This is a genomic window from Micromonospora sp. WMMD812, assembly GCF_027497215.1.
Taxonomy (GTDB): Bacteria; Actinomycetota; Actinomycetes; order Mycobacteriales; family Micromonosporaceae; genus Micromonospora.
The window spans coordinates 4,639,418-4,696,795 of the sequence record NZ_CP114904.1 but is presented as its reverse complement, the minus strand read 5'-3'; the positions used below and the strand labels follow the sequence as shown (position 1 = coordinate 4,696,795).

Below are 57,378 nucleotides of genomic sequence, written 5' to 3'. Positions count from 1 at the left end.
TGACCCACCGGATGCGCGGCTCGGGAATTCCCGGTCAATACGATGACGTTCTGGAAGTAGCTTGCCGGCACCCCCCAGGCGTCGGCACCTGGATCGGCCTCGGTGCGCCGACGCCGAACACACACAACTCGGGAGACGGCAGTGGACGAGGTCCGCAACCTGATCATCATCGGCTCCGGGCCGGCCGGCTACACCGCGGCGGTCTACGCCGCGCGTGCCAACCTCAAGCCGCTCGTGATCGAGGGCGTTCAGTCCGGCGGCGCGCTGATGACGACGACCGAGGTGGAAAACTTCCCCGGCTTCGCCGACGGCATCCTCGGGCCGGAGCTGATGGACAACATGCGCAAGCAGGCCGAGCGGTTCGGTGCCGAGTTCCTGACCGACGACGTGACCCGGGTCGAGCTGGTCGACACCGGCGACGCCGGCTCCGGCGCGGCCAGCACGGTGTGGGTGGGCGAGACCGCCTACCGGGCCCGGGCCGTCATCCTGGCCACCGGTTCCGCCTGGCGGCCGCTGGGCGTGCCCGGCGAGCAGGAGTACCTGGGCCACGGCGTGTCGTCCTGCGCCACCTGTGACGGCTTCTTCTTCCGTAACCAGCACATTGTCGTCGTCGGCGGCGGTGACTCGGCGATGGAGGAGGCCAGCTTCCTGACCCGCTTCGCGGACTCGGTGACCATCATCCACCGGCGCGACTCGTTCCGGGCCAGCAAGATCATGGCGGACCGGGCGCTGAGCAACGACAAGATCAAGGTCGAGTGGAACAGCGTGGTCGAGGAGGTCCTCGGCGAGGACGGCAAGGTCTCCGGCGCCCGCATCCGCAACGTGCACACCGGCGAGACCAAGGTGCTCGACGTGACCGGCGTCTTCGTCGCGATCGGCCACGACCCGCGCAGCGAACTCTTCCGGGGCCAGGTGGAGCTCAACGACGAGGGGTACGTGGAGGTCGAGGCGCCCAGCACCCGCACCAGCGTGCCCGGTGTCTTCGCCGCCGGCGACCTAGTCGACCACGTCTACCGGCAGGCCATCACCGCCGCCGGCACGGGCTGCGCCGCCGCCCTCGACGCCGAGCGCTTCATCGCGACGCTGCAGGGCTGAACATCCGAAACACACCCGGAGGAGGGTCATAGTGGGAACGACCAAGGCGGTCACCGACGCGAGCTTCGCGACCGACGTACTCAAGTCCGACAAGCCGGTGCTCGTCGACTTCTGGGCCGAGTGGTGCGGGCCGTGCCGCAAGGTCTCGCCGCTGCTCGAGGAGATCGCGGGCGAGATGGGTGACCAGGTCACCATCGTCAAGCTCAACATCGACGAGAACCCGGAGACCGCCCGCACCTACCGGGTGATGTCCGTGCCGACCCTCACCGTGTTCAAGAACGGCGAGCCGGTGCAGTCCATCGCCGGGGCCAAGCCCAAGGGCGAGCTGGTGAAGCTCATCGAATCTGCGCTCTGACCTGCGCTGAAACACCGAGCCCCGGACCCGTCGCAAGCGGGTGCGGGGCTCGGTCTTTTCGGCTCCCTGCCACCTCGCCGGGCCGGAACGCATAACCTCAAGCCGGGGCCGCCCGGCCAGCCAGCGTCGTGCAGAGGGGGTCGTGCGTGCGTCCGATCCGTCCTGGTGACCGCGGGCCCGCGGTCACGGAGATCCGTTTGGTCCTGGCCGGCCTCGACCTGCTCGCCCCCGCGGCCGGTCCGGACGCCGACGAGTTCGATGTCGAGACCGAGCGGGCGGTACGGGCGTTCCAGCAGTCGCGTGGGCTGAGTGTGGACGGCCGCGTCGGTCCGGAGACCTGGGGCGCCCTGGACGCCGCCCGCTGGCGGCTCGGCGCCCGCACCCTCTACCACGCCGTGCCCGAGCCGCTCACCGGCGAGGACGTCCGGTCGCTCCAGGAGCGCCTGCTGGAGATGGGGTACGACGCGGGACGCGCGGACGCGATCTACGGCGTACGGACGTCGCGGGCGGTGGCGCAGTTCCAGCGGGAGGTGGGGCTGACCCCGGACGGCGCCTGCGGCCCGCACACCATGAACGCGCTGCGGCGGCTCGGCCGGAAGGTGGTCGGCGGCCGCCCACAGTGGCTGCGCGAGTCCGACGCGATCCGGCAGTCCGGCCCGACGCTGGTGGGCCGGACGGTGGTCATCGACCCCGGGCACGGCGGCACCGATCCGGGCGTGGTGGTGCCCGACGGGCCGCTGCGCTGGACCGAGGCGGACCTGGTGCACGACCTGGCCAGCCGGTTGGAGGGGCGGCTCGCCGCGTCCGGCGTACGGGTGCAGCTCACCCGTGGGCCGGCCCCCGGCGAGTGCCTGCCGGACATCGACCGGGCCCAGCTGGCCAACGCGCTCGGCGCCGACGTGTTCATCTCGCTGCACACCGACGGGCACGCCAATCCGGCCGCCGAAGGGGTCGCCACCTACCACTACGGCACCGACAACGGCGTCACCTCGGCGACCGGCGAGCGGCTGGCCGGCCTGGTGCAGCGGGAGATCGTCGCGCGTACCGGGCTGCGGGACTGCCGTACCCACGCCAAGGCGTGGGACCTCCTGCGACTGACCCGGATGCCGGCGGTCCGGGTGGAGGTCGGCTACCTCACCTCGCCGACCGACCGCGCCCGGCTGATCGACCCCCGCTTCCGGGACCGGGTGGTGGAGGCGATCGTGGCCGCCGTGCAGCGGATGTACCTGCCGATCGAGCGGGACGTGCCGACCGGCTCGATCGACGTGAGCGAGCTGCGCGCGGTGGTGGCCGCCAGCACGGTGGTGGACTGAGCCAGGGCGGCGGGCACGGCCCGGTTCGTGGTGGGGCGTCCGGCTCAGTTCGTGGTGGAGCGGGTCGCCGGCGCGGGCCGGACCGGGCGGAGCAGGGTCTCGGGGCTCATCGAGCCGAGGAGCTTCTCCAGCGCGTACTCGACGTCGGACTTCCAGCTCAGCGCGGTGCGCAGCTCCAGCCGCAGCCGCGGGAAGCGCGGATGCGGACGTACCGTCTTGAAACCGACGGAGAGGAAGAAATCAGCCGGGGCGACGCAGGCGCGGGTCGGGTCGTCCCCGTCGCCGAACTTGGCGTCGCCGAACGCCTCGATCGCCTTGATCCCCCGCTTGGTCAGATCCCGCGCGACGCCCTGCACGAGCATCCGGCCCAGCCCACCGCCGGCGAAGGTGGGCACCACGTTGGCGGTCATCAGCAGCGCCGCGTCGGCGGAGACCGGCGAGGTGGGGAAGGCCATCGAGCGGGGCACGTAGGCCGGCGGGGCGTACATCACGAAGCCGGCCGGCATGCCGTCCACGTACGCGAGCTTGCCGCAGGAACCCCACTCCAGCAGCGTCTGGGAGACCCACGCCTCCTTCTCCAGACCGGGGTCGCCGGCGGCGCAGGCCCGATCCGCGGAAACCGGATCAAGCTCCCAGTAGACGCACTGCCGGCACGGACGGGGCAGGTCCTCCAGGGTGTCCAGGGTCAGACTGACCAGGCGTCGCGACATTGGCGCATCCCCACAATAGGCTCGGTGGTGAAACCGGCACGGAACGACAGCGCCGCCTTCCTGCCCCCGACGAGCGATCGTACGCCGCCTATCGACGGTACGGGAGAGGACTCGCGAACGCCCACCGCGGTGGGTGACGGGCGTCCGGGATGTGGGCGTACCGCATGCCGGGCCTGCCTGTCCTGGTCGCGGGCGACTACGATCGACAATCGGCGTCCCCTGCCGCCATGGTCGCCGGTGTCCTGGGTACGCCGGAGCGGGAGCCGCCCCCACCAGCGATCGAGGTGATGTCATGACCGGCACGACGCTCGACGACTACACCGACCGGTACGCCCGCCGCGTGCGCGGTATGACGGCCTCGGAGATCCGGGCCCTCTTCGCGGTGGCCAGCCGGCCGGAGGTCGTCTCGCTCGCCGGTGGCGCACCCTACATCGCCGCGCTCCCGCTCGACGCGGTCGGCGAGATGCTCGGCCGGCTCGGCTCCGAGCAGGGCGTGACCACCCTCCAGTACGGCATCGGCCAGGGCACCCTGGAACTGCGCGAGCGGATCTGCGAGGTGATGTCGCTCTCCGGGATCGACGCCGGCTGCGGCGCCTCCCCGGAGGACGTGGTGGTGACGGTCGGCGGGCAGCAGGCGCTCGACCTGGTGGCCCGGCTCTTCCTCGACCCGGGCGACGTGGTGTTGGCCGAAGGCCCGACCTACGTGGGCGCGCTCGGGGTGTTCCAGGCCGCCCAGGCCCAGGTGGTGCACGTGCCGATGGACGACGACGGGCTGATCCCGGAGGCGCTCGAGGCGGCCATCGCCGACCTGGCCCGGGCGGGCCGGCGAGTGAAGTTCCTCTACACCATCCCCACCTACCAGAACCCGACCGGCGTGACGCTGACCGAGGAGCGACGGGAGCGGGTCCTCGACATCTGCGAACGCGCCGGGCTGCTGGTGGTCGAGGACGACCCGTACGGCCAGTTGGGCTTCGAGGGCGACGCGCCGGCGCCGCTGCGCGCCCGCCGGCGGGACGGCGTCTTCTACCTGAGCACCTTCTCCAAGACCTTCGCCCCGGGCCTGCGGGTCGGCTGGATCCTCGCGCCGCACGCCGTCCGCGACAAGCTGGTCATCGCGAGCGAGGCGCAGATCCTCTGCCCCAGCGGCTACGCCCAGGCTGCCGTCGCCACCTACCTCGGCACCATGCCCTGGCGTCAACAGCTCAAGGTCTACCGGGAGGTCTACCGGGAGCGCCGGGACGCGATGCTCGACGCGCTCGCCGACCTGATGCCGGAGGGCACCACCTGGACCACGCCCGGCGGTGGTCTCTTCGTCTGGGCCACCCTGCCCGACGGGCTCGACTCCAAGGCGATGATGCCGCGGGCCGTGGCCGCCCGGGTCGCGTACGTGCCGGGGACTGGCTTCTACGCCGACGGCACCGGCACCGGCAACATGCGGCTCAACTTCAGCTTCCCGCCCCCGGAGCGGATCCGCGAGGGCGTCCGCCGGCTGGCCGGCGTGATGGAGCAGGAGCTCGCCACGCGGCGGGTGTTCGGCGCGGTCCGGGGGGAGGGCCCGCGTCGCGGTCGGGCCGGCTCGGACGTGCCGGGACCCGACTTGGCATGATTCCGGCATGGCTACGACCGCCGCCGAACAATCCGGGGTGACCGGGACCGCCGTCACCGAGGACCTGCACGTGCTGGTGCTCGCCGGCGGGCTCTCCTACGAACGCGACGTCTCCCTGCGCTCCGGCCGCCGGGTGCTCGACGCGCTGCGCGCCGTCGGCATGGACGCCGAACTCCGGGACGCCGACATCGCGCTGCTGCCGGCACTGGCCGCCGACCCGCCGGATGCCGTGGTGATCGCCCTGCACGGCGCGACCGGCGAGGACGGCTCCTTGCGCGGCGTGCTCGACCTCTGCGACGTCCCGTACGTCGGCTGCGACGCGCGCGCGTCCCGTCTCGCCTGGGACAAGCCGTCGGCGAAAGCCGTGCTCCGCGAGGCTGGCATCCCCACCCCGGACTGGGTGGCGCTCCCGCACGACCGCTTCTCCGAACTGGGTGCGGTGGCGGTGCTGGACCGGATCGTCGACCGGCTCAGCCTGCCGCTGATGGTCAAGCCGGCGCAGGGCGGCTCCGGCCTGGGCGCCGCCGTGGTCCGCGACGCGGCGGCTCTCCCGGCCGCCATGGTGGGCTGTTTCGCGTACGACCCGACGGCGCTCGTCGAGCGGTACGTGCCCGGCATGGACGTGGCCGTCTCCGTGATCGACCTCGGCGACGGTCCGCAGGCGCTGCCGGCGGTGGAGATCGTGCCCCGCAACGGGGTGTACGACTACGCCGCCCGCTACACCGCCGGCCGCACCACGTGGCACGCCCCCGCCCGGCTCGACCCGGAGGTCGCCGAGAACGTGGCCGACGTGGCGTTGGCCGCGCACGCCGCCCTCGGCCTGCGCGACCTGTCCCGGGTCGACCTGATCGTCGACGGCGACGGGCAGCCGCACGTCCTGGAGGTCAACGTCTCGCCGGGGATGACCGAGACGTCACTGCTGCCGCTCGCGGTGTCGGCCGCCGGCCTGGATTTCGGGCGGGTGCTCAGCTCGCTGGTCACCCGGGCCGCGGCCCGCCGCCCCTGACCGCCAGACTCGCCGTACGCGACCGGCGAGCCGCTCACGACCCCGGCGCCGCCGTGGCCTTACCCGCGCCAGCGTCTCCGCGGCCCGGCGATGGGGTGCGAGAGGCGCGCGGGGGCGGCAGTCTCCTGTGCCGCCCCCGCGGCGTTCGGTGGGCTCCTGGCGCTGACGGCTCCTGATGCTCACCGCTCCTGATGCTCGCCGCTCTGACGCTGACCGCTGCTGGTGTTCTGGGGCAGCGGACGTGGCGCTGGGAGCGGTTGCGGCGGAAGTTACTCGGCGGCCCTGCTGCCGTCGCCGGCGGCCACCTCGGCGTCGGGCCCGGCGTTGCCGGATCCCACGTTGCCGAATTTCGCGCTACCGGGCCCCGCGTCACCGACTCCCGCGCTATCGGCTCCGGCGTTCCCGGGTCCGGCGTGGCCCGGTCCGGCGTGGCCCGGTCCGGCGTGGCCCGGTCCGGCGTCGCCTGTGGCGGCGTGGTGGGGCTGGGTGCTGGGTTCGGCGCTGGTCTGGGTGCTGGTTTCGCCGCTGGTTTGAGTGCTGGCTTCTGCGCTGGCTCCGGTGCGAACCGAGTCGTCGGAGTCGGTCCTGGAGTTGAGGTCGTCGGAGTGGTCGGCTTCGTCGGAGTGGTCGACGTTGTCGGCGTCGGCCGCGACCGGCTCCGGGTTCTCCTCGGCGGCCTCAATCACCGATACCGTCTCGTCCTCGGGCGCCTGGTCGCTCGTGGCGGCGATCGGCGCGCTGAGGCTGGACGGCGCCTGCCACTGGATCCGGGGCGGCTCGGCCAGCGGACGCCCGCCGAACTCCGCGAGCCAGGCCGCGACGAGCGCGAGATTCTCTCGCCACTGTGGCTCGGGGATCGGCGGCAGGATCGAGTCCCAGAGGGAGAGGAACGTGCCGCGCAGTTGGAGCTGACCGTACGGCCGGGCGAGGAACCACATGTGCAGATGAGCGGAGCCGTCGCCCCAGCGGTTCACGTGCACCCGGCCGACGCCGTCCAGCGACCGAATCGCTCGTTCCAACCGCACCGTCATCACGCCGAGTTCGGCGGCGAGCAGGTTCGGCAGGTCGCCGAGATCGAGATGGGACCGAGACTCCAGGATGAGGACCATCGGCAGGCCGGTCGGGCGGTCCATGGCGCGTACCCGCCACCGTTCGCCGACCCAGATGTACGCCTCGTCCGGTGCGCTGCACGCGGTGCACTCCCGGCTGCCCTCGCCCTTGCGAGGCGGTTCGACCGGGACCGGATCGTCGAGCTGCTTGACGCGAATGTCGCCCTCGAAGGGGAAGGAGGGCCAGTGGGTGAAGTCCGGAACTGCGGGAGGGGTGTCGGGCACGAGGGTGACCCTAACCGAGTCGAGGACCCCTGTCCCTACCCGAATCTTCGGTTCGCCGCCGCCGTCCGACGCGTCCCTTCCGAGAGGCCTACTCGATATCCACAGGCCCTCCGGGCCGCGAACACGGGGCGTCATCCACAGGCCCACACCCCGTTCCACGCGCTGTTTCACGTGAAACGACGTGTGCCTGTGGAAAACCGGTGTGGATAACTTCGGCGGACTCCGCAGCCCTTCAACGACCAACTACGTGCCGTCCTCGCGGCGGAGGTTTCACGTGAAACGAAGGTGCCGAACGGAGCGGGTCACGGCGGGACTGCTCCCTCGACCGTCCCACGGTTCGACCCCGTCAGTTCGCCTCTCGGTTCGACCCGACCTGCCTGTAACTCGTCGTCCTGTGCCGTCGATGCGATCGCGGTCCGGCGGTCCGGCGGTCCGGCGGCCCGGCGGCCTGGTGGCGTGGCGGCCCGGCGGCACCTGCGTTCGGTCCGACAGTCCGGCAGGGCAGCGAGTGCGGCTGGCTGCGAGAGAGACAGCAGCGCCGCGAGGACGTCCGACCGGGCGGGGTGCCCGTTCCGGCCACCGGACCGCCTGGGCCACCGGACCGACTGAGCTACCCGGCCGCTGGACCGGTGGTCCTCCGTTTCACGTGAAACCACCGACAGAGGCAGCGCGGCGGTGGGACATGACACGGCACGGGAGGCGTCGGAATCCAAAAGCGGAGGGCGGAGCCGGGCCGCGCCCTCGGAGCCGGGGGGCAGGGCCGGGCCGCGCCACAGGCGCGGGTGCTCAATTCCGGTGGTCGGCTCGAGGGTGAGGATTCGGGGGCGACGCCCTCCGGGCACGGCTCGGCCCGGACCACCCGCACCGGGTGCTCATCGCCCGCCGATCCGCCGGCATTCGTTGTCACCGCCCGACGCAGCCACGAGGACTCGCCCGCGCTTGACCGACGCATCCGGACCACCAGACCGATGTCCTGGCCGGCTGTCGCGCCAGCTGTCGCGCCGCCTGCGGACGCATCGGTATCTGGTCAACACCGCTCTCGCCATGGGGACGGCAATCCGTCTGTGACGATCCTGGGGCGCGGTGCAGAAGCGATAAGCCGGGATGCGACGCGGCCACGGATGCTCGGGTAGGCCGCCGGAGCGGATCGGGCCGGTGGAGCCTGCGGGAGCCGGCTCGGTCGCATAGGCATGTTGCCGTCCGCCAAGGCGTCGTAAGGGGGCCGGGTCCGCGACCGCAACGACCGCCCCACCCTTCCGACGTGCCGCCGGCCCGGCGTCTCGGGAGACGTCCGTCGGCGACCTTCCGGCACAGCAGAACTATGGCCGCCCTACGGACGGGTCATCGTTTCACGTGAAACCACGCCGCTCGGTGCGGCGGTGGATCGCGCGGGCCGGACCTTGAACCCGCCGCCCTGAGGCGACCGCCTCTGTCGGCATCCGTCACGCGTAACCGGCCACCGTGGGGCGCGGCCGGTCGGTGAGGAGCGGTCTCCACCCGGTTCCAGGAGGACCCTCAGATCCCGCGTACCGCACCGACCCCCTACAACTGCAGGGCACGCCGGCGCGCTTGCCGTCGTCGGGAACCGCTGTCCTCGCGGGCCGGAGTCAGAGCCAACATCAGGACCGACGACGGTGGCCGACAGCCCGACCGACAAGCGCGGGGCCACTGGCGAACGCCACCGAGTAGGCCGGCGGCGGAACCCGCCAGCGCGGGCCGACGACGAGCGGGGGCGGGAGGCCGTTAGCGGGGCCGACAGCAGAGGTCGACGGCAGAAGGTTTCAATAGCGTCGGGCTGACGGGTGCAGCGGGAGGGCGGAAGCGCCGACGGCAGGGGTCGACGGCAGAGGGTCAACAGCGTCGGGCCAACGGGCTTCAGCGGGAGGGCCGACAGCGGAGGGCTGACAGGAGCGCCGGCGGCACGGTGCGACGGCGTCGGGCCGCCGGCGGGGCTCGGCGACGCCCTCGTGCCGACGCTCGGAAATGGCGACGGCCGCGCCCCGGTCGGGAGCGCGGCCGTCGAGGCGATCGGGTCAGCTCTCGGACTCCTCCTGGCCGACCCCGATGATGCCGACGATCCGCTCGAGATCGTCGACGGTGGCGAACTCAATCGTGATCTTGCCTTTGTTCCGCAGCAGGTCCACCTTCACCCGGGTGTCGAACCGGTCGGAGAGCCGATCGGCCAGATCGGTCAGTCCTGGCGCGTGCGGCTTGGGGCGCCGTTTGCTGGCCGGCGTCTTGGCCGTGCCGTCGCTCAGGGCCAGCGCGACGATTTCTTCCGTTGCCCGTACCGACAGCCCTTCGGCGACGATGCGGAGGGCCAGCTTCTCCTGCGACTCGGCGTCGTCGAGGCTCAGCAGGGCGCGCGCGTGCCCGGCGGAGAGCACACCCGCGGCCACCCGCAGCTGCACCTGGGCGGGGAGGTTCATCAGCCGGATGGTGTTCGAGATCTGCGGGCGGCTCCGCCCGATCCGGCGGGCCAGCTCCTCGTGGGTGGCCCCGAACTCCTCCAGCAGCTGCTGGTATGCGGCCGCCTCTTCCAACGGGTTGAGGTTCGCCCGGTGGATGTTCTCCAGCAGCGCGTCCCGGAGCATCGCGTCGTCCCGCGTGTCCCGGACGATCGCCGGGATAACGTCCTTGCCGACCGCCTGCGCGGCTCGCCAACGGCGCTCGCCCATGACAAGTTCGTACTTCTCGTCATCGAGCTGCCGGACGACGATGGGCTGGAGGAAGCCGACCTCCTGGATGGAGGTCTTCAGCTCTTCGAGTGCCTCCTCGTCGAAGACCTGCCGCGGCTGCTTCGGGTTCGGAACGATCGCGTCGACCGGGATCTCGGCGAACCGCGCGCCCGGCACCGGGCTCAGCGTCGACTCGGACTGGGCCGGCCCGGCGGTCGCGCCCACCGACGGTACGACGGCGGCGACGGCGCCACTGGGCACCGCTGCGGTCTCGGGCGCATCCATGACCGCACCGGCGCCCGGCGCCGGCCCGGTCGGGATGAGCGCCCCCAGGCCCTTACCCAGACCTCCCCGGGGACGGTTCTTCATGCCACTCCTCCCGACCAATCTTCCGCACTACGCATTCCGGCTCACCGGCTCCATGGCGCCCCGCTCGGCGATCTCCTGGGCAGCCTCGAAGTAGCTCGTGGCGCCCCGAGATCCGGGATCGTAGGTCATCACCGACTGCCCGTAGCTGGGCGCCTCGGAGACACGCACGTTGCGCGGGATGACCGACCGCAGGACCTTGTCACCGAAGTGGTTTCGGACGTCCTGCTCGACCGCGTCGGCCAGCCGGGTACGCCGGTCGTACATGGTCAGCAGGATCGTGGAGACCTCGAGCTTCGGGTTCAGGTGCTGCCGAACCAGGTTGATGTTGTTGATCAGCTGGTTCAGCCCCTCCAGCGCGTAGTACTCGCACTGGATCGGGATCAGCACTTCCTGCGCGGCCACGAGGGCGTTCACCGTCAGCAGACCGAGCGACGGGGGGCAGTCGATGAAGACGTAGTCGAAGTGGCCGGGGTAGGCGGTGATCGCGCGGTCCAGCCGGGACTCTCGGGCGACCACGGAGACCAGTTCGATCTCCGCGCCGGCGAGGTCGATGGTGGCCGGCACACACCACAGGTTGGGGATGCCCTCCACCGCCTGGGCGACGTCCGACAGCGGCACGCTGTTGATCAGACAGTCGTAGACGTCCGGCACGCCGGTGTGGTGCGGGACGTTGAGCCCGGTCGAGGCGTTCCCCTGCGGGTCGAGGTCGATCACCAGCACGCGGTTGCCGTGGAGAGCGAGAGCCACCGCCAGGTTGACCGTTGTGGTGGTCTTCCCGACGCCGCCCTTCTGATTCGCGACGCACATGACCCGGGTCCGCTCCGGCCGAGGCATCGTCACCTCGCCACTGGGATTCAGGATCTGCACGGCGCGCATCGCCTCCATAGCCAACGGTGGGTCATCGTCTTCGCCCGTTTCACGTGAAACGAGCGACGGGTCGGCCGGCGGAGCCGTGTACGGCTCGACCGGGACTGCGGAGGCGTCCGGACCCACGGCCGTCGGGGCGGCGTCGCGTACGACGTCGGGGGTGGGCTGGTGCGGCACCGCCGACTCGAAGCGGGCCGCCGCCGCGGTGTTCCGGTGTGGCTGAGCGGACCTGGCGTCGGCAGGGCTGTTCCCCGGTCGAGACGCGCCGTCCGCCGGCCGGTGCCCCCCTGGGGACTCTGCCGGAGCCGGCCCGGACGGCGCAGCCCCGTCAGGTGACCAACCCGGATAGTTGGTTTCACGTGAAACACGGTCGTTGGCCGACCCGGTCACGCGTGGATCGTCATACCTGCCGTCGTCATGCACCTGTCATCCCTGCCCGCTTCGGATGGTCGGTCCGCAACCCGTCAACTGGCCGCGCCCGCGCTGCCCCGCAGCGCCCGCGACCCGGTGGGAATGGTCGGGACCCGAGGGGTCCGTGCCGCCCGCTCCACACTATCGACGCGCGGTCAGCCTACGGCGGACGGGCGTGGCCGGTCCACGTCGGGTTCTCATCCCTTCGGTCCACCCGCATCGGATTCAACGACACAACCGGCGGGTGGGAAAGCCGATCGAGGAGAAGAACCGCTGGTCAGATGTCACCCCTGCGTTCGGCCACCCGACGGTCGGCTCGCCGAACGGGTTCGGCGAGCCGGAGGGGCCAACAACTGCCCGATCGTGAGCAGGTCCCGCCGGCCGCACAAGAATGCAGCGCGGGCCGTCACCGACGCGGGGCGGCGAGGCGACAAGCGCCGCCGCCCCGCGCCCTCACCTGACGTCCGCCCAAGGGTGGAACGGCGAGGCGCACGGGTCGGAAGGCCGCAGAATGCCCAGAGCGGCCAGTTGGGCACTGAGGGGATCAAATCCCAAGAATGTCGCCAAGGTGCCCGGGCAACGCGACGTACGCAGTTCGCGCCCACGGAAGCACCCGACAGACGGGGCACCCAGGGCGACGCCGGAACAGTGGCGACGCTACTGCCAGGGCCGGGTCAGCGCCGGCGCTGCCGGCCGCCCCGGGACTTCCGGGCGGACGACGGGCGCGGCCCGACCAACCGCTCCCGCACGATCTCCACGACGGTGGTCGGTGGATCGATCACACCGACGCCGCAGCGGTACACGCTGGCCTCCCCGCCGCCGAGCTTCGCCACCACAGCCGCGTGGTCCGCGATCTCCTCCCCGGCCGAGGCGCCCTTGAGCGCGACCAGCCGCCCGCCCTGGACCGCGAGCGGAAGGCACCAGGCGGCGAGCCGGTCGAGCGGGGCGACGGCGCGAGCGGTGACCACGTCGCCGCTGAGCGGGGCGGCGCCGGTCGCACCGGTGGCCGCCTCCTCGGCGCGCCCCCGGAACACCCGGACCATCTTCGTCAGGCCGAGCTGCTCGACGGTCTCGATCAGGAACGAGGTACGCCGGGCAAGCGGCTCGATGAGGGTGACCGTCAGGTCGGGACGGGCGATCGCCAGCACCAGACCGGGTAGACCGGCGCCGGAGCCGACGTCCAGCACCGCAGCCCCCTCCGGGATCCGCTCGGCCACCGCGGCGCAGTTCAGCAGGTGCCGGTCCCAGATCCGGGGTGCCTCCCGGGGGCCGATCAGGCCGCGGACCACGCCGTCGGTCGCCAGCAGTTCGGCGTACGCGGCGGCCAGGTCGAGCCGGTCGCCGAAGAGGGTACGGGCCGCGCCGGCGAGGTCGGGCGGCAGCACGGCGACGGTCGCATCGGGCCGGACAGCCGACGGCCCGGGTGACGTGCCACCCGGGCCGGCCACGACGTGCGCCGTGGTGTCGTCGTCGGTCACCCGGTCAGTCCACCGGCCGGACGACGATGCGCCGGTTCGGCTCGACGCCCTCGGACTCGCTCTCCACACCGGCCATCGCGTTGACCACGTCGTGCACGCACTTGCGCTCGAAGGCGGACATCGGCTCCAGCCGGACCGGCTCGCCGTACTCCTTGACCTTCTCCACCGCGTTCTTCGCGACCGCGGCGAGCTCCTTGCGCCGGTTGGCCCGGTAACCCCCCACGTCGAGCAGCAGCCGGCTCGGCGTACCGGTCTGCCGGAAGACGGCGAGGCGGGCCAGCTCCTGGAGCGCCTCCAGGGTGGCGCCGCGCTGGCCGACCAGGTTCTGGAGCCGGGCGCCGACGACCTCGACGACCGGGCGCCCGCCCGAGACCAGCTCGTCGATGTCACCGTCGTAGTCGAGGATGTCGAGCAGGCCCTCGACGTAGTCGGCCGCGATCTCGCTCTGCCGGAACAGGTCGCTGTCGCCCGCGGCCTTCTTTTCCGAACCCGCCTCGACCTCGGTCTCGTCGGGCTCGTTGTCGATGTCGCCGTTCGCCGCGATCGGGGCGGTCCCCTCCTCGTCCAGGGACTGGTCGGTGCGGGGGATGCTGGTGTCGGTCACGGTGTCATCTCCGTACTCGCTCGGCCGGACCGTCGGGTCCGCTGGTCTCCCGGGGCCGGCGGGAGATCGCCGGTGCCCACGGGCACGTCTGTACGGGCAGTGTCGCCCGTGTCCGCGCCGCGCGCGGTGCGTTCCGCCCGGCGCCGGCCGTACGGCGGCTGCACGGTGCGAAACGGGCCGCCGTCGGTTGCCCGGCGGCGGCCCGGAGTCAGCTCATCCCTGCCGCTTGGCGGGGCGTCCCTTCTTGGGGTTCGTCGGCTTGGCGCCCGGCTTCGGCCCGGCGACCTTCGGGGCGGTCGCCTTGGCCGGCGGCTGCGGAGCCGTCTTGCCCCGACCGAACAGCCCGCCCGTCCTGACCGGCTGCACCGGGTTCCGCGCGGCGGTCGTGGTGGACTTGCTCGTGGCGGTGGGCGGCGGCGGGTACTTGCGCAGCACCCACTGCTGCTGGCCGAGGGTGAAGAGGTTGTTGGTGACCCAGTAGATGATCACACCGATCGGGAAGATCGCGCCCGAGACGAGCAGCGACAGCGGGATGCCGTAGAGCATCAGGCGCTGGATCATCCGCTGCTGCGGGTCCTCGGCCCAGCCGGTCTTCAGGATCATCTGGCGGCTGGTGAGGTAGGTGGTGCCCATCATCACCAGGACCAGGATGCCGGCGATGATCTTTACCGTGGTGCCGTTGGCGCCGAGCCGGGCCAGCTCGTCGGCCGTGGAGCCGAACTTCCCGGCGATCGGGGCGGTGAAGAGCTTGGCGTTGGACGCGCTGTCGAACTGCTCCACCGACCAGCCGTAGAGCGTCTTGGCCTGCTTGGCCGGGTCGAGTCGGCGCAGCACGTGGAAGAGACCGAGGAAGACCGGGATCTGGAGGAACATCGGAAGGCAGCCCATGAGGGGGTTGGCCTTTTCCTTCCGGTAGAGCTCCATCATCTCCTTCTGGAGCGTCTCCCGGTCACCCTTGTGCTTCTCCTGCAGCGCCTTGACCTGGGGCTGCAGGGCCTGCATCGCACGCTGCGACTTGATCTGCTTGACGAAGACCGGGAACAGGATCACCCGGACGGTGACCACCAGGAAGACGATGGCCAGGATCCAGGCGAAGTTCGTGCCGATCACCGCGTCGACCGGGACCCCGATCGCGTCCCAGGCGGAGTGCCAGGTCAGCAGGATCCACGAGATCGCGTAGTAGATCCAGTCGAGACTGAACAATTCTCAGACTCCAGTCGCATCGGCACGGCGGCGAACGCCCGGCTCCGGCACCGGGTCATGTCCACCTGGGTGGAAGGGGTGGCATCGCAACAACCGCCGGACCGCCAGCACGGCTCCACGCACCGCGCCGTGCCGTTCCACCGCCTCGAGGGCGTACGCACTGCACGACGGGTAGAACCGACAGCGGGCCGGCAGTGCCGGACTTATCCACCGACGGTACGCGATGATGGGCCCGATCAGCACACGGGCGGCGGCGCTGCTCGCTCGGGGGGCGGCCGGGTCGGCGGTCACCGGCGTCGCCCCCGGGGTGCCCGGGCCGCGGCGATCGCGCCATCCAGGTCGGTTGCGAGTCGCGAAAAGGACGCGTCGGCAGCCGCCGGCAGGGCCCGGACGACCAGCGTGCTGCCCTCGGGCAGGTCGGCGAGGCGCTCGCGGACCAGGTGCCGGAGCCGACGGCGGACCCGGTTGCGGACCACCGCGTTTCCCACGGCCTTGGACACGACGAAGCCGGCGCGGGCCGGGGTGGCGGAATGCTCCGCCCCGGTGGCCCGCGCCGGCTCCGGCGAGGTCGGTGTCGATGGTTCGGGGGACACCGGCAGGGTCAGGTGGACCACGACGGCGCCTCGGCCGGCTCGTCGGCCACCCCGGACCGCTGCGGCGAAGTCAGTGCTGCGCCGCAGTCGCTGCGCGGCCGCCAGCACGACTGCCCACGTCCCCCGGACCTACCCGGTCGGCCTCAGGCCGACAGGGTAGTGCGACCCTTGGCGCGACGGCTCGAGAGGATGGCACGGCCAGCGCGGGTGCGCATGCGCAGCCGGAAGCCGTGGGTCTTCGCGCGCCGGCGGTTGTTCGGCTGGTAGGTGCGCTTGCTCACGTCAGGCTCTCCGTTTTCGTACGCGCCCCGTGCGACGCGGTCGCCGGGGTCGTGGGGTGGTCCAGGCCACCTCGACGGTGGCCCCCGATCGGTGCTGTCCGGCGGGGCGGAGCCTCGGCGAGGCGGGGACGCCCGGGGACAGCAAGCATCCATCACCCTAGCAGAGGGCGAGAGAGCAGCCGCTCCAGCCTACGCAGGGGGGCAATGACCGTCAAACGACCCAGCCCGGTTCCACCCGGACGCGCCGACGACCGAAGCGGCGCTTTTCACTGATGCCGACAACGGCCGGGCCGCGTCGGCGGTTGATGGCGCAGGGACAACGCTGTTACCGTGCCCGATTGCGGTCGGCGTCGGGGGGTCAGGTCATCGCTGACCGGCAAGACCGGACAAGGTAGTGAATCGTTCGGCACGGTGTACCCGCTTCAGCGCCCGTTCAGGCGGGGGCAGGTCCCACCCTCGTCCGACGAACGGCCACAATCGGTCGGTACACAGGCTGTGGATAACTTGTGGATGACTGGTCGGCCGTTCGGGTGGTGAGGCACCACCCGCGCGAACGCGGCGGGTCCGGGACGACCGGCTGGCAGACAGCGGCGGCCGGGAGCAGAGGCGAGGGGGTGGCACGACGGTGGCCGGTACGACCGACCTTGCCGCGGTGTGGACGGCGACAACCGACGAGCTCGCCGACGAGATCATCTCCGCCCAGCAGCGGGCGTACCTCCGGCTGACCCGGCTCCGCGCCATCGTCGAGGACACCGCGCTGATCTCCGTCCCGGACGCCTTCACCCGGGACGTCATCGAGTCCCGGCTGCGCCCGGCGATCACCGAGGCGCTCACCCGCCGGCTGGGCCGACCGATCCAGGTCGCCGTCACCGTCCGGGCCGCCGAGGACGCCACCGGCCGCCCCGCGGGCACCGTCTACCGCAGCGCGCCCGAGCCCGGGCCGGACGCTCCCGAAGACGGACCCGCGACCCTGCTCGACGACCTCGCCCCGGAGGGCCACCGGCCGGAGATCTCGATCCCGGAACAGCCACAGCCCGACCGCGCGCCGGATCCGTCGCCGCACGTCGACGGCCACCGTCCGGGTCTGATCCCGCAGGGCCGGGACGGGCAGGAGACGCTGTTCAGCGCCGCCTTCGCCGAGCCGGGGCCCGCGCCGGCGCCCCGGCCGGCTCCCGATCGGCGTGGCTTCGACGAGCAGGCCGCCCGACTGGACCCGCCCGGCCCGGACGCCCGACCCTTCGACCCCCGGTATCGGGACGAGCCCGCATCGCCGCGGGACCAGCACGTGATCCGGCCGCTGCCGCGCGACGGCGGGACCGACAGCGGGCCCGGCCGCGGCGGTGCGGATCACCGGCCCGGTCTGCAGAGCGAGCGCCGGCTGCCGGGCACGGACACCGGCGGCAACCGGCTGAACCCGAAGTACATGTTCGAGACGTTCGTCATCGGCTCGTCCAACCGGTTCGCGCACGCCGCGTCGGTCGCGGTGGCCGAGTCGCCGGCGAAGGCGTACAACCCGCTCTTCATCTACGGCAGCTCCGGTCTGGGCAAGACCCACCTGCTGCACGCGATCGGGCACTACGCGACCACCCTCGGCAACGCGCGTTCGGTGCGGTACGTCTCGACCGAGGAGTTCACCAACGACTTCATCAACTCGCTGCGGGACGACAAGACGAGCGCGTTCCAGCGGCGCTACCGGGACGTGGACATCCTCCTGATCGACGACATCCAGTTCCTGGAGAACCGGGAGCGGACGCAGGAGGAGTTCTTCCACACCTTCAACACGCTGCACAACGCCAACAAGCAGATCGTGATCACCTCCGACCGGTCGCCGAAGCAGCTGGCGACGCTCGAGGACCGGCTGCGTACCCGGTTCGAGTGGGGGCTGCTGGCCGACATCCAGCCGCCGGACCTGGAGACCCGGATCGCGATCCTTCAGAAGAAGGCGGCCCAGGAGCGGCTGTTCGCCCCGCCGGACGTGCTGGAGTTCATCGCGTCACGCGTGTCGAACTCGATCCGGGAACTGGAGGGCGCGCTGATCCGGGTGACGGCGTTCGCCAGTCTCACCCGCTCGACGGTCGAGCTGTCGCTGGCCGAGGAGGTGCTGCGGGACTTCATCCCGGACGGCGCCGGCCCGGAGATCACCGCCGACCAGATCATGGTCTCCACCGCGGACTACTTCGGGGTGAGCCTGGAGGACCTGCGCGGCCACTCCCGGTCCCGGGTCCTGGTGAACGCCCGCCAGGTGGCGATGTATCTGTGCCGGGAGCTGACCGATCTCTCCCTGCCCCGGATCGGGCAGGCGTTCGGCGGCCGGGATCACACCACGGTGATGCACGCCGACCGCAAGATCCGTCAGCAGATGGCCGAGCGCCGGTCGCTCTACAACCAGATCGCCGAGCTGACCAACCGGATCAAGCAGAACACCTGACGCGTACGCCGGCCGTCGGCGACCGACCGCCGGCGACGGAAGGAATGCCCGGCCGGGCCTACGGCCGGGCATTCGTGTTTCCACACCCGGTGCGCTTGACCCTCGAGCCGGTCGAGCCCGCAGCATCGAGGCCGTGTCCGTCCACCGCCGCCGCTCGTTGTCCACATCCCGTTGTCCACCGTCGGTGGATAACTACCGTCGGTCCACGCCCGGTTACCCACAGCCTGTGGAGAAACCCTGGGGACGGTGCTGTGGACGCCTGGGGACAACGCTGCCGTCATCCACCGATGACGGTCGACCTGTGGGCGAGCTGTTGAAGGTTCTGGGGATGACGACGAACATGAGGATCCACGCGGTCCACAGGGTTGGGGAGAAAGTCCGTGGATTACCGGTGGACAACCGGTGGACAGCCGTGGACAACCCGACGGCGAACGACGCCTGTGGACCACGACACGGGTTCAGACCCCGGTTCTCCACAGCGAGAACACCGGTGGATAACCTGTCTCACCTGCGCAAACGCCGGTTCTCCACAGTTTGCACAGGTGCGATGAAGACGATGAGTTATCTCTTCTAAAAGAACAAAAACCAATCATCACCGTTGGACTTTCTGTGGATCGGGCCGGACGCTGCCGAGCCAGCGGTGAGCAGCCACCTCGGCTACGGGGTCGGGCGCACAGGGGATGCGCTCGCGCCCTAAGGTGCGAGGGGTACCCGCACGGTCGGGCGGGTCGGCAGGCAGCGGTCGGCATGAGAGAGTTGTCGTCGACGTCGACGCGGAGGCATTGATGAAGTTCCGAGTGGAGCGCGACGCGCTCGCCGAGGCCGTGGCGTGGACCGCGAAGAGCCTGCCCAACCGGCCGTCCGTCCCGGTGCTGGCCGGTGTGATGCTCCGGGTCACCGACGGCAACCTGCAGGTCTCCGGGTTCGACTACGAGGTCTCGAGCCAGGTCACTGTCGAGGTGCAGGGTGACGCCGATGGTGCGGCGCTGGTCTCCGGCCGGCTGCTCGCCGAGATCACCAAGGCGCTGCCCGCCAAGCCGGTGGACATCGCCGCGGTCGGCGCCCACCTCGAGCTGGTCTGCGGCAGTGCGCGGTTCACCCTGCCCACCATGCCGGTCGAGGACTACCCCTCCCTGCCGGAGATGCCGGAGAGCGCCGGCACGGTCGACGCGGGCGCCTTCGCCGCCGCCGTCGCCCAGGTCGCCATCGCGGCCGGCCGGGACGAGACCCTGCCGATGATGACCGGCGTCCGGATCGAGCTCACCGGCAGCACGCTGGCGATGCTCGCCACCGACCGCTACCGGTTGGCGCTGCGGGAGATCCAGTGGCGTCCGGACGACCCCGAGGTGAGCATCAACGCCCTCGTGCCGGCGCGCACCCTGCACGACACCGCGAAGGCTCTCGGCCCGCTCGGCGGCGAGGTCACCATGGCACTGGCCGCGGGCGGCGCCGGCGAGGGCATGATCGGCTTCGCCGGCGGGACCCGCCGCACCACCAGCCGGCTGCTCGACGGCGCCAACTACCCGCCGGTCCGCGCGCTCTTCCCGGCCAGCCACAACGCCGAGGCCCGGGTGTCGGTCAGCACCCTCATCGAGGTCGTCAAGCGAGTCGCGCTGGTCGCCGAGCGGACCACCCCGGTGCTGCTCAGCTTCAGCGCCGACGGTCTGGTGGTCGAGGCCGGCGGCTCCGAGGAGGCGCGAGCGAGCGAGGCGATGGAGGCCACCTTCACCGGCGACGCGTTGACCATCGGGTTCAACCCGCAGTACCTGATCGACGGCCTGGCCAATCTGGGCGCCCAGACCGCGGTGCTCTCGTTCGTCGACGCCTTCAAGCCCGCGGTGATTTCGCCCGCCGGTGAGGATGGCGAGGTCATCCCTGGGTACCGGTACCTCATCATGCCGATCCGCGTATCCCGCTGATCGCGCTCGCACATCCAGCAACACCGGAAGGTAGGAACAGATGCAGCTCGGCCTGGTAGGACTCGGCCGGATGGGCGGCAACATGCGCGAGCGGTTGCGCGCCGCCGGCCACGAGGTGGTCGGTTTCGACCACAACGCGGCGCTGAGCGACGTCGCGTCCCTCGCGGAGCTGGCGGAGAAGCTTGAGGCGCCGCGAGCGGTCTGGGTCATGGTGCCCGCCGGCGTCACCGACGCGACCATCGACGAGCTCGCCGACGTGCTCGGCGCCGGTGACATCATCATCGACGGCGGCAACTCGCGGTTCAGCGACGACGCCCCGCGCGCCGAGCGGCTGAACGAGCGCGGCATCGGCTACATCGACGTCGGCGTCTCCGGTGGGGTCTGGGGCCGGCAGAACGGGTACGCGCTGATGGTCGGCGGCGCCCAGGAGCACGTCGAGCGGCTGATGCCGATCTTCGAGTCGCTCAAGCCGGAAGGTGAGTTCGGCTTCGTGCACGCCGGGCCGGTCGGCGCCGGGCACTACGCGAAGATGGTGCACAACGGCATCGAGTACGGCCTGATGCACGCGTACGCCGAGGGCTACGAGCTGCTCGCCGCCTCCGAGCTGGTCACCAACGTGCCGGGCGTGTTCAAGTCCTGGCGCGAGGGCACGGTGGTCCGCTCCTGGCTGCTGGACCTGCTCGACCGGGCCCTCGACGAGGACCCGGACCTGTCCGAGCTGAGCGGCTACACCGAGGACACCGGCGAGGGCCGCTGGACGGTGGACGAGGCGGTCCGGCTCGCGGTGCCGCTGAACGTCATCACCGCCTCGCTCTTCGCCCGGTTCGCCTCCCGGCAGGACGACTCGCCCGCGATGAAGGCCGTCGCCGCGCTGCGCCAGCAGTTCGGCGGGCACGCCGTCCGCAAGCGCTGACCGGTATCCACACCCTGTGTACGTCCGCCGGCTGGAACTGGTCGACTTCCGCTCGTACGAGCGGGTCGGCGTGGACCTCGAGCCGGGGCCGAACGTCCTGATCGGCGCCAACGGCGTCGGCAAGACCAACCTGGTCGAGGCGCTCGGCTACGTGGCGACCCTGGACAGTCACCGGGTCGCCACGGACGCGCCGCTGGTGCGGATGGGTGCCGGCGCGGCGGTGATCCGCTGCGCGGTGGTGCACGACGGCCGGGAGCTACTGGTCGAGTTGGAGATCGTCCCGGGCAAGGCCAACAGGGCCCGGCTCGGCCGCTCCCCGGCCCGCCGGGCTCGGGACGTGCTCGGCGCGCTGCGGTTGGTGCTCTTCGCGCCCGAGGATCTGGAACTGGTCCGAGGTGATCCGGCCGAGCGTCGCCGCTACCTGGACGACCTGCTGGTCAGCCGGCAGCCGCGGTTCGCCGGGGTGCGCGCCGACTACGAGCGGGTGGTGAAGCAGCGCAACGCCCTGCTCCGCACCGCGTACCTGGCGCGGAAGACCGGCGGGTCACGCGGTGGGGACCTCTCGACGCTGGCCGTCTGGGACGCCCACCTGGCCCAACACGGGGCGGAGTTGCTCGCCGGCCGGCTCGAGCTGGTCGGCGCGCTGGCGCCGCACGTGACCAAGGCGTACGACGCCGTCGCCGCGGGCCAGGGGGCCGCGGGCATCGCCTACCGGCCGTCGGTGGAGCTGGCCGAACCGACGACGGACCGTACGGTGCTGGCCGAGGTGTTGACCGCCGCGCTCGCCGAGTCCCGGTCCGCCGAGATCGAGCGGGGCACCACGCTGGTCGGGCCGCACCGCGACGAACTGGCCCTCGCCCTCGGGCCGCTGCCCGCCAAGGGGTACGCCAGCCACGGTGAGTCGTGGTCGTTCGCGCTCGCCCTGCGGCTGGCCGGCTACGACCTGTTGCGCTCCGACGGGATCGAGCCGGTGCTGGTGCTCGACGACGTCTTCGCCGAACTGGATGCCGGGCGCCGGGAGCGACTGGCCGAACTTGTCGGCGGGGCGAGCCAGCTCCTGGTGACCTGCGCGGTGGACGATGACGTGCCGGCCGCACTCCGCGGGACCCGGTACGAGGTCGGCGAGGGGACCGTGCGACGTGTCGAGTGAGCGCACTCCGGAGGGCAGTGGCCGGGCCGAGAGATCGAGCCGCACCGCCTCGACCGACGGCCGCGATGCGCGTACCGCGGCCGGCGGAACGGACGGCGGCGGCCGAACCGCCCGCACGGGCGGGACCGGCGCGGCCGGCGGCACCGACCGCGGCGACCGGCTTGCGCCACGAACCGGAACCGGCGCGGACGCCACGGCCGCCGGCGCGGACGGGCCGGACGGGGCCTCGGGACCCGAGTTGGCGCGGGCGGTGCTCGACGCGGCAAAGGCCCGGCGGGAGTCGGCCGCGAAGACCCGCCGGCGCGGCACGGCCGGGGCCGGCGGGGCGGGCGGCGGTGAGCGGCGGCTGCGGGGTTACTCCGGGCCGGGGCCGGACCCACGGGACCCGCAGCCCCTGGGCGCGGTGCTGAACCGGCTGGTGAAGGCGCGCGGCTGGCAGCAGCCGGCGGCCGAGGCGACCGTCTTCGGAGCCTGGGAGCGGGTGGTCGGGCCGGAGGTGGCCCAGCACAGCCGCCCGGTGAAGCTGGAGGACGGCGAGCTGACCGTCGAGGCCCGCTCGACCGCCTGGGCTACTCAGCTGCGGCTGCTCGCCGGCTCGCTGCTGAAGCAGATCGCCCAGGAGGTCGGCCACAACGTCGTGCGCAAGCTGCACATCCACGGGCCGGCCGCGCCGTCGTGGTCGCGCGGCCCGCGGCGGGTGCGGGGACGAGGCCCCCGCGACACCTACGGCTGATCGGCCGCCCCAGCACGCCCCCTGAGCCAACTCGGGCTCCCTCCGGCGGCCCGGCTCCCCCCGGCGGCCCGTCTGGCGGGCCGGTTCGTGCGGCGGGCGGAGTCCGCACCGGGACCCCCGCGGCCGAGGACGAGGCCGGCCAGGCCGGGGGTGAAGACCGGCTCCCCGTAGGTCGGATGAGCGTTATGCCGCAGAGTCATATTTATGCCGCTGAGGCATAACGACATCTACCGTGGTGCCACGTCGGCGGCCGTCGGCGCGGGCGCAGCGGGCGGGACCGGGGATCAGTCGCGGCGCCGGGCCTCGCGGGCGGCCTGCCTCTGTTCCCGCTGTTCGCGGCTGTAGCGCTTGCGGTTCTCCAGGTCACGCTTCCACCCCTCGCGGGCCTCGGCGGAGCCTCCGTAAACCGCGTTCGGCACCCCCTCGGCGGGGCCGGCCAGGTACTTGTAGGCGAACCGCCAGAACCGGCCACCCTCGCCCGGGGCCCTAGTCTCCTTCGGGTCCTCGCTCATGTGCCTTCCGACCTCCGCTCCGGGAAACCGCATCCGTGTCACACCGATGATTGGTGCACCAATCATTGGACCACAAAACATCGGTACGATAACACTCGATGAGGAGGTCGACTGATGCGTGACGGGCTCGACGACGGGGACCCGCTGGCTCTCGAGCAGCAGGTGTGCTTCGCGCTCTCGGTTGCCGCGCGCGGCGTCGTCGCGGTCTACCGCCCGCTGTTGGAGCCCATGGGGCTGACCCACCCGCAGTACCTGGTCATGCTGGCTCTCTGGCAGCACGCGCCGCTCTCCGTACGCGAGCTGAGCCGGCTCCTCCAACTCGACCCCGGAACGCTGTCGCCCCTGCTCAAGCGCCTGGAAGCCAACGGCTACGTCCGTCGCGAGCGCCACCCCGCCGACGAGCGGAGCCTCGCCGTCACGCTGACCGCCAGCGGCCAGGCGCTGCGCGGCCGGGCCGAGGAGATCCCGCCGGCGATCGTGGCGCGGCTCGGCCTGCCGGTCGAGGAGTTGCACCAGCTGCACGCCGCGCTCACCCAGGTCATCGCCGCCGCGAACCGCGCGGGGACCGCAACCGCCGGGTGACAACCCGGCGGAGGGCCGGGCGGCGCGACGACTACTGCTGGGTGGCCCGGCGGGGGGCCTCCGACTCGGCGTAGACGGCGAAGCCGCGGTCCGCGCAGCGCCGGTAGAAGGCGGCGAGCACGCCAAGCTCGGCGCAGGTGAACTCCCACTGCGGTGGGTCGCCGCTCTCGTCGCGCAGCGCGTCCAGCCGCGCGTCGAGCCAGCGCAGCTGCTGCTCGGCCAGCCGTCCGTCGCCGAGCAGCGAGCGGAGCACGGCGCTGACCGAGTCGAACGTCACCGCCTCGCCGTGCGGGCGGTGCCCGGCGACGAACCGCTCGATGCCGTCGGCGATCCAGGCGCAGCCGTCCGGGTCGATCACCGGGTCCTCGTCCTCGGCCGCGGCGTCAGTGGCGTAAAGCACACCTTCGAGACCGAGCAGAAGGTCCACCAGTTCGGTGTACGCGGTCGCCCGGACCGTGCCGGTCTTGGCGATCAACTCGGCCAGAGCGGCTGTGGGCGCGGAGATCTGCGGCAGGTCGACGATCTCGCCGAAGTCGACGAACTCGGCCGGTGCGACCGGGTCGTAGAAGCGGCCGGTCCGCGGCCAGTGCACCGCGACGTTGTCCAGCCCCATCTGGGTCACCTCTTAAGAGCAGTGTGGGGGTTGATCGGGTCGATCGTCCGGTTCCAGCCGACAAAGATCAAGCCGGCTTCGCGACCGCCGCAAACGTACGGCACCGTCGGCGCGTCCGAAACCCCCGACCCGCCCGACAGCGGGTACACCCGTCGGGCGGCGCCGCCCTCGATCGGGGCTTGGCGTGTAGGGGGAGTCGCGGGCGACGCGGTTCGGCCGCGTACGGAGTTCTCAGCCGCTTTGCGAGGGTGCCGAGTGGCGGTTCTACCGCCAGCGCACAGTAAGATTGACGCAGAGACGAAGACCCGGTGCGGAGCGACGGACACGGGCCCCCAAAGGGCTCGCGATCATTGTCCACGTCGGGTCGAGCCGATCGCGATCCGCGGGCGACCGCGGCGACCGGCGCGTACCGACCCGTGACCGGATTCGTCCGGCAGCGGTCCGCGCGCCGACGTCGCGTCCTGTCCGCCGAACCCCGCGTCCGAAGCGCCCCACCGGCGCTGACGGCGCGAGAAAGTGGCCGAGGGTGTCAGCGCAGGACAATCAGCAGTACGGCGCAGAGTCGATCACCGTTCTCGAGGGGCTGGAGGCCGTTCGGAAGCGGCCCGGTATGTACATCGGGTCGACCGGCGAGCGGGGCCTGCACCACCTCGTGTGGGAGGTCGTCGACAACGCCGTGGACGAGGCGCTGGCCGGCTACTGCGACACCATCGACGTGGTGCTGCTCGCCGACGGCGGTGTCCGGGTCACCGACAACGGCCGGGGCTTCCCGGTCGACCTGCACCCGAAGCTCAAGAAGCCGGGCGTCGAGGTGGCGCTGACCGTGCTGCACGCCGGCGGCAAGTTCGACGGCAAGGCGTACGCGGTCTCCGGCGGTCTGCACGGCGTCGGCGTCTCGGTGGTGAACGCGCTCTCCACGAAGATGGCCGTGGAGATCCAGAAGGACGGCTTCTTCTGGCGGCAGCAGTACGCCAACTCGAAGCCGGGCCCGCTGGAGAAGGGCGAGGTCACCGACCGCACCGGCTCGGCGGTCTCGTTCTGGCCGGACGCGACGGTCTTCGAGACGGTCGACTTCGACTTCCAGACCATCTACCGGCGCCTCCAGGAGATGGCCTTCCTCAACCGCGGCCTCACCATCCACCTGCTCGACGAGCGGGTCGCGGAGGGTGAGGAGGGCAAGCCGCGCGAGGTGACCTTCCTCTACAAGGGCGGTATCGCCGACTTCGTCCGGCACCTCAACGCGTCCAAGAACCCGATCCACCGCACGGTGGTCGAGTTCGGCGCCGAGGAGGAGGGCATGTCGGTCGAGATCGCCATGCAGTGGAACGAGTCGTACGGCGAGTCGGTCTACACCTTCGCCAACACGATCAACACCCACGAGGGCGGCACCCACGAGGAGGGCTTCCGGGCCGCGTTGACCAGCGTGGTCAACCGGTACGGCACCGAGCGGAAGCTGCTCAAGGGCGACGAGAAGCTCTCTGGCGAGGACATTCGCGAGGGCCTGGCGGCGATCATCTCGGTGAAGCTGGCCAACCCGCAGTTCGAGGGCCAGACCAAGACCAAGCTCGGCAACACCCCGGTGAAGAGCTTCGTGCAGCGGGTCTGCAACGAGTGGCTGGTCGACTGGTTCGACCGCAACCCGGCCGAGGCCAAGACGATCATCCAGAAGGCGTCCCAGGCGGCCCGCGCCCGGATCGCCGCGCAGCAGGCGCGCAAGCTGGCCCGGCGCAAGTCGCTGCTGGAGTCCGGCTCGATGCCGGGCAAGCTGGCCGACTGCCAGTCGACCGACCCGCGGGAGTCCGAGGTCTTCATCGTCGAGGGTGACTCGGCCGGCGGCTCGGCGAAGCAGGGCCGCGACCCGCGTACGCAGGCGATCCTGCCGATCCGCGGCAAGATCCTCAACGTGGAGAAGGCCCGGATCGACCGGGTGCTGAAGAACAACGAGGTCCAGGCGCTCATCACGGCGCTGGGCACGGGCATCCACGACGACTTCGACATCGAGAAGCTGCGCTACCACAAGATCGTGCTGATGGCCGACGCGGACGTCGACGGCCAGCACATCCAGACGCTGCTGCTCACCCTGCTCTTCCGCTTCATGCGTCCGCTGGTCGAACTGGGGCACGTCTACCTGGCCGCCCCGCCGCTCTACAAGATCAAGTGGAACCGGAAGGGCGACGACGCGCAGTACGCGTACTCCGACCGGGAGCGCGACGGGCTGATCGCGCTGCGCCAGCAGAAGAAGCCCAACGCCAAGCCGGACGACATCCAGCGGTTCAAGGGTCTCGGTGAGATGAACTATCCCGAGCTGTGGGAGACCACGATGAACCCGGCGACCCGCACCCTCCGTCAGGTCACGCTCGACGACGCGGCAACCGCCGACGAGTTGTTCAGTGTCTTGATGGGTGAGGACGTGGAGGCGCGCCGGTCGTTCATCCAGCGCAACGCCAAGGACGTCCGGTTCCTCGACATCTGACGGTCCTCGGCGGGCCGGCCGGGCCAGCCCCGGCCGGCCCGCCGATCCACAGAGTTATCCACAGCTTGACCGCTATCCACAGCGGTTATCCACAGCACGAAAACGACTCTGAGTCTGATAAGGGTATACAGTGACCGATTCTCCCGAGTCCACACCGAACGAGCCCGAGGTCCCCGAGACCCTCGGCGCCGTCGTCGCGCACGACCGGATCGAACCGGTCGGGCTCGAGGTGGAGATGCAGCGCTCCTACCTCGACTACGCGATGAGCGTCATCGTCGGTCGGGCGCTGCCGGACGTCCGGGACGGGCTCAAGCCGGTCCACCGCAAGATCCTCTACGCCATGTTCGACTCCGGCTACCGGCCGGACCGGGGCTACGTCAAGTGCTCCCGGGTCGTCGGCGACGTGATGGGTCAGTTCCACCCGCACGGCGACTCCGCGATCTACGACGCGCTGGTCCGCATGGCGCAGCCCTGGTCGCTGCGCTACCCGCTGGTCGACGGCAACGGCAACTTCGGCTCGCCGGGCAACGACCCGGCCGCGGCCATGCGGTACACCGAGTGCAAGCTCGACCCGCTGGCCATGGAGATGCTGCGGGACATCGACGAGGACACCGTCGATCTCCAGGACAACTACGACGGCCGGGCCAAGGAGCCCACGATCCTGCCGTCGCGGATCCCGAACCTGTTGGTCAACGGCTCCGAGGGCATCGCGGTCGGCATGGCCACCAAGATCCCGCCGCACAACCTGCGCGAGATCGGCGCGGCGGTGCAGTGGTGCCTGGAGAACCCGGAGGCCGACGAGGCGACCACCCTCGAGGCCCTGCTCGGGATCGTCAAGGGCCCGGACTTCCCGACCCACGGCCTGATCGTCGGCACCCAGGCGATCCAGGACGCGTACCGGACCGGCCGCGGCTCGATCCGGATGCGGGCCGTGGTCGAGGTCGAGGAGGACAAGCGCGGCCGGCCCGCGCTGGTCGTCAGCGAGCTGCCCTACCAGGTCAACCCGGACAACCTGGCCGAGCGCATCGCCGAGCTGATCAAGGAGGGCAAGCTCGGCGGGATCGCCGACATCCGCGACGAGTCCTCCGGTCGTACCGGCATGCGGATCGTGCTCGTGCTCAAGCGCGACGCGGTCGCCAAGGTGGTGCTGAACAACCTCTACAAGCACACCCAGCTGCAGGAGACCTTCGGCGCCAACATGCTGGCGCTCGTCGACGGGGTGCCCCGCACGCTCAACCTGGCCCAGTTCATCCGCTACTACGTCGAGCACCAGGTCGAGGTCATCCGCCGGCGGACCGCGTTCCGGCTGCGTAAGGCCGAGGAGCGGGCGCACATCCTGCGCGGTCTGGCCAAGGCGCTCGACGCCCTCGACGAGGTGATCGCCCTGATCCGGCGCTCGCCCACGGTCGAGGACGCCCGGCAGGGCCTGATCCGGTTGCTGGAGATCGACGAGATCCAGGCGACCGCGATCCTGGACATGCAGCTGCGCCGGCTCGCCGCCCTCGAGCGGCAGCGGATCCTCGACGACCTGGCCAAGCTCGAGCTGGAGATCGCCGACCTCAAGGACATCCTCGCCAAGCCGGAGCGGCAGCGGAAGATCGTCTCCGAGGAGCTGGGCGAGATCGTCGCCAAGTGGGGCGACGACCGGCGTACGCAGATCGTGCCGTTCGACGGCGAGGTCTCGATGGAGGACCTCATCGCCCGCGAGGACGTGGTCGTCACGATCACCCGGACCGGGTACGCCAAGCGGACCAAGGTCGACCTGTACCGTTCGCAGCGCCGTGGCGGCAAGGGAGTCAGCGGCGCGACGCTGCGCCAGGACGACATTGTCAGCCACTTCTTCGTATGCTCCACGCACGACTGGATCCTGTTCTTCACGAACAAGGGCCGGGTGTACCGGGCCAAGGCGTACGAGCTTCCGGAAGCCAGTAGGGTGGCCAAGGGCCAGCACGTGGCCAATCTGCTCGCCTTCCAACCGGACGAGCAGATCGCACAGATCATCGAGATTCCGAACTACCAGGTGGCTCCCTACCTGGTACTGGCCACGAAGAACGGCCTGGTGAAGAAGACGCGCCTCGAGGAGTTCGACTCCAACCGTTCCGGCGGCATCATCGCGATCAACCTGCGCGATGAGGACGAGCTGGTCGGTGCCGCCCTCGTGGGGCCGGAGGACGATCTGCTGCTGGTCTCCAAGAACGCGCAGGCGATCCGGTTCAACGCCAGCGACGAGGCGCTCCGGCCGATGGGCCGGGCCACCTCGGGCGTGATCGGCATGCGCTTCACGGAGGACGACGTCCTGCTGGCCATGGAGGTGGTCCGGTCGGGGATGGACGTCCTGGTGGCCACGAACGGGGGATACGCGAAACGTACCCCTATCGAGGAATACCCGGTCCAGGGCCGGGGAGGTAAAGGCGTGCTGACTGCGAAGATCACCGAGCGACGCGGTGGTCTGGTCGGTGCGGTGGTGATCGACCCGGACGACGAGCTGTTCGCGATCACGAGCAACGGCGGCGTCATCCGGACTCCGGTGAAGCCTGTACGCCGTACGCGTGACCGGAACACAATGGGGGTCAAGTTGATGGACCTTCCGGACGGCGTGACTATCGTGGCGATTGCTCGCAATGCCGACGAGCCTGACGAACAGGACTAGTTGAATGACGGAGACACAGGCGAAGTCGGGGAACACGGGGACCTCGGCTAACCCGGTCGACGAGGAGGCCGCGTCGAGCGGCACGGCGGCGAGCGGCCGCGCCGCCGTGGGCCGGGCGACCGTCCCCGCCGACGCGCCTGCCCCGAAATTCACCCGGGCTCCCGGGATGACGCCACCGCCGGACAAGCCGACCGACGACGCGGGCGCCGGTGACAAGACCGAGGCCGCGCCGGCGGCCGACGCCGCCGCGGGCAGCGCCCCGAAGGCGGCGCCGGCCACCGCCCGGCCGAACGCCACGCAGCAGATCCCGGTCCGGGCCGGCGTGGCGACCGGAGCGACCGGCACGCAGCCCCGGGTCGGCGCCGCCGGCGCACCGCAGCCGGACACCCGGCCGGGGCCTGGCCGGGCACCCAACGGCGGGGGACTGCCGCCGGGGATCGGCAACGCGGCGGCCGTCGGGGCCGCCCGCGTGGGTGACGCGGTACGCGCCGCGCGTACGTCCGTCAGCTCGGCCGCGTCCCGCGGACCGCGCCGGGCCCGGCTGAACCTGAAGCGGATCGACCCCTGGTCCGTGATGAAGTTCGCGTTCGCCGTGTCGGTGGTGCTCTTCATCGTCGTGGTGGTCGCCACCTCGGTGCTGTACCTGGCGCTGGACGCGATGGGGGTGTTCCAGAGCGTCAACGACAGCCTGACCGACCTGGTCAGCGCTGGCGGCGGCCAGAGCACCGACGGCTTCCAGATCACCGCCAAGGGCGTGATTCTCAGCTCCGCGCTGATCGGCCTGGTCAACGTCGTGCTGTTCACCGCGCTGGCCACGCTCGGGGCGTTCGTCTACAACGTGTGCGCCGACCTGGTCGGCGGCATCGAGCTGACCCTCGCCGAGCGGGACTGAACCACCGGGCGCCGGGGCACCGCGGAAAGCGGTCGCCCCGGCGTTCCGTACTCCGGTAGGTTCGGGGAGCGACGGTGGCGCGCCGGCCGCCCCCCGATTTGGGGCGGCACCCGAGCATGGGTTAATCTTGCTCGTCGCAACGCGGGGCTATAGCTCAGTCGGTTAGAGCGCAGAGCTGATAACTCTGAGGTCGCTGGTTCGATTCCAGCTAGCCCCACCGCACGTCGTCCGACGGCAGCCGAGCGCAAGGGGTCGCCCCATGTTCAAGAAGCTTCTGATTCTCGCCGGCGTCATCGGCGTGGCCGCCGTCCTGGCCAAGAAGGTCAAGGCTTCCAACGACGAGCGCGCCCTGTGGCACGAGGCGACCACCGCACCGGACCTGCGCTGAGGCCACACCTCACCTGTCGACCAGGCGGCATCGGCCGCCCTCGGGGCCCTAGCTCAACTGGCAGAGCACTGCCTTTGCAAGGCAGGGGTTAGGGGTTCAAGTCCCCTGGGCTCCACTCTTACCACCTTTGACCAGGCGTTTCGCCGGAACAAGATCAAGCGGCCCAGATTCGGCACAAGCCAGCATTGATCTTGCAGCCTCTCAGACTCGCTGTGTCTTCGCAGCGGCCTGCAGGATCGAGCCCACCAGGCCGCGTTGACGCTCCCGCTTCGGCCACCAATGCACGTACGCCTCCAGCGTGATCCGAAGCGTCTTGTGTCGAAGTAGCCGCTGCACTTCCTGAGGCTCCGCATGGTTCGTGATCAGCGTCGTGGCGAAGAAGTGCCGGAGCGCGTGAAAGGTCCCATGCTCCTTCGGCCAACCGGCTGCATCGCGCCAGTCGGCCCACTCCCGCGACCAGGTCCGGTCGGTGAATGGGTTACCGCGCGTGGTGGTGAACAGCAGCGGCACCGACCGGCGGACGGGGTCGCCCGAGGTGATGTCGACCAGCTCGACCGAGACGGGCGGAAAGTCCCGGACATGCTCGGCGAGCATCCGGCCGACGACAGGGTCCAGGTCGATGGTCCCGGACGATCCCGCCTTCGGCTCGCTGAGGTAGAACCCGCCGTACTGCTGCGGCGCGTACCGGAGCTGCTGGACCACATGAAGCTCTGCCCCGTTGGTGTCGACGCAGCGGGCATCGTCCTCCATGCCAAGGGTTTCGCCGAGACGGCATCCCTGCCCGGCACCCAGCCAGATTGCCGCCCGGTAGCGGGGTGGCACTACGTCGAGCAGCGCCAGGACCTCACCTTCGGTGGGCACCCACTTCGGGGCCCGAGACAAGCCGCGCAACACCTGGGCGAGCTTGACGCCGTCACAGGGATTGTCCGCGATCACCTTGTCCGTAACGGCGGCATTTAGGACTGTGTCGAGCAGCTCGAAGTACAGCTTCAAAGAGCTGCGGGCTGTCCCTTCGTCCAAACGTCGGGTTAGCCACTCCAGCACCGACGTCAAGTTGATGGCGCGAAGCGGCCGGTCGCCGAACACCGGATACAGGTGAATCCGGAGATTCGACTCCACCCGCTTGCGGGTTTCCAGCGCCCAGCCCACCTCGCGGGAAAGCCGCCAGCGCTCGCCATACTCGCGCAGCGTCAGGTGTCGTTCGGACTGCTGAACCCTGATCTCATCGACGATGCCAGACCGTGCGCGAAGGTCGAAGGCGTCGGCGTCAGCCCTGCGCTCAAACAGCCGTTCCCGAGTCTCGCCGTCGGAGTCCTCGTACCGGCACCGCCACCGTTTCCCACGGCCGTGCCGTTTCGAAGGCAGCCGCTTGCCGTCCGGCCCGCGTTTGCTGAGGTACCACAGGTCGTCGACGGGCATGTCAGGCCGCCTGCTGATTGAGCCAGGCCCGAACGTCAGTTGGGTCGTAACGCAGGTGACGCCCAACCCTGGAAGCCCGTGGTCCAGTCCGGCGATAGCGCCACTGGTAGAGCGTTGCCACGGGAACGCCGAGGAAGGCGGACACGTCTTCGACGGTCCACAGAGGTTCAATCGCACGTGGTGCCATGAGTCCCCTTCTGATCGTTATCGCTGGGCTGGCTATGCGGCGACCGGGTGGCCGCCTGCCGAGCTGAGTTCGTGCGCGAGTTCTTCACGGCCGGTGGCCTGTCGCTCACGGGCGAGGGCGGCGGCGGTGTTGGCGAGGAGGGCGTCACCGGTGGTGTGCCAGCCGACGCCGGCGAAGGTGAGGGTGCCGACGATGAGGGTGGTGTCGTCGTCGAGGTGGTCGGCGGCCTTGACTGGGTCGTTGGCGCCCTGGTCGTGGTCCTCGTTGCGGCGGTAGGTGACGCGGGTGTCGCGTAGGAGTTGGAAGGTCACCGAGTAGCGGCGGGCTTTGGTGAGGAAGTGGCCGCCGAAGCCGAGCATGTGCGCCCAGCGCCGTAGCCGGGCGTAGGGGTTGGCCGTAGGCCTGCTGGCCGGTTGGGCGTCAAGGCTGGCTTGACGGTCGGCGACGCAGACGGGGCAGGCGGCGTAGCGGGTATGGGTGCCGCAGTCGGGGCATTCCCACCGCTGGATGAAGCCGGGCCGGGGTCGTTGGTCGCGGGCCCGGTCGAGCAATGGGGTGCTCGTGCCGGTGGGTCGGCCGAGTCGCCAGCAGGCGTCGATGAGGCGGGCGGTGTGGTCGCCGTCGGGGTCGGCGTAGTCGCCGATGCTTTCGGTGTCGAGGCGGGTGGAGCGGTGCCCGGTTACCTCGGTGCTCTTGGTGGCGTACTTGGCAAGGTAGCCGGCGACCATGCTGTCGGTGACCTCACCACGACCAGTCAGGGAGATGGGACGAACGTCGACCTGCTCACCCCACGCGATCGGCCAGCCCTCCGGCCGGTCGAGGTGGCCAGGGGTGGAGAAGGCGACCTGTGCGGCGGCGGCGCGGATGGCGTCTTCCAGGTCGACGACGGTGAACCCGGCCGGCGGCGGGACGATCGCGGCCGGGTCGGCGGGGTCGACTCCGTCGAGGCGCACCAGGGCGTGGAAGTGCACGGCACCGCGTGCCTGGAACTCGGCGGCTTTGCCGTGGGAGAGCCGGACCGGCGGGACCGTGCGGACGCGCCCCGAGGCGGTGACGACCGGAACGCGGGGGATGGCGCGGCGGCGAGCGAGTTTGGCGAGCCAGCGTTCCGCGGCTTGCTTGGTGCGGTGCCACAGCTCGCCGGAGTAGAGGTTCCAGACGACCTGGTGGTCGTGGTCGTAGCAGTCCAGGCACAGCGGCTGCCCGAGCACCGCGTCGTCGGGTTCGTGTCGTGCCCAGCAGACGGCGGACCGGCCGTGTTCGCAGAGGCCGGTGTCCCGGCGGGCGTGGCAGGGGTCGGGCCGGCAGTCGCAGCGCTTGCGGTCCCGGCAGGTGTGCCGCTTGACCACCCGGACGTGGACCGGTCCGAACGAGGGTGCGGTGAAGGTGGGGAACACGGCCGGGTGGCGGGACACGGTCTCGGGGACGCCTTTGCCGCCGACGAGGCCGGCGCGCAGCAGTTGGTAGGCGTCGCGTTGGTAGGTGCGGGCGCAGGCGGGGCACACGGTGGCGCGGCGGTTGCCGCAGGCGGTGTAGATGGCTGCGTCGGGCATGGCGTCGGTGTGCCGCTGGTCTAGGACCCGGCCGGTCGACGAGTCGACGGTGAGGAGTTGGCCGGCGAGGCGGATGGGGCGGGTGCAGCCGGCGGCGGCGCGGACGTGGTCGAGCCAGCCGAAGTAGTCCGGCTGAGTCGATCGGAGGAAGGCGGAGCCGGCGGCGGTGTAGGCGTAGACGGGCGTGGTGGTGTCGGCGTTCGAGCCCACCCCCCGGGCCGAAGTCCGGGGGGTGAGGTCCAGCGTCGACGCCATCAGGCGGCCACCTGGGGCCGGTCGGTGATGGTGTGTTGAGTGACGATGAGCCGGCAAGCGCCGCATTGGCGATCGGCCGGTTCGTGCCGGTGGCACGCAATGGTGGCGGTCACGGTGCCGCAGCGGATCGTGACCGGGGTGCGGCAGGGACCGCCGGGGATGACGTGGATGACCGTGCGCCGGGTGTCGACCGGGTGAGCGTCGGGGAAGGCCGGGCAGGTGTGGGTGACCTGCTCGATGTCGACGACGTGGATGGTCACCGGGCACCACCAGCAACGGGGGTGCCATTCACGGCGGAGGTGTGGCCGCCGAGGCTGCGCAGGAGCTCCCGGGCGATGTCCGAGCCGACCGACAGCAGGCCGGCCAGCTCGTCCGGGGTGATGGGTCGGCCGGTGCTCTGCTCGTGCCGGCCGATGACGAAACGGGCGGTGGGCACCAGGTGCGCCGGCACTTCCGGCCGAGTGATCGGCGCGGGCGTGATGGGTGCGGCGATGACGGCCGGCGGGTTGTCGACGACCGGCGCGGTGGCCGGGGTCTCGTCGACCGTGGTGGGTTCGACGGCCGGCGCGGTGGCCGGGGTGTCGGTCTTGACCGGGGCCAGGACCAGCTTGACCAGGGCCATGAACGCCAGTGCGGGCACGGCGGACAGGAGCCACCCGGACGGGCCGACCTTCCCGACGGCGACGCCGAGCTGAGCGGCGAGGGAGAAGCCCGCGAAGGCGACGAGCAGGACCATCGGGTAGCCGATCGGTCCGCCGTGGCGCTTGCGCCTGCGGATGACGAGGAGGCAGGCAACGGGGACGAGTTCGGAGATGACCGCGTTGGCCCAGCCGAACCAGCCGGGGGTGCCCTCGGGGCTGTTGGCCATGGTCCAGTCGTGGACGTGGGTGAAGGAGGCGGCCCCGGCGGCGAGGCCGACGAAGATGACGATGAGGACCAGGACGCCGCCTTCCAGGCGGGCGGCCATCGTGGGCGGGTTAGTGGTCGACATGGGGAGTCACCTCCGGAGCCGGAATGGTGTCGAGCGGGATGAGGTCGACCACGCCGGAGCAGTGGGCGCACATGATCGGGGCCAGCCCTTGGGCGGCGAGCTTCTGGCGGAAGCAGGGCAGGCAGGTGAAGTTGGCCGGGAACAGGCCCTCGCCCTCACACAGGACGCAGGGGCCGAGGCAGACGGGGCAGGGCTTGTAGACGGGGCCGAACATGTCGTGGACGCCGGCCGGGCTGCTGCCCTCGATGCACCACAGGCACGGGTCGGACAGGTGGAAGCTCACGACTGGCTCCCTTCGTGGCAGTCGAGGCACTCGCCGAATCGGCGAGGGATGTAGTAGGGCTTCAGGTCGCCGCAGACGCGGCAGGTCCGCCGGGCGCGAAGTGCCTTGGCGATGGCCTCCCGCTGGGCCGGGGTGGCGGTCCGCTTGGGTGCGGCCAGGTCGAGGCGGTAGAGGTAGGCGATCCGCCGCTGCGCCCGGTGCCGCCAGAGGATCTGGGCGACCGGGTCATGCCCGCCGGGACGAAGGCCGGCGGCCCGGAGCTGCCGGCGGGTGGCCAGCCCGGTGGGGGCGAAGTGGTAAGGGAAGGTGGGGAACCCGTAGCGGGTGCCGGCCGGGTCGTAGAACTCGACCCGGATGCCGGTGCGGTCGGCGAGCGCGTCGAGGTCGACGCTGCGGAGGTCGGTCACGGCCTCTCACCGCCCCACCGCTGCTGGGCGGCCTGCTTGGAGATGCCGAGCCGCTGCCCGATCTCCGACCAGGAGTAGCCGAAGGCCCGCAGGCCCATGACGGCGTCGCCGATCGCGTCGTCAATGGACGAGGACAGAGCGACGAGGTCGCGGAGAGCTTCCACGTCACCAGCCGCGACGCGGCGGCCGTGGGCGCGGATGATGCGACGGGCGAACGCGGCGAACTCGTCGTTCTCGACGACGCTGCGGCGCTTCTGACGGGGAAGGCGCGTCAAGGACGCCTTGACGGTGAACATCAGTTCTCGCCTCCCTCGGTGTGGAGGCGGTCCCACTGCTTCGCGGCACCTTCCAGGGCCGCGATCACCTTCTCGGCGGTGCAGAGCGGGTCGTCGTTCCAGGAGTAGGGGGAGGTGTGCTCGTCGATGCAGAGGCCGTCGTCGTCGAACAGGTGGATGGGGTAGTGGTCGTCGAGGTAGTCGACCAGGACGGCGATGGCGTCGAGGTAGGCGTGTCGGTCGTCGGGTTCGAGGTCGGAGAAGTGCTCGACGCGGTGTCCGGCGCAGGCGATGCCGATCGCGCCGACCAGGCAGGCCGGCGGGGTGGGGGTGTCGGTGGTGGCGTAATAGGTGCCCTGGTGCCAGCCGTGCCGGCGCAGGTAGAGGGCGGCCATCCGGAGCAGGTCAGCGGGTGTGACCTGGACTCCGGTGGGTGGGTTGTGGGTAGCCTTCATGGCAGCCACGTCCTTTCGAAAGGGCTGTTGGTGGAGGTCGGCGGAACCGGTCTGCTTTCCAGGGCGTGAGCCGGTTCCGTCGGCCGGTTATCGGGTGCGCAGCCGCAGGTAGCGGCGATGGCGGATGTCGTCCACGCCCATCTGGTGCGGGGCGGAGACGAAGACGAGCCGGCCGGTTTTACTGGCGGCGTGGATCATCACGGCCAGGTCCTCCGGAGTGCCGACGATCCACATCTCGGTGTATTGGTTGGCGCGCTGGTTGTTGGCGCGGGCGTAGGTGCGCTCTCGGGTGGTCATGCCACGGCCTCCCATTCAGTGGGGGTGCCGGCCGGGGTGGTGGCGGGTCTGCGGATCCAGGCGGCGTAGTCGGCGATGCCCGAGATCTGGGTGTCGGTGAGGTAGGCGACCTTGATGCGGCGGGGGATGCCGCCTTCGGCGATGAGGTAGGCCGCGCCCTGGTTGGTCGGTGAGATGTCGGTGGCGGAGTAGCCCTGCTCCGCCCACCCGTGACCCAGAACGATGTTCGACGAGTTGGGGGTGGTGCAGCGGAACGCCGCCCGGTAGCCGAACAGGTCCCGCAGCGAGGTCGGGATGATGTCGAACGACGGCCGCTGCGTGGCGGCCACGACCGGGATGCCGGCGGCACGGCCCCGGGCGACCAGGTCACGCAGGAGCGCGACGAACTCTTCCTGCTCCTGCTTGGCGCCGACGGTGGCGGAGTAGTAGGCGATCTCGTCGACCAGGACGGTGATGACCGTCAGCCCGTCGAGGGCGGTCACCTTGCGGCGCCCGTGGGCGCGCAGCCAGGCGTAGCGGTTGTTCATCACGACCTGAAGCCGCCGCAGCACGTTGAGGGCTTCGGTGATGTCGGGGCCGATGAACGCGTCAGCCACGTCTTCCCACTGCCCGAGTTCGACGAGCTTGCCGTCCAGCAGCACCAGGCGGCTGTCGACGGAGAGGGCGGCGTGGGCGGCGATGCAGTTGAGCAGGCCGGACTTACCTCCGCCGGGCTCGCCGCCGGCGAGGAGGTTGCGGTAGGCGAGGGTGATGTAGACGGGCTGACCGAACTCGTCGATGCCGACGAAGATGGGGTCGAACATCGACAGGCCAGGCCCCACCGGCACGGGGGCCGCTTCGGCGATGACAGCCATGGGGTTGCCCTCCTTGGGCGATGAGTGGGCGCGAGGAGCCACACGAACGAGCCCGCAGGGCTCCTCGCGTCCGGGTTGGGTGGGGATCAGATCCAGTCGTTGACGTCGTCGTCGGGGATGGACGACGCGGACGACGCCGCGGGCTTGCTGCCGTTGGCGGCGGTGGCCGGCTTCTTCGCCGGCCGCCCCTGGGCCGGGAGGGTGATCGTCGGTACGTCGACGTCCGGCAGGTCCAGGGCGGTCGGCACCGTCAGCGGTGCCTGCTCGACCGTCGGGGTGTCCGGGTCGATCACGTCGACCAGCGGCGAGGCGACATCGGCGGTGAGGACTTCACGGCGCTTGATGTCGAACCGCAGATAGGCGGCGTTGCGCTCCGACGCGCGCTCGATGAGCACGGTGGAGGCGTGGCAGGTCACGGCGATCTTGTCGAGCCGGCCTTCCAGGTCCTTGGCCGACAGGCCCGGGCGGAGATACACCCAGACCCGCTCACCGACCGGGGTGGGACGAGCCCACAGGATCAGCGGCAGCGACCCGGACTGGTTGGCGATGATGAACTGCGCGAAGCACACACGCAGCCGATGCCGCACGATCAGGCACCACGCCCACGCCACCAGCTGGTGGCGGATGACCGGCACGGCGGCCGGGACACCCACGACCAGGGCGACCACGAGGAGCGTCACCACGGCGGGGGTGTGGTTGGCGAGCTGCACCCAGAAGGTGAGCACGCCGACGGTGATCCCGATTTCCGGGAGCCACCACCACAGCAGCCGCAGGACCGGCCAGATGCGGACCAGCACCCACACGATCCCGCCGACCGGCACGCCGATCAGCGCGCCGACGATGAGAGCCAGGATCGGGTGCATGTAGGACGCGGCCACCACGGCGGACAGGACGCCGACGATGACCGCCGTGAGGATGAACGCCAGCCGGGCGTTCCGCGCGGAGGACCGGTGGACCTTGGCCTCGATGACCGTCACCGTTCCGCTGGACTTCCCGCCGAAGGGGCGGCGGGGGCTAGACTTGGACACGACGAGTCCTCCCAATCGCGAGTTGGGTCGGATGAGTTGGCGGCACCGGGGTCGGCAGATGTAGGAGTCAGTACCGACCCCGGGCCATTTCCTTTTCGTCACCGCATGGCGGAGACGGGGCCGGGAATGTAGGAGTCAGGAACACTCCCGGACCAGTTCAGGGATGTTGGGTCAGCGGACCAGTTAGGCCGCTTCAGCGAGCCACGGACACCAGTGGCTCACACAGCACGCCGTGCGAGGGACCTACTTGGCCGAGGTGCCAGTCTTCGGCTTCAGCGAGACCGCCCGGAACGCGACGCCGTTACGCCCGTTGGTCGCCCACGGAATGGCCTCCAACTGCTCGACCTCGACGAAGTCGCCCACCTTCACGCCCGGCTTCTCTCCCGCCGTGGTGATGGTGATGACCTCGCCGCCGTTCTCGTCGAGTACGAAGACCTGGGTGGACCACATGAGCCGGCCCGTGTTCTTCTCGGACTTCTGGTTGCCGTTCTGGTCGTTCTTCGGCTCCGGGTCCTTCGACGCCGTCACCTGCTTGCGCGTGGTGTCCACGTACAGCTTCAAGGCTGTCTCCTGTCTGCTGGGGCACCGCTCGTCGGTGCACTCCGTCCTCTTCATGTCTTCATGAAGACGTATAGACAAGCTACGACGGTTCGTCCGATCGCGTCAAGACTTCATGAAGACCTAAACTGGAGCTGAGGCGAAGGAGTATGTAGACATGGCCAAATGGGAGCGGATCGCCGCAGAGTGGCGGGAAAAGATCCATTCGGGCGACCTGGAGCCCGGTAGCAAGCTGCCGAATGAGCAGACACTGAAGGCCGACTACGAGGTGAGCTTGCCCGTCGTGCGGCAGGCGCTCGACGCACTTGAAGCAGAAGGTCTCGTCGACCGCCGGCACGGCCGAGGCACCTTCGTTCGGGCGCCCCGTCAACGAGTGCGGCGCTCTCCCGACCGGTACCAGTGGGAGAAGGACCGAGCCCGGCTCCCCGAGTCCCAACGACGTCGCACAGGTGCGACCGAGCGGGACACGGGATTGACCATGCAGGATCTTGAGTTCTCGGCGGAGTACCGGACCGTGCCGGCAAGCGCCGATCTCGCCCGTCTCTTCAGCGTTCCCGTCGGGGCCAAGATGCTTGAGCGCGTCTACCGCACAAGCTCGCGGAAGGAACGGGTGCCACTCAGCCTCAACACGTCCTACATGGTCTACGACGTGGTTGCCGAGAATCCCGCGCTGCTCGATGCCCACAACGAGCCGTGGCCTGGTGGAACCCAGAACCAGCTGTTCACCATCGGTATCGAGCTAGACCGGATCGTTGACGAGATCACCGCACGCCCGCCCTCGGCGGATGAAGCGGATGCCCTGAAGCTGCCCCCAGGGGTGTCGGTGCTCATCCTCCGCAAGGCCTCCATCGACACCAAGGACTGCGTTGTCGAGGTATCAAACGTCGTGCTCCCCGGCGACCGGACCGAGTTCGTCTACACCACGAAGCTCGCGCGGTGGTCCGAGTGAAAATCTCCGTCATCACCCCGGTTCACACGCCGAGCATCCCCTACCTAGCCGACGCCTATGAATCCTTGCGCTCCCAGGAGCTGCCAGACGGCTGGACGTGGGAGTGGCTAGTCCAGGAGGACGGGCGCACCGGCAAGGTTGCGACTGCCCTCCCAGCTGACCCCCGCATCCACGTTGCAACCGGCAAGCCGGGCGGTCCTGGCGTCGCCCGCAACATGGCCATGGCCCGTAGCGACGGCGATCTACTGCGCGTTCTTGACGCCGACGACCAGCTGACCCCTGGTGCGCTGGCACGCGAGATCGATGCCGTAACGGGTCGGGCTGATGTTGGTTGGACGACATCGAGCGTCCTCGACCTGCTGCCCGATGGATCAACGATTGGGTGGCAGCACGCGGATCCGCCCGGGGGCAAGCTGCAACGGACCGATGTCCTGACCTATTTTCAGCAGCACAACTACGGACTTCCGGTGCACCCGGCAACCCTGTGCATCCGGCGAGAGCTGGCACTTGCCCTGGGCGGATGGATGGCCTTGCCGGGCGGAGAAGATACCGGACTGCTGCTCGCTGCCTCAGTGGTTGCCGACGGATTCTTCATCGCCGAGCCTGGCTTGCTGTACCGGAAGCACCCCGACCAGATCACCGCGCAAGCCGGCTGGACGGCCACCGAGGAGTGGCAACTTCGCATGAAGCTGATCGAAGCTAGAGCGGTGGCACTCCGAGACCTAGCCATCGGAACGCCCGTCTGAGCGTCCGGGCTGGCCAAAGATCCACACACGTCATATCTTGCGGAGCATGGGATCGGGGCAGGAACTAGGTTTGCCAGCCCACAGAGCTGCGCCGAGCAAGTCGTCTCACTGGCCCTGGGTGGTTCTCTCGCTTGTGGCCGTCCTATGCACCGGTGTCGTGGCCGTGCCCGTGTCGTGGGCAGTCCACAAGCAGGTGGAGGCAGAGCGAGGCGAGGCGAGCCCAGAGGCGGCGGTGACTGTCTACGTACTTCAGATGAGCAGCGGGGAGGAACTGGGGCTGTCGAGAGTTCTGGTCGATGGACGCCGTGACGAGCTGCTCCGGCAGTGGCGTCGTTACCGCGGCGAGTTGGAGCGTGCCCGAGTGCCGTCGAAACTCGAGATGGTGGGACCGTTCGACGTCGAGGACCAGGGCGATAACCGCGTGAAGGTGACTGCGCACGTCCGGCCGATCTGGTGGGGCAGTCCTACAAGCATGGCTGGCACCGAACACGCGTGGCGTTTTGAGACTCGGCGATCAGCGAGCGGCTGGCGAGTATGGGAGGCGGACTTGCCGACCTGGTGCGGCGTGCAGGTTCGCGCCGACTCCTGCCGCTGAATTGGTTCGCGTCGTGGCTAGTCGACATTCCGACGGTCGGACTCTCGCCGCAGGGACTCCGTGAGATCACGCCACCTACCGGCAGATGTAGTCATCATCCGGTCGACCATCAGGCGAGCCGCGCTCTCGTCGGCGAAGTCGTAAGCGACCTCTCTGCCCCCGTCTCCTCCCAGGCGACCGCGTACCCGCCACCGTTGGCCGTCGAAGACCAGCCAAATATCTCGGCGAGCGATCCTGCCCCACGCCCCGTTCCACCAGCGGCCACGCACGTCCACGCCGGGAGCCTATCGAACGGGTGTACGAGACGGCCGGCCGCCGGCGACGTGGTTCAAAGTTTCTGTACGTCTTCAAGGCGGCCCCTAACGGGCCGCACGCGCCGCCGCCTGGGCGCGCGCCGGCCGCTGCCGCTGTCGCTCTGCGGCCGTCACGCAGAACGCCCGGCGGCTGGCGCGGAAAGCGGGAAGCCCAGAGGGCCGCCGCGGACAGACAGACCGTTGACGGGTGAGGTGGTGGGCCGGCAGCCGGCCGGGCCGCGCGGCCACGAGCCCGCGCGGCGTAGGGAGCGCACGACGGCCGCGTCGGCGAACTGGCGGCGGTCGCGAGGTTGCGGCTACTGCGCCTCCGGCGGGGGCGCTCCGGCTCCAGGATGGCCGGGGCTCCGTCGGCGGGTCGCGGTCCGTGGGTGGTTGCGGTAGGCCATCCCGCCTGCCGTCGACCCGGGCAAGCCGAGCAGACCACCGCCCGGCCCGCCAGCGTCCGAGCCTGTGTCAAGGTCCGCTTGACGGTGGCGGGCCGGGCGGCGGCCCGCCCCCCGGAGAGCGGGTCGACGGCACACGGGATGGCTGAGGCCGATTAGATGATTGACGTGTGGTCAGCCCTAGGAGCGATACGCGGGATGGGTAGTCTTGCGCCAGACGACAGAGCGGAGACCTTAGCCTCGATCGTTGTAAACCCAGCCACTAGCTGGGCAACAAACGGGCTTACCTCCTTACGCAGCTCTTCATCCTCAATCCTAGGGAGTAGTACTTCCGCGAGATCGGTAAGGGCGATTTCAGCAAGGCCGTCTGATCCGCGTGCGAGACCACGCATTTGCGTCGCGTAAGCTTCGGAGCACAGTCCGACTACTAAATCAAGAACGAGTTCATCGCACTCTGGCCTAATACGCATCCGGTGGAAACCATTCGTGACGATCATGTTCGCGCAGTCCTCGCCCGCGAGGAACCACTTCGTCACGCTGCTCCAGATCGACCCCACGAAGATGTCCCCCGGAGCCGCCAAGTGCCTAGCCCGAGACGGCAGCTCCCAACCCAAGCGGTCATGCCAGCGGTAGGTGCCTACACCGACATCGGCAATTTCGACATGACGGTACGTGCTTTCAGGAGAGATGCTTGTCCGCGCCCCATCAACTGTCGTTCCTTCCGGAATGAACGTCACAACGTCACCGAGTCTGAAATGACGCTTCGACTGAATCTGAGTGCGGAGGTCCGAGAACTTCTTGCAGTGCCGCTTAGGGTCTAGCGTCAAGTTTGCGTCGTCCAGGACGTCCCGTACCGAGATGGTCCAGCCCGCCTCGGCATCCACGGCCGGCGGCGTAAGTCCGGTATTCAGCCAGTCGAAGAACTGGCCAGCATCGCTAGCACGGATTCGCGCGAGAACGTCGCCGAACTCAGCATCTAGGATCGGGTCACCGTCCTCATCAAGGACGAGAGTCCCGTCAGCAGCGTCCCTCTTGTAAAGCGGCGCTCCTCTCTTGTCACCTAACGTCCAACCAACCCGTTCGATCACCTCTACAGCAACGTCATAGTCTTCAGAGTCGGAAGCCCTCGCTAGCGGCGATTCACGCTTCTCGCAGAAGATGAGGCTAGCTGATACGTCGGCACCCGAACCCTTAAAGGTGAACCGAGGTAGTCCAATGATCGCGGCAACCCGGCAATTGCGAAGTAGCCACTCTCGGAAGTGGCTATAGCGTGCCGAGCGGTTACCCAGGTACCCGTTAGGGACAACTAGAGCCAAACGGCCACTAGGGCGAAGCAGTTGAACGCAAGCCTCTGCGAAGAGGATACCGGTCTCCTGCTTGTCAAGAAGACTCTCCCCCGGCACCCAGCGACCGTTCCCGTCAAGCTGCCAATGGTGCCCTAGGTCGAAGTTCTCTAGGGTTTCAGGGTTTTTTTCGACGATTGAGGTTCCAAACGGTGGATTGCAGATTACGACGTCGCACGTCGCAACATTAGCCCTGATCTTAAGGAGGCTGTCCTCCTTGTAGATGTTGGTCTTCCCGTCCCCGTTAAGGATCATGTTGATTACCGCTACCTGCACCGCTTCTGGACTGATGTCGGCACCCCAGATGCTGGAAGCATAGTCGGGCCAGCCCTGCTCTTGGCCTCGACGGAATGCCGCCGTCAGAAAGTCGGCGCTACCGCAGGCGGGATCCTTTACGTGTTCCGAAAAACGGGGATTGAGAATCTCGACAACGAATTCCGTGACCGTCGTCGGCGTGAAATACTGCGCCAGATCCCACTTGTAGATGTGGCGCGCGAAGTACATATAGAAGTCTTGGATGACGCTCTGCTTCATCGCCACGACTTTGATCGGGGCGAGAAGCTTCATCACATCTACCAGAACCGGACCGGGCAACGGCAACATCTCTTCGACGGGTTCAGGCAAAAACTTCTGATAGTACGTAACCGCCCGCTTGAGAACCTTATTAGTAACGCTAAGTGCGGTCGCTGGGTCGACCTCAAGAGCCCCGAAATCCTGAAGTTCGAGCGGGCTGTCTGGCCTTGTTGAATGCTCGTGCTCGTCGTACAGCTTCGCCAGCAGCAGCTGAAGCATTACCTTGAATCGCTTGCTCGGACCAATGGAGGCCGAGTGAAGGATGTCTTCGATCCTGGAGAAGATATCGAGCAGTGAACGGTCAGGGTCTAGCGAATCGAAGGTGAGCCGGGTTGCTCCCGGCTTCTGGCCCGGACCCGGTAGGTCCGACGCCGGCCCTTCGTGGAGCTTCTTGACGCCTCGATGCCGCGTGTGCCAGTAGACCCGCTGCTCAACGTCATCCCAATACATTGCGACGCAATCTTCACGTTGCGCGAAGTCCAGCATCGGAAGTACTTGGAATGCTTTCGCCGCGTTAGCTGCGCTGTTTTCACGCTTGACCTCGACCAAAACTACCGCGTGACTGAGCAAGCGGTCGATGTCGTCAGAAGGAAGAGATGCAACGGGTCGGTTTAATACGACGATATCTGCCCTAAAGCTGTTCCGGCCACTGTTGCCGAAACGCTTGATTACAGCCTCGACACGAATGTTTTCCTTCGGGTAGCCCCGGGCGATCAGGTAGCGGATGGCTTCCACTCGGAGCCGCTCCTCGCTAGGCTTCAGCCCGTCAGCGCTCCGTGACTTCGCCTTCAGGCGGCCACGAACCGGACACACTAGCGTCAAACCGGCAACCATCTACTCATCCTCTCGGGCCATGGCGGGGGTCGCACCGACGACACGCCAGGCGGGTTCCGCAAGCTGTGTCATCGGCGAGGCGCTGGCCTAAACCCGACGAAGGTACATGGTTTGCGCGACTTTGTCGTCGTCGTCGGGGCCCGGATGGTAGTGGCCGATCGTACAGACGTCCGACGGCGGGCCGCCTACTGTGGTCAGCCCAAGGGTTTGTAGGGCCCTCTGCCGTGCCTCAGGACAGCATCCAGGTACAGCAAGCCATGGCACCACGACAGCCTCGACCAACCGACCGAGGCTCGCGACCTGCGTACCGCGCAGTCAGGCAATCGCCGCCGGAGGGTGTCCGAAGATCATCGGGCACAGATCCGGCACAGCCAACAGCGACAACGCATGCGAGACGTCGAGAGGTACCGAGGAGCGGGCCCGAGGTCAGGGGGTCGGTGGGTCCGCTTTCGATGGATCTGCCACCGGCCCGCGGCTTAGGGGTTCAAGTCCCCTGGGCTCCACCACACCATCTGGCCTGGTCACGGCCCGTCTTCATCCTCGATCGCCTTCCCTCCGGCCCGGGGATCATCTCTGGCTGTCGGCGGATCGTCGGCAGAGCCGCCGTCGGCGTATCGATCACGGCCAGTGGGCGGATATTTCGCCCGGCGCTGCGGGTTTGGGTGCTCGCGGGAACAGTCGCCATGAGATCACGTTGGAAATGGCCACTCCGGTGAGTACGGCGGTGGCCGCGACGGCGACCAGGATCGGGGGAAGCAGGAGCGCCACGGGTGTCAACGCGACGAGCGTCAGCAGTCCGATTGGTCGGGACCACGAGACGCGGCTGAAGGTTACGTAGTCGAGCAGGGCCCGCCCGAGCAGGAACACCGCAGGACCGCCGAGGATGACCATGACCCAGGCCAGCTTGGTGTGGCCGAGCGGATACGAGATGGTTATCTGGTCGCCGAGGGCGCTGAGGCCGATGCCGATCACCATGATGAGGTGCGCGTATGCCGCGACTCTGCCGACGTACGCCGACGATTGTGCCGACCCGATGGCGACGACCAGCAGCTCGCCCGCCCGGTAGAAGTAGATCTGCCACAGCAGCACCGTGATGGCGAATGACACCAGCAGCGCCGCGACTCGCTCCCGCTCCGCGCCGTACGAGCCGATCTGGAGTCCGGAGATCAGAATCGTCTCGCCCAACGCGATGATGACGACCTGCCGGTAACGCTCCGAGAGATGTTCTTCCTGGATCCGGCGGGTTCGGAATCCGGCCCGGCCGAGGCGCGGCGTGGGGTAGTCGAGCAGGCCCGCCCCCGTAGTCCACGGCGACGGCCAGACTCCACAAGGCCAGGCGCGCCTCGTTCTGCGTGAAGGCGCCGGCGATCCACGGCACCGCGGAAATGAGGGTCCAGAAGAGGACCCGCGCGCTGTTCCGGCGTACTTCTCTACTTACCTCGGCCAGACGGATCCAAAACGGACGGATCACCTGGACCGCGACGTAGACCCCCGCGAAGAACAGGCCATCCTTGCCGAAGGCCCCAGGGATCGCGATGGCCATCAGCAGGCTGCCGAGCGTGGTGACGATGACCATCAACTGGATCGGTGGCCGGGTGGAGTCGTACCTGTTGGTCGCCCATACCAGCCGGTACCACACCCACCACAGCGCCAGGCCCAACACCAAGGTCTCATAGGCGCTTCGCCAGTCGAGGTCAGAGATCATCCGGTGAGAGAGCCGGGTCAAGGCGTATACGAATACCACATCGAACAGCAGTTCCACGAAGCCGGCGCGCTCGGACTGCTTGTACCTCGCCGGCTCACCCGCCCAGCTCTCCACGCCCATGGAGTCACGCTACTTTCGAACGTTTTGAGTGGTCGCCGAATGCGTTCTCGGGTCAGGAGGACCGCCCACCGAACTGCCAGTTGTGGACCTCGACGTCGGCGTACCGATCCGCGCTCAGGACGGCCCGTGCGCTGTCCACGTTCGGTGCCCTGAGCAGCACCGCCGTACCCAGCCAGGTGGTGCCGTTGTCGGCCAGCAGCGGCCCGTACGCGATCAGCTCGTCCCGGTCGGGCGGTACGGCGAGATCGGTGGCTTCCCCCGAGCTGAGGCCGAGCACCAGGTACCGCTTGCCGCCGGTCCGGCCACCGGGGAAGTCCCACATCGTGCGTCCCAACACGTTGCGCCACCGGCGCAGCAGGACGTCCCGGTACACACCCGCCTGGTAGTTGGGCTCGTCGAAGGCAAACGTGCGGGCGGCGGCCGGATCCGGCAGGTCGAGGATGTGCACGCTTCCGGTGGGCGTGTCGCCGTCACTGGCAAGGGTCGGCCACGGGCGATCATCTCCGTCGCGTACTGATCCATGTAGGACCAGTGCTCATTCAGGAGGTCTCCACGCAGAACCACAGAGCCGGGCCGATCACGGTGGTAGCAGAAGAATTCCATCCCCCCATTTTCTGCCGGTAAGCGACGGACGAGCGGTCCGGCTATGCTCCGGTCATGAGCGAGACGGCTCCTCAGGCTTCCCCGTCGGCAGCTCCCACCGAGGCCGAGTCCCTGCTGTCTGTCCTCGATCGCAATCGGCGGACCTTCGCCTGGAAGACGTCGGGGCTCGACGAAAAGGGCCTGCGCGCAACCGCGGCCGCCAGTTCGATGACGCTCGGTGGTCTCGTCAAGCACATGGCCCTGGTCGAGGCAGACTGGCTCGCTGTCAAGCTCGCCGGACAGGACTACGGAGCCCCGTGGGACGCTGTGGACTTCGATGCCGATCCTGACTGGGAATGGCGCACCGGGGCGCTGGACTCTCCGGACGATGTCTACGCGGTGTGGCGAGGCGCTGTCGACCGCTCGCGCACGCTCGTTGCCGAGGTCATCACGGAGCGCGGGCTCGACGGACCAGCCTCCTTCACCTGGCCGGACGGCCGCACGCCCACCGTCCGCGCGATGTTGCTGGACATGATCGAGGAGTACGCGCGCCACACCGGCCACGCCGACGTCCTCCGTGAAGCGGTGGATGGTCTCGTCGGCGAAGGCGCGCCTGCGGGTTTCGCCGTCTGAGTCTCTACGACTGCCGTTGATCGAGCGCCTTGACGACCCGGCTCCAGCATTCGGCGATAGAGTGGGGGTTCGGAGAACTGCGGAGCGTTCAATGATTGAGACAGCAGTTGTCGTGGTGCTGGTCGCGATCGAGGTGCTCTTCTGGGCCGGGCTCCTCACCACCGTCCGGCGTAGCCACGCGCGCAAGCGGCAGAGCTGTTAGGAACCTGCGGCTGCCTGCCACACTTCCCGTTGTGAGTGACGACCTGGCGGTGCTTCAGAGCGACCCGCCCGCCGGTGACAGGGTGGCGGCGGGCGAGACGGTCGGGTTCGACGTCGTCCGTCGTGCGTTGGTCGAGGCCTGCCCCGGCATCCGGGTCGCGGACATCCGCCGGCTCGACGCGGGATACACCAGCAGGCAGTGGGTCGCCGACACGGACGAGGGCCCGTTGCTGGTCAAGACGCCGATCCGCGACATGGATCCGGAGCACCCGCGGCGGCTGATCGCCGCCACCCGGCGCGCCGCCGAGGGTGGCGTGCCCGTGGTGCGGTTCCGGGCTTTCCTGTCCCGGAGCACCGCCCTCGACGCACCATTGCTGGTGCAGGAGTACCAGGACGGCACGCCCGCCGACGAGGCGTGGGAGGCGATGGACCCGACCCGACGCGTGCGGTTCGCCACCGACCTCGGTCAGCTCGTCGGCCGGGTCCACTCCTGCTCCGGCGCCTGGTTCGGCGACGTGCTGGGCGCGGAGAGGTATCCCGACGTCCGCACGTTTCTGCGCGCCCTCGTCGACTCCCAGCTGGCCGAGGCGCCGGAGGATCTCACCTCCGTCGGGCGCGACGGCCTGTCCGCGGCGCTGCACCACGCCATCGACGCCGCACGTCCGGATGTCAGGCCGTCGCTGGTCCACGGTGACCTGTGGCGTCAGAACCTCGTCCTCCGCGACGGACGGATCGCCTGCCTGCTCGATTTCGAGCACGGCCGCTACGCGGACCGCTTCCTCGATTTCGGCAAGCTCGACGAGCACGTCTTCGGCGACTTTCCGGAGGGGCGCGCCGCGTTTCTCGACGCCTACCACCAGGTGTGCGCGTTGCCGGACGACTGGGAGGACCGGGTCCGGCTCGGTCACGCCGTCCACTCGCTGTCGATGAGCGTCTACTTCCTGCGGTGGACCCCGAAGTGGGCACCGCAGTACGTGCGCGAGTTGGAGGAGTGGCTGGCGACGGGGCGTGACGGGGCGCCGCTCGATGCGGGCGCATGGTCCGGGCGGGCCGGGGTAGGAGAACCGTCACCAACCCCCGGAAGTGAGGTGCCCGTCAATGCCGACCGCACGCGAGATCATGACGAACGACGTCACCTGCATCGGCGAACAGGATGACGTCAGGGCCGCCGCCAGGCGGATGGCCGAGCTGGGGGTCGGCTCGCTGCCGATCTGCGGTTCCGACAACCGGCTCAAGGGAATGCTCACCGACCGCGACATCGTGGTGAAGGTGCTGGCCGAGGGCCGTGACCCGGGCAACGTGACGGCAGGTGAGCTGGCCCAGGGCGAGGCGGTGACCATCGGCGCGGACGACGACGCGGCCGAGATCCTGCGGACCATGGGACAGCACAAGGTACGGCGACTGCCGGTCATCGACGGGCACCAGCTCGTCGGCATCGTGGCCGTCGCCGACGTGGCCCGTTCGCTGCCGGAGCGCCCGGTCGGCGACCTCATCGAGGCGATTTCCGAGCACGCCTGACCCGCACCACCCCCACACACCGATCGCCAGCAGCGCGCCCCGACCCGCCGGTGCCGCCCACCGCCCCCGGACAGATCCGCGCGACACCCACCCGTTGATCACGAGCTTCGTGTCAGGAATCGGCTCAGCCCTGACGCAAAGCTCTTGATCAACGGGGTCAGTGCGGGAGCCGGGCGGGGTCAGGGCGGGGGGCCGGCTGGGGTCAGGGCGGGGTCAGGGCGGGGTCCGGGCGGGTCGGGGCGGGGGTGGCTACGCCAGTTCGTCGGTGTCGGGGCCGCCGAGGTCTGGCGCGAAACCCTCGATCGCCCCGACGATCGCGCCGCCTCCCGACGGGGCGCCGGCCCCGGCGCCTGACGTGGCCGCACCGCTGTCTCCCGACGTGGCCGCGCCGCTGTCTCCCGACGTGGCCGCGCCGCCGTCTTCCGAACCGGCGGTGGTGTCGTCGGGGCGTCCGTCCTGCCCGGACTGGGGCAGCCGTTCCACGAGCCGGGTCAGCGCGCCGTTGGCGAAGGTGGCGCCGAACGCCGAGCCGGCGGCGATGCCCCAGCCGACCGGCCCCAGTGGTGTGCAGCCGAAGAACTGGCTGAGCCCGGGCGTCTGCACCACCGCGCCGAGCACGCCGAGCGACGCCACCGTGGAGGCGAGCACCGCCGGGCTGGTGCCGCCGGCCAGGACGGTCTGACCGAGCTGGGTGCCGACCAGCGAGACCAGCGCGACCGTGCCGGCCCGCTGGGGTGTGCCGCCGGTGTAGCGGGCCAGGGTCCAGCCGGCGGTCGCGCCGAGGGTGGTCGCGGCGGCGCGCAGCCCGATCTCCCGGGTCAGGGTCTCGCCGAGGGAGGTGTCCGGCCCCTCGCGGAGCAGGCCGTCGGCGTGGTCGGCTCCGGGCGGACGGACCGCGATGGCCAGCGCCGGCGCGAGGTCGGTGAGCAGGTTGACCAGCAGCAGCTGTCGTCCGTTGATCGCGGACTGGCCGGTCGCCGCGGCGGTGAGCACGCTGAACGCGATCTCGCCGAGGTTGCCGCCGACCAGGATGCTCAGCGCGTGCCGTACCGACGACCACATCGCCCGGCCCTCGGCCAGAGTGGCGATGATGGTCTCCAGCCGGTCGTCGGTGACCACCAGGTCGGCCGCGGCCCGGGCGGCGGGGGTGCCCCGCTGACCGAGAGCGATGCCCACGTCGGCCAGCCGGATCGCCGGCGCGTCGTTGGCGCCGTCGCCGGTCATCGCGACCGTACGACCACACTTCTGCAGCGCCTGGATGATCCGCACCTTGTGCGCGGGGGTGCACCGGGCCACGACGTCGGTGCCGGCCAGCCGCTCGGCGAGGGCCTCGTCGTCGAGCTGGTCGAGTTCGGTGGCGGTGACCACGCGTTGCTCGTCGTGTTCGGTGATGGTCGAGGCGATCGCCTCCGCGGTCGCCGGGTGGTCTCCGGTAATCATGATGGTGTGCACACCCGCCTGGCGGATCCGGCGTACGGCGGGGGCGGCGCTCTCGCGTACGCCGTCGGCGAGGGCGAGGAAGCCGACGAAGCTGAGGTCGCGGACCTCGTCGTCGGTGACCGTCCGCTCGTCCACCCGGCACTCGGCGACGGCCAGGATCCGGTGCCCGGCGCCGGCCCGGTCGGCGAGCAGCCGCTGCAGCTCGTCCTGCCCGGCTTCGTCCAGCGGCTCCTCCCGCCCGTCGACGCGACGGGACGAACACCGGGGCACCACCGACTCCGGCGCGCCCTTGACGCTGAGCAGCAGGCCGTCCTCGCTGTCCCCGATGCTCGCGTGGTAGCCGCGGGACGGCTCGAACGGCAACCCGCCGACCGCGTGCCAGCCGGGCGCACCGGTCTGCTCCACCACGCCGGCGGACGCCGAGCCACGCCGGACAGCCCGATCGGTCTGCTGCGCCAGCTCCTCCGGGTCGGCCGCGAACGGCGTGGCCCGCAGCGCCGCGCCCAGGGTGAGCCGGAGCCGGTCGTCGAGCCGGTCCACCGGGGCGTACCGGCTGCCGTCGTCGTCGCCGACCCCGGCGAGCAGCAACTGCCCCTCGGTGAGCGTGCCGGTCTTGTCGAAGCAGAGCACGTCCACCCGGCCGAGCGCCTCGATGGTGCGGGGGTTGCGGACGAGGGCGCCGTGCTCGGCGAGCCGCCGGGCGGCGGCCAACTGCGCCGCGCTGACCAGGAAGGGCAGGCCCTCCGGCACCGAGGCCACCGCCAGGTTCGCGGCGGTCGCCGCCGTCTGCGCCAGGGGTACGCCCCGGAGCAGGCCCGCGCTGGCCACCGCCACCGCGGAGCCCGCCGCCAGCGGGATCGCGGCCTTGGTCAACCGGCCGAGTCGGGCCTCCACGCCACCGGTCGGCGGTGCCTGCCGGGCCATCGCGAGGCTGCGCCCGGTCTCGGTGTCGGCGCCGGTGGCGACGACCACGGCGGATCCGTGACCGGCGGCGACCGTGGTGCCCTCGTACAGCATCGAGTGCCGGTCGGCGACGGCGGCGGCAACCACCGGCCGGTCGGTCTTGCTGACCGGCAGCGACTCCCCGGTGAGCGACGACTCGTCCGCCTCCAACCCGACCGACTCGATCACCCGGCAGTCCGCCGGGATGGCGTCGCCCGGTTCCAACCGGATCACGTCCCCCGGCACCAGGTCGTCGGCCGCCACCACCCGCTCGGTGCCGTCCCGCCGCACCCGGGCGGTGACCGCGGAGCGGGACAGCAGCTCGGCCAGCGAACGCTCGGTGTTGCGCTGGTGCACGGCGCCGATGAGCGCCGAACCACCCACCACGCCCCCTACGAGGGCGGCGTCCACCAGCGACCCGAACGACGCGGACAGCACCGCGCCGGCGGCCAGCACCGGGGTGAGCGGGTTGGACAACTCGTCGACGAACGCCCGGAGCAGGCTGCCCTGACCCGCCCCGTCGTCGCCCCCGCCGGTACGTCGCTTCTCCGCCTCCGCCTCGGCCAGCCCGTCCGGGCTGGTGTCGAGCTTGTCGAGGACCGTCCCGGTCGGCATCAGGTGCCAGGCGGTCGCCACCGGCGCCGGCGCGTCGTCCGGCTTGGGCAGCCGGCTGGCCCGCCACACGCCGTTGCCGAAGGCCAGGGCCGCCGCGCCGTTCACGGCGAGCAGGGTCTGGCTGGGCAGTTGCTGGGGGGCGGCGGTGAAAGCGCCCAGCGCACCGAGACCGGTCCCCGCCAGGGCCAGCCGGATGTTCTGCGCGGTCATCCGGCGTGCCGCTCCGGCGGCCTCGACGAGCAGGGCCACCACCCGCAGGTCGGTGCCGACCAGCAGGTGCGCGCCCCACGGCGGCAGGTCGTCCGGGCCGGACAGGCCGAGCCCGCAGTCCGATGCGCCGAGCGCGGACCGGTCCCCGGATACCAGCATGACCACCGCCCCGTCCCGCTGGAGCGCGCGGACGGACTCGGTCAGCCGGTCACCACCGGGCAGCACAGCCTCGGCGAAGCCGAACCGTTGGCGGTCATCGCCGGCGACCACCAGCCGCAGCCCGGCGTGGCGGGCGGCGGTGGGCAGCCCGTCGACGCCCGGCGCGGGTTCGGCGTCCACCCGCAGCAGGGCGGCGAGCCTGCCGCGGTTGGCCAGGCCGAGCAGCCGGCCACCGGCCGAGCGGAGCCGGGCGCTCTCGTCGGTGTCACCCGGGTCCTCGGCGTCCAACCGGTCCGGCGGACCGATCCGCCAGCCGTCCGCCTCGTGCAGGCGGTCCGGCGCCGCCGGGTCGAAGAGGGCGAACGCCCGCTCGGCCACCTGCCCGGTGTCCGCGCCCGGGAGCGGCGCCAGGTCGGACAGGACGCCGCGGTCCGACCCGAGCACGGCGGCGTCCAGCACCAGCGTGTCGATCCGGTCGAGTTCGCGCAGCACGCCGCGGTCCATCGCGATCACGCCGCGGCGGGCCAGGATCCGGCCCAGCTGGGCGGCGTACCCCTCGCGGCCGCTTCCCGGCGCCTTCGGCAGGGCGGAGAGCCCGAGCGCGGCCGCCCGTTTCCGGCCGGCCACCGGTGCGGCGGTCGCGGCGGCCACCGCCCCGGCGGCGAGCATCCGCACCGCGTACCGCTCCACCGGGCTGTCCGGCTTGGGCAGGGGTCGCTCGAGGATCGGCGCTCGGGCGACGGCCCGCTCCGGTGTGCCGGTGAGTCGGGGCTCGGCCTTCTCCCAGACGGAGAGTTGCGCGCGGTCCTCGCCCCACTGCACGATCCGCTGGGCGCTGTCGAGCACTATCCCGGCCCAGCCGCCGGTGAGCCCCTGCACCACCGCCTCGACCAGGGGGAAGAGCAGGTCGGCCCGCGGGTCGGCCCGGAGGCCCTTGCCGGCGAGCGCGTGCAGCCGCGGATGGAGGTCCACGGCGGCGAGCAGACCCGCGACCTCGCCGGGGACCGGCGTGAACGGCAGGATCCGGGTGGCCGCGGAGATGGTCAGGCCCAGCGCGTCGGAGGCGAGCGCGCCGAGAGTCCGCGGGGTTCGGGGGCCCTCCTCCGGCGGGTGCGGCGGCGGCACCTCCGGGTCCGGCTCGTACGGGCAGGTGCGCTCGGTGCGCGCGACCGTGGCGATCAGGTCGCGCAGCTTCGGCTCCGGCGGCTCCACGGCCACCACCACGCGGCCGGACGGCGCGTTCACGCGGGCCCACATCACTCCGGGCATCCGCTCCAGCGCGCCCTCGACCTGCCGGGCGAGGGCGTCGCCGCCGTCCTGGCAGACGCCGTGCACCTCGATGTGGTGCCGGCCGGGCCGGGACCACACCCGGCGGTTGGTGATGCCGGCCAGTCGGGCCAGCCGCGAGGCGGCCGAGCCGACGGTCCGCGAGGCCTCCCCGACCAGCCGCGGGACGCCGACCGGCGGGAGGAGCCGAGCGGCGACGCGACCAGCCGGCGTCATCGAGGCGTACGGCCGGACCGGCGCCGACCCGGCTCCCCGGTGCTGCTGGCCATGTCGTACGCCATGTCGCCTCCCACGCCTCGTGTCCAGCGACCCGCCTTCCCGGCGTGCCGTCCGTTATGCCCCCCGAGCAGGGGAAGTTTCCGCCGTCGTCAGCGCATGGACGGGGTCGGCAGTGGAAAGCGGCGTAGGTCAGGAGCCAGCGGAGGTCAGCAGCCAACGGGGAGGCCGCAATGAGCACACTGACGCGACACCTCAACGGAGCCCGCGAGACGGTGGAGGTCTACAGCCGGCGCGTGCGGGTGCCGATGCTGGGCGAGGTGGCGGTGCCACCCGCCGACAAGATCGCCTACTACGCGGGCCTCGGCGTGCTCGCCGCGTTCCAGGTCATCGAGTGGCCGATCGCGCTGGTGATAACCGCCGGCCACCTGCTGGCCGACCAGCACTTCTCGGGACTGGTCAAGGGAGTGGGCGAGGCGCTGCAGACCGCGTGACGAGAGCCGGCTCACCCCACCGGACACCGGAACCGGGTTGACCTGAACCCCGGTTCAGGTCGCAGGCTGGGCGCATGCCGAACGAACTGCTCCGGGTCCCGCCGTCGGGTGGGCCGCGGTGACCGCCACCGTCGCTCCGGCGGCACCCGTACCGGGGCTCTTCGCCCCCCGCCTGCGCGCGATGACGGTGGGCAGCGTGGCGTTGATCTCGCTGCTGGCCTTCGAGGCGCTCGCGGTGGGTACGGCGATGCCGACCGTCGCCCGGAGTCTGGACGGGTTCGCCCTGTACGGGTTGGCGTTCGGCGGCCCGTTCGCCGCCGGCGTGCTCGCCATGGTGCTCTCCGGCATCTGGTGCGACGCCCGGGGACCGCGGTCGCCGATGTGGCAGGGGCTGGTCTGGTTCGTGGTCGGGCTGGTCGTCGCCGGGACCGCGCCGGTGATGGCGGTCCTCGTCGTCGGCCGGGTGGTGCAGGGCTTCGGCTCGGGGCTGCTGTCCGTGGCCCTGTACGTGATCGTCGCCCAGGCGTACCCGGAGGAGCTGCACCGGCGGATCTTCGCCGCCTTCGCCGCGGCGTGGGTCGTACCGTCACTGGTCGGGCCGGCGCTGGCCGGCCTGATCGTCGAGCACCTGGGCTGGCGGTGGGTGTTCCTGGCGGTGCCGGCGGTGGCCGTGCCGGCGGTGCTGCTCATTCACCCGGGGCTGCGCTCGATCGCCGGTACCCCGGCGACCGGCGCGCCGGCGGGTGCGGCGGCGCGGATCGGCTGGGCCTGCGGGGCGGGGGTGAGCGCGGCACTGCTGCACATCGGGGGACAGCAGCGCGGCGCCACCGCCCTGGTGCTCACCGCGGTAGCGATCGCCGGCCTGCTGGTGTGCGCCCCCCGGCTGCTGCCGCCCGGCTTCCTCCGGGCGGCCCGCGGCCTGCCGACGGTGATCGGGCTGCGCGGGCTGGCCTCGGCGGCGTTCGTCGGCGCCGAGGTCGTCATCCCGCTGATGCTCTCCCGGGAACGGGGCCTGACACCGACCGCGGCGGGGCTGGTCCTCACGGTCGGGGCGATCGCCTGGTCGGCGGGCTCCTGGATACAGGGCCGGATCCCGGCGCCGGCCTCCCGGGCCAGTCTGCCGCGCGCCGGCCTGGCCTGCATCACCGCCGGCATCGGCACGGTGGCGCTCGCCGTCGCGCCCGGCGTGCCGGTCGCCGTGGGTGTGCTCGGCTGGGCCGTCGCCGGGCTGGGCATGGGGCTGCTCTACCCCTCGCTGTCGGTGCTCACCCTGGAGTTGTCCGCGCCCGGCGAGCAGGGCCGCAACAGCTCGTCGCTGCAACTGGGGGACTCGCTGTTCGCGGCGACCGTGCTGGCGCTGACCGGCGCGGTGCTCGCGGCCGGGACCGCGCCCGGCCCGGGCAGCTACCTCACGACGCTGGCGGTGGCCGCCGGCCTGGCCCTGCTCGGCGCCGTCCTCGCCAGCCGGGTGGTCCCCGCCGTGCGCTGATCCCCGGGTCATCGGCGAACCGGCCCCGGACCGGCCGGCGGCCGGACAGGATGGTCGGGCGATGAACTTCCTGACCATCCTGCCGCTGGCCGTGGTGATGGTCGCCGGGACGCAGCTGGTCGCGGCGGTGCTGCTCGCCTCGGCCGAGCGGCCCCGCGCCACCTCGCTCGCCTACCTGGGCGGGACGAGTGCGGTGGTCCTCGCCGGGGTGACGGTGACCTGGCTCGTCACCCGGGTGCTGCGAGGCCTCGCCGGTGACGCGGAGACCCACGTCAGCCGGTTGCAGCGGACGGCGAGCCGGATCGACTGGGC

General features: G+C 70.4%; 52 protein-coding genes, 2 tRNA genes and 2 pseudogenes (1 of these 56 running past the window's edge). 27 read left to right on the top strand and 29 right to left on the bottom strand.

Annotation, left to right across the window (positions count from 1 at the left end):
- Positions 1-141: 141 nt before the first annotated feature.
- The 3 genes from trxB to O7603_RS21645 all read left to right on the top strand — a co-directional run bounded on the left by trxB (position 142) and on the right by O7603_RS21645 (position 2,763).
- Positions 142-1,095, top strand: a complete 954-nt coding sequence (trxB, locus tag O7603_RS21655; RefSeq protein WP_281571628.1) for a thioredoxin-disulfide reductase — start codon at positions 142-144, stop codon at positions 1,093-1,095.
- Between the two features lie 31 nt (positions 1,096-1,126).
- Positions 1,127-1,450: a thioredoxin gene (gene trxA, locus O7603_RS21650; protein WP_281571627.1), complete on the top strand. Its 324-nt coding sequence runs from the start codon at positions 1,127-1,129 to the stop codon at positions 1,448-1,450.
- Positions 1,451-1,596: 146 nt separating this feature from the next.
- Positions 1,597-2,763: an N-acetylmuramoyl-L-alanine amidase gene (locus O7603_RS21645; protein WP_281571626.1), complete on the top strand. Its 1,167-nt coding sequence runs from the start codon at positions 1,597-1,599 to the stop codon at positions 2,761-2,763.
- Between the two features lie 44 nt (positions 2,764-2,807).
- On the opposite strand, the gene O7603_RS21640 is transcribed toward O7603_RS21645, so the two are convergent.
- On the bottom strand, positions 2,808-3,473 hold the full coding sequence (locus O7603_RS21640) for a GNAT family N-acetyltransferase (RefSeq protein ID WP_281571625.1): 666 nt from the start codon (positions 3,471-3,473) through the stop codon (positions 2,808-2,810).
- 292 nt (positions 3,474-3,765) lie between these two features.
- Here O7603_RS21640 and O7603_RS21635 point away from each other — a divergent pair, with 292 nt between their 5' ends.
- A complete protein-coding gene (locus O7603_RS21635; protein WP_281571624.1) occupies positions 3,766-5,079 on the top strand; it encodes a PLP-dependent aminotransferase family protein in 1,314 nt (437 codons plus the stop codon).
- Positions 5,080-5,086: 7 nt separating this feature from the next.
- On the top strand, positions 5,087-6,085 hold the full coding sequence (locus tag O7603_RS21630; RefSeq protein ID WP_281571623.1) for a D-alanine--D-alanine ligase: 999 nt from the start codon (positions 5,087-5,089) through the stop codon (positions 6,083-6,085).
- A gap of 269 nt (positions 6,086-6,354) precedes the next feature.
- Here the strand turns inward: O7603_RS21630 and O7603_RS21625 are convergent, their stop codons facing one another.
- The 9 genes from O7603_RS21625 to rpmH all read right to left on the bottom strand — a co-directional run bounded on the left by O7603_RS21625 (position 6,355) and on the right by rpmH (position 15,903).
- Positions 6,355-7,419 carry a hypothetical protein gene (locus O7603_RS21625; protein WP_281571622.1) on the bottom strand — a complete coding sequence of 355 codons (1,065 nt, stop codon included), beginning with the start codon at positions 7,417-7,419 and terminating at the stop codon, positions 6,355-6,357.
- Positions 7,420-9,452: 2,033 nt separating this feature from the next.
- Positions 9,453-10,466 (bottom strand): ParB/RepB/Spo0J family partition protein, encoded by a 1,014-nt coding sequence (locus tag O7603_RS21620; RefSeq protein ID WP_281571621.1) that lies wholly within the window; start codon positions 10,464-10,466, stop codon positions 9,453-9,455.
- Between the two features lie 27 nt (positions 10,467-10,493).
- Positions 10,494-11,756, bottom strand: a complete 1,263-nt coding sequence (locus O7603_RS21615; RefSeq protein ID WP_281571620.1) for an AAA family ATPase — start codon at positions 11,754-11,756, stop codon at positions 10,494-10,496.
- 662 nt (positions 11,757-12,418) lie between these two features.
- The gene (rsmG, locus tag O7603_RS21610; protein ID WP_281576756.1) at positions 12,419-13,192 is read right to left on the bottom strand and encodes a 16S rRNA (guanine(527)-N(7))-methyltransferase RsmG; all 774 of its coding nucleotides are present in this window, start codon (positions 13,190-13,192) and stop codon (positions 12,419-12,421) included.
- 34 nt (positions 13,193-13,226) lie between these two features.
- Positions 13,227-13,826: a R3H domain-containing nucleic acid-binding protein gene (locus O7603_RS21605; RefSeq protein ID WP_281571619.1), complete on the bottom strand. Its 600-nt coding sequence runs from the start codon at positions 13,824-13,826 to the stop codon at positions 13,227-13,229.
- Between the two features lie 213 nt (positions 13,827-14,039).
- Positions 14,040-15,029: a membrane protein insertase YidC gene (gene yidC / locus O7603_RS21600; RefSeq protein WP_281571618.1), complete on the bottom strand. Its 990-nt coding sequence runs from the start codon at positions 15,027-15,029 to the stop codon at positions 14,040-14,042.
- A gap of 3 nt (positions 15,030-15,032) precedes the next feature.
- A complete protein-coding gene (yidD, locus tag O7603_RS21595; RefSeq protein ID WP_281571617.1) occupies positions 15,033-15,320 on the bottom strand; it encodes a membrane protein insertion efficiency factor YidD in 288 nt (95 codons plus the stop codon).
- Positions 15,317-15,730 (bottom strand): ribonuclease P protein component, encoded by a 414-nt coding sequence (gene rnpA, locus O7603_RS21590; RefSeq protein ID WP_281571616.1) that lies wholly within the window; start codon positions 15,728-15,730, stop codon positions 15,317-15,319. The genes yidD and rnpA overlap by 4 nt, the downstream gene beginning before the upstream one ends.
- Positions 15,731-15,765: 35 nt before the next feature.
- On the bottom strand, positions 15,766-15,903 hold the full coding sequence (gene rpmH, locus O7603_RS21585; protein ID WP_007453904.1) for a 50S ribosomal protein L34: 138 nt from the start codon (positions 15,901-15,903) through the stop codon (positions 15,766-15,768).
- A gap of 625 nt (positions 15,904-16,528) precedes the next feature.
- On the opposite strand from rpmH, the gene dnaA reads away from it, so the two are divergent.
- The 5 genes and pseudogenes from dnaA to O7603_RS21560 form a co-directional block, all read left to right on the top strand.
- The gene (gene dnaA, locus O7603_RS21580; protein ID WP_281571615.1) at positions 16,529-18,331 is read left to right on the top strand and encodes a chromosomal replication initiator protein DnaA; all 1,803 of its coding nucleotides are present in this window, start codon (positions 16,529-16,531) and stop codon (positions 18,329-18,331) included.
- 785 nt (positions 18,332-19,116) lie between these two features.
- Positions 19,117-20,250 (top strand): DNA polymerase III subunit beta, encoded by a 1,134-nt coding sequence (gene dnaN, locus O7603_RS21575; protein WP_281571614.1) that lies wholly within the window; start codon positions 19,117-19,119, stop codon positions 20,248-20,250.
- A gap of 40 nt (positions 20,251-20,290) precedes the next feature.
- On the top strand, positions 20,291-21,163 hold the full coding sequence (gnd, locus tag O7603_RS21570) for a phosphogluconate dehydrogenase (NAD(+)-dependent, decarboxylating) (RefSeq protein ID WP_281571613.1): 873 nt from the start codon (positions 20,291-20,293) through the stop codon (positions 21,161-21,163).
- A 16-nt stretch (positions 21,164-21,179) separates the two neighbouring features.
- On the top strand, positions 21,180-22,313 hold the full coding sequence (recF, locus tag O7603_RS21565) for a DNA replication/repair protein RecF (RefSeq protein ID WP_281571612.1): 1,134 nt from the start codon (positions 21,180-21,182) through the stop codon (positions 22,311-22,313).
- A 181-nt stretch (positions 22,314-22,494) separates the two neighbouring features.
- Positions 22,495-23,046: pseudogene (locus tag O7603_RS21560) on the top strand (DciA family protein); the annotation flags it as partial.
- Between the two features lie 284 nt (positions 23,047-23,330).
- On the opposite strand, the gene O7603_RS21555 reads toward O7603_RS21560, so the two are convergent.
- A complete protein-coding gene (locus O7603_RS21555; RefSeq protein ID WP_281571611.1) occupies positions 23,331-23,558 on the bottom strand; it encodes a hypothetical protein in 228 nt (75 codons plus the stop codon).
- Positions 23,559-23,672: 114 nt separating this feature from the next.
- On the opposite strand from O7603_RS21555, the gene O7603_RS21550 reads away from it, so the two are divergent.
- The gene (locus O7603_RS21550; protein ID WP_281571610.1) at positions 23,673-24,140 is read left to right on the top strand and encodes a MarR family transcriptional regulator; all 468 of its coding nucleotides are present in this window, start codon (positions 23,673-23,675) and stop codon (positions 24,138-24,140) included.
- 31 nt (positions 24,141-24,171) lie between these two features.
- Here the strand turns inward: O7603_RS21550 and O7603_RS21545 are convergent, their stop codons facing one another.
- Entirely contained in the window at positions 24,172-24,753 is a 582-nt protein-coding gene (locus O7603_RS21545) for a hypothetical protein (protein ID WP_281571609.1), read from the bottom strand.
- Between the two features lie 526 nt (positions 24,754-25,279).
- Between O7603_RS21545 and gyrB the strand changes: the two genes are divergently transcribed.
- From gyrB to O7603_RS21515, 6 genes are all read left to right on the top strand, one after another.
- The gene (gyrB, locus tag O7603_RS21540) at positions 25,280-27,226 is read left to right on the top strand and encodes a DNA topoisomerase (ATP-hydrolyzing) subunit B (protein ID WP_281571608.1); all 1,947 of its coding nucleotides are present in this window, start codon (positions 25,280-25,282) and stop codon (positions 27,224-27,226) included.
- A gap of 130 nt (positions 27,227-27,356) precedes the next feature.
- Positions 27,357-29,876, top strand: coding sequence for a DNA gyrase subunit A (gyrA, locus tag O7603_RS21535; RefSeq protein WP_281571607.1), 2,520 nt, complete (start codon positions 27,357-27,359; stop codon positions 29,874-29,876).
- Positions 29,877-29,880: 4 nt separating this feature from the next.
- The gene (locus tag O7603_RS21530) at positions 29,881-30,768 is read left to right on the top strand and encodes a DUF3566 domain-containing protein (protein WP_281571606.1); all 888 of its coding nucleotides are present in this window, start codon (positions 29,881-29,883) and stop codon (positions 30,766-30,768) included.
- A gap of 143 nt (positions 30,769-30,911) precedes the next feature.
- A tRNA-Ile gene (locus O7603_RS21525) sits at positions 30,912-30,985 on the top strand.
- A gap of 42 nt (positions 30,986-31,027) precedes the next feature.
- Positions 31,028-31,156 carry a DLW-39 family protein gene (locus O7603_RS21520; RefSeq protein ID WP_281571605.1) on the top strand — a complete coding sequence of 43 codons (129 nt, stop codon included), beginning with the start codon at positions 31,028-31,030 and terminating at the stop codon, positions 31,154-31,156.
- Between the two features lie 42 nt (positions 31,157-31,198).
- Positions 31,199-31,271: transfer RNA gene (locus tag O7603_RS21515), tRNA-Ala, on the top strand.
- Positions 31,272-31,357: 86 nt separating this feature from the next.
- Here O7603_RS21515 and O7603_RS21510 read toward each other — a convergent pair.
- From O7603_RS21510 to O7603_RS21450, 13 genes are all read right to left on the bottom strand, one after another.
- On the bottom strand, positions 31,358-32,575 hold the full coding sequence (locus O7603_RS21510) for a site-specific integrase (RefSeq protein WP_281571604.1): 1,218 nt from the start codon (positions 32,573-32,575) through the stop codon (positions 31,358-31,360).
- 1 nt (position 32,576) lies between these two features.
- Positions 32,577-32,762, bottom strand: coding sequence for a helix-turn-helix domain-containing protein (locus O7603_RS21505; protein ID WP_281571603.1), 186 nt, complete (start codon positions 32,760-32,762; stop codon positions 32,577-32,579).
- A 32-nt stretch (positions 32,763-32,794) separates the two neighbouring features.
- Positions 32,795-34,570, bottom strand: coding sequence for a replication initiator (locus tag O7603_RS21500; protein ID WP_281571602.1), 1,776 nt, complete (start codon positions 34,568-34,570; stop codon positions 32,795-32,797).
- Positions 34,570-34,830, bottom strand: a complete 261-nt coding sequence (locus O7603_RS21495; protein WP_281571601.1) for a hypothetical protein — start codon at positions 34,828-34,830, stop codon at positions 34,570-34,572. Before O7603_RS21495 ends, O7603_RS21500 begins: the two co-directional genes overlap by 1 nt.
- Complete coding sequence (locus tag O7603_RS21490) at positions 34,827-35,561, bottom strand: hypothetical protein (RefSeq protein ID WP_281571600.1); 735 nt, start codon at positions 35,559-35,561, stop codon at positions 34,827-34,829. Before O7603_RS21490 ends, O7603_RS21495 begins: the two co-directional genes overlap by 4 nt.
- A complete protein-coding gene (locus tag O7603_RS21485; RefSeq protein ID WP_281571599.1) occupies positions 35,548-35,844 on the bottom strand; it encodes a hypothetical protein in 297 nt (98 codons plus the stop codon). The genes O7603_RS21490 and O7603_RS21485 overlap by 14 nt, the downstream gene beginning before the upstream one ends.
- The gene (locus O7603_RS21480) at positions 35,841-36,251 is read right to left on the bottom strand and encodes an RRQRL motif-containing zinc-binding protein (RefSeq protein ID WP_281571598.1); all 411 of its coding nucleotides are present in this window, start codon (positions 36,249-36,251) and stop codon (positions 35,841-35,843) included. Before O7603_RS21480 ends, O7603_RS21485 begins: the two co-directional genes overlap by 4 nt.
- Positions 36,248-36,547, bottom strand: coding sequence for a hypothetical protein (locus O7603_RS21475; protein WP_281571597.1), 300 nt, complete (start codon positions 36,545-36,547; stop codon positions 36,248-36,250). The genes O7603_RS21480 and O7603_RS21475 overlap by 4 nt, the downstream gene beginning before the upstream one ends.
- Positions 36,547-36,981 (bottom strand): hypothetical protein, encoded by a 435-nt coding sequence (locus tag O7603_RS21470; RefSeq protein WP_281571596.1) that lies wholly within the window; start codon positions 36,979-36,981, stop codon positions 36,547-36,549. The genes O7603_RS21475 and O7603_RS21470 overlap by 1 nt, the downstream gene beginning before the upstream one ends.
- 87 nt (positions 36,982-37,068) lie before the next feature.
- Positions 37,069-37,278: a hypothetical protein gene (locus O7603_RS21465; protein WP_281571595.1), complete on the bottom strand. Its 210-nt coding sequence runs from the start codon at positions 37,276-37,278 to the stop codon at positions 37,069-37,071.
- Positions 37,275-38,132 (bottom strand): FtsK/SpoIIIE domain-containing protein, encoded by an 858-nt coding sequence (locus tag O7603_RS21460; protein ID WP_281571594.1) that lies wholly within the window; start codon positions 38,130-38,132, stop codon positions 37,275-37,277. Before O7603_RS21460 ends, O7603_RS21465 begins: the two co-directional genes overlap by 4 nt.
- Before the next feature lie 86 nt (positions 38,133-38,218).
- Positions 38,219-39,160, bottom strand: coding sequence for a hypothetical protein (locus tag O7603_RS21455; protein WP_281571593.1), 942 nt, complete (start codon positions 39,158-39,160; stop codon positions 38,219-38,221).
- Positions 39,161-39,403: 243 nt separating this feature from the next.
- Positions 39,404-39,721, bottom strand: coding sequence for a hypothetical protein (locus O7603_RS21450; RefSeq protein ID WP_281571592.1), 318 nt, complete (start codon positions 39,719-39,721; stop codon positions 39,404-39,406).
- 154 nt (positions 39,722-39,875) lie between these two features.
- Between O7603_RS21450 and O7603_RS21445 the strand changes: the two genes are divergently transcribed.
- From O7603_RS21445 to O7603_RS21435, 3 genes are all read left to right on the top strand, one after another.
- Positions 39,876-40,667, top strand: coding sequence for a GntR family transcriptional regulator (locus O7603_RS21445; RefSeq protein ID WP_281571591.1), 792 nt, complete (start codon positions 39,876-39,878; stop codon positions 40,665-40,667).
- On the top strand, positions 40,664-41,413 hold the full coding sequence (locus O7603_RS21440) for a glycosyltransferase (protein ID WP_281571590.1): 750 nt from the start codon (positions 40,664-40,666) through the stop codon (positions 41,411-41,413). The genes O7603_RS21445 and O7603_RS21440 overlap by 4 nt, the downstream gene beginning before the upstream one ends.
- A gap of 253 nt (positions 41,414-41,666) precedes the next feature.
- A complete protein-coding gene (locus O7603_RS21435; protein WP_281571589.1) occupies positions 41,667-42,008 on the top strand; it encodes a hypothetical protein in 342 nt (113 codons plus the stop codon).
- Between the two features lie 852 nt (positions 42,009-42,860).
- Here O7603_RS21435 and O7603_RS21430 read toward each other — a convergent pair.
- Together O7603_RS21430 and O7603_RS33065 are read right to left on the bottom strand one after the other, a co-directional pair.
- Positions 42,861-45,455, bottom strand: coding sequence for an N-6 DNA methylase (locus O7603_RS21430; protein WP_281571588.1), 2,595 nt, complete (start codon positions 45,453-45,455; stop codon positions 42,861-42,863).
- A 618-nt stretch (positions 45,456-46,073) separates the two neighbouring features.
- Positions 46,074-46,745 (bottom strand): low temperature requirement protein A, encoded by a 672-nt coding sequence (locus tag O7603_RS33065; RefSeq protein WP_348651083.1) that lies wholly within the window; start codon positions 46,743-46,745, stop codon positions 46,074-46,076.
- A gap of 245 nt (positions 46,746-46,990) precedes the next feature.
- Here O7603_RS33065 and O7603_RS33060 point away from each other — a divergent pair, with 245 nt between their 5' ends.
- Positions 46,991-47,131 carry a hypothetical protein gene (locus O7603_RS33060; RefSeq protein ID WP_348651028.1) on the top strand — a complete coding sequence of 47 codons (141 nt, stop codon included), beginning with the start codon at positions 46,991-46,993 and terminating at the stop codon, positions 47,129-47,131.
- 201 nt (positions 47,132-47,332) lie between these two features.
- Here O7603_RS33060 and O7603_RS21420 read toward each other — a convergent pair whose 3' ends face one another.
- Complete coding sequence (locus O7603_RS21420; protein WP_281571587.1) at positions 47,333-47,728, bottom strand: hypothetical protein; 396 nt, start codon at positions 47,726-47,728, stop codon at positions 47,333-47,335.
- Between the two features lie 209 nt (positions 47,729-47,937).
- Here O7603_RS21420 and O7603_RS21415 point away from each other — a divergent pair, with 209 nt between their 5' ends.
- From O7603_RS21415 to O7603_RS21405, 3 genes are all read left to right on the top strand, one after another.
- Complete coding sequence (locus O7603_RS21415) at positions 47,938-48,495, top strand: DinB family protein (RefSeq protein ID WP_281571586.1); 558 nt, start codon at positions 47,938-47,940, stop codon at positions 48,493-48,495.
- Between the two features lie 233 nt (positions 48,496-48,728).
- Positions 48,729-49,853, top strand: coding sequence for an aminoglycoside phosphotransferase family protein (locus O7603_RS21410; protein WP_281571585.1), 1,125 nt, complete (start codon positions 48,729-48,731; stop codon positions 49,851-49,853).
- Positions 49,795-50,214 carry a CBS domain-containing protein gene (locus tag O7603_RS21405; RefSeq protein ID WP_281571584.1) on the top strand — a complete coding sequence of 140 codons (420 nt, stop codon included), beginning with the start codon at positions 49,795-49,797 and terminating at the stop codon, positions 50,212-50,214. The genes O7603_RS21410 and O7603_RS21405 overlap by 59 nt, the downstream gene beginning before the upstream one ends.
- A gap of 468 nt (positions 50,215-50,682) precedes the next feature.
- Here O7603_RS21405 and O7603_RS21400 read toward each other — a convergent pair.
- Positions 50,683-55,083, bottom strand: a pseudogene (locus O7603_RS21400) (HAD-IC family P-type ATPase); the annotation flags it as partial.
- A gap of 233 nt (positions 55,084-55,316) precedes the next feature.
- Between O7603_RS21400 and O7603_RS21395 the strand changes: the two are divergent.
- The 3 genes from O7603_RS21395 to O7603_RS21385 all read left to right on the top strand — a co-directional run.
- Positions 55,317-55,577, top strand: a complete 261-nt coding sequence (locus O7603_RS21395; protein ID WP_281571583.1) for a hypothetical protein — start codon at positions 55,317-55,319, stop codon at positions 55,575-55,577.
- Positions 55,578-55,695: 118 nt separating this feature from the next.
- Positions 55,696-57,066 (top strand): MFS transporter, encoded by a 1,371-nt coding sequence (locus O7603_RS21390; RefSeq protein WP_281571582.1) that lies wholly within the window; start codon positions 55,696-55,698, stop codon positions 57,064-57,066.
- A 61-nt stretch (positions 57,067-57,127) separates the two neighbouring features.
- Positions 57,128-57,378 carry the start of a GAP family protein gene (locus O7603_RS21385; protein WP_281571581.1) on the top strand. Its footprint extends 400 nt past the window's final position, so only the first 251 of its 651 coding nucleotides appear in the window; the start codon lies at positions 57,128-57,130; its stop codon lies beyond the right edge, outside the window.

Bases quoted from the DNA above. Each gene is read 5' to 3' on its own strand.
- O7603_RS21435 (WP_281571589.1), top strand. From the start codon at position 41,667: ATGAGCAGCGGGGAGGAACTGGGGCTGTCGAGAGTTCTGGTCGATGGA.
- O7603_RS21505 (WP_281571603.1), bottom strand. From the start codon at position 32,762: ATGGCACCACGTGCGATTGAACCTCTGTGGACCGTCGAAGACGTGTCC.
- O7603_RS21640 (WP_281571625.1), bottom strand. From the start codon at position 3,473: ATGTCGCGACGCCTGGTCAGTCTGACCCTGGACACCCTGGAGGACCTG.
- O7603_RS21490 (WP_281571600.1), bottom strand. From the start codon at position 35,561: ATGTCGACCACTAACCCGCCCACGATGGCCGCCCGCCTGGAAGGCGGC.
- O7603_RS21500 (WP_281571602.1), bottom strand. From the start codon at position 34,570: ATGGCGTCGACGCTGGACCTCACCCCCCGGACTTCGGCCCGGGGGGTG.
- O7603_RS21470 (WP_281571596.1), bottom strand. From the start codon at position 36,981: ATGAAGGCTACCCACAACCCACCCACCGGAGTCCAGGTCACACCCGCT.
- O7603_RS21520 (WP_281571605.1), top strand. From the start codon at position 31,028: ATGTTCAAGAAGCTTCTGATTCTCGCCGGCGTCATCGGCGTGGCCGCC.
- O7603_RS33060 (WP_348651028.1), top strand. From the start codon at position 46,991: ATGGCCATCAGCAGGCTGCCGAGCGTGGTGACGATGACCATCAACTGG.
- O7603_RS21620 (WP_281571621.1), bottom strand. From the start codon at position 10,466: ATGAAGAACCGTCCCCGGGGAGGTCTGGGTAAGGGCCTGGGGGCGCTC.
- O7603_RS21430 (WP_281571588.1), bottom strand. From the start codon at position 45,455: ATGGTTGCCGGTTTGACGCTAGTGTGTCCGGTTCGTGGCCGCCTGAAG.
- gnd (WP_281571613.1), top strand. From the start codon at position 20,291: ATGCAGCTCGGCCTGGTAGGACTCGGCCGGATGGGCGGCAACATGCGC.
- O7603_RS21510 (WP_281571604.1), bottom strand. From the start codon at position 32,575: ATGCCCGTCGACGACCTGTGGTACCTCAGCAAACGCGGGCCGGACGGC.
- O7603_RS21530 (WP_281571606.1), top strand. From the start codon at position 29,881: ATGACGGAGACACAGGCGAAGTCGGGGAACACGGGGACCTCGGCTAAC.
- O7603_RS21555 (WP_281571611.1), bottom strand. From the start codon at position 23,558: ATGAGCGAGGACCCGAAGGAGACTAGGGCCCCGGGCGAGGGTGGCCGG.
- O7603_RS21545 (WP_281571609.1), bottom strand. From the start codon at position 24,753: ATGGGGCTGGACAACGTCGCGGTGCACTGGCCGCGGACCGGCCGCTTC.
- O7603_RS21475 (WP_281571597.1), bottom strand. From the start codon at position 36,547: ATGTTCACCGTCAAGGCGTCCTTGACGCGCCTTCCCCGTCAGAAGCGC.
- dnaN (WP_281571614.1), top strand. From the start codon at position 19,117: ATGAAGTTCCGAGTGGAGCGCGACGCGCTCGCCGAGGCCGTGGCGTGG.
- O7603_RS21395 (WP_281571583.1), top strand. From the start codon at position 55,317: ATGAGCACACTGACGCGACACCTCAACGGAGCCCGCGAGACGGTGGAG.
- O7603_RS21415 (WP_281571586.1), top strand. From the start codon at position 47,938: ATGAGCGAGACGGCTCCTCAGGCTTCCCCGTCGGCAGCTCCCACCGAG.
- O7603_RS21550 (WP_281571610.1), top strand. From the start codon at position 23,673: ATGCGTGACGGGCTCGACGACGGGGACCCGCTGGCTCTCGAGCAGCAG.
- O7603_RS21635 (WP_281571624.1), top strand. From the start codon at position 3,766: ATGACCGGCACGACGCTCGACGACTACACCGACCGGTACGCCCGCCGC.
- O7603_RS21465 (WP_281571595.1), bottom strand. From the start codon at position 37,278: ATGACCACCCGAGAGCGCACCTACGCCCGCGCCAACAACCAGCGCGCC.
- O7603_RS21460 (WP_281571594.1), bottom strand. From the start codon at position 38,132: ATGGCTGTCATCGCCGAAGCGGCCCCCGTGCCGGTGGGGCCTGGCCTG.
- O7603_RS21445 (WP_281571591.1), top strand. From the start codon at position 39,876: ATGGCCAAATGGGAGCGGATCGCCGCAGAGTGGCGGGAAAAGATCCAT.
- O7603_RS21630 (WP_281571623.1), top strand. From the start codon at position 5,087: ATGGCTACGACCGCCGCCGAACAATCCGGGGTGACCGGGACCGCCGTC.
- O7603_RS21405 (WP_281571584.1), top strand. From the start codon at position 49,795: ATGCCGACCGCACGCGAGATCATGACGAACGACGTCACCTGCATCGGC.